General features: G+C 49.6%; 60 protein-coding genes (2 of these 60 only partly in view). 18 read left to right on the top strand and 42 right to left on the bottom strand.

Annotated elements, in window-relative coordinates; all coding sequences use genetic code 11:
- Both pilB and yacG read left to right on the top strand, forming a co-directional pair.
- Positions 1 to 562, top strand: partial view of a type IV-A pilus assembly ATPase PilB gene (gene pilB, locus KD147_RS06495; RefSeq protein WP_212547267.1) — the final stretch only. 1,118 nt of this gene lie to the left of the window's left edge; only the last 562 of its 1,680 coding nucleotides appear in the window; its start codon lies off the left edge, out of view; its stop codon occupies positions 560 to 562.
- Positions 563 to 626: 64 nt separating this feature from the next.
- Positions 627 to 866, top strand: a complete 240-nt coding sequence (gene yacG, locus KD147_RS06490; RefSeq protein WP_212547266.1) for a DNA gyrase inhibitor YacG — start codon at positions 627 to 629, stop codon at positions 864 to 866.
- 65 nt (positions 867 to 931) lie between these two features.
- Here yacG and KD147_RS06485 read toward each other — a convergent pair whose 3' ends face one another.
- The 7 genes from KD147_RS06485 to queA form a co-directional block, all read right to left on the bottom strand.
- Positions 932 to 1,687, bottom strand: coding sequence for a DUF2884 family protein (locus tag KD147_RS06485; RefSeq protein WP_212547352.1), 756 nt, complete (start codon positions 1,685 to 1,687; stop codon positions 932 to 934).
- Positions 1,688 to 1,850: 163 nt separating this feature from the next.
- Positions 1,851 to 3,656: a bifunctional diguanylate cyclase/phosphodiesterase gene (locus tag KD147_RS06480; protein ID WP_349304671.1), complete on the bottom strand. Its 1,806-nt coding sequence runs from the start codon at positions 3,654 to 3,656 to the stop codon at positions 1,851 to 1,853.
- Between the two features lie 205 nt (positions 3,657 to 3,861).
- Positions 3,862 to 4,806 carry a protein translocase subunit SecF gene (gene secF, locus KD147_RS06475; protein ID WP_105253728.1) on the bottom strand — a complete coding sequence of 315 codons (945 nt, stop codon included), beginning with the start codon at positions 4,804 to 4,806 and terminating at the stop codon, positions 3,862 to 3,864.
- A gap of 12 nt (positions 4,807 to 4,818) precedes the next feature.
- Positions 4,819 to 6,678 (bottom strand): protein translocase subunit SecD, encoded by a 1,860-nt coding sequence (gene secD / locus KD147_RS06470; RefSeq protein ID WP_105253727.1) that lies wholly within the window; start codon positions 6,676 to 6,678, stop codon positions 4,819 to 4,821.
- Between the two features lie 13 nt (positions 6,679 to 6,691).
- Positions 6,692 to 7,030: a preprotein translocase subunit YajC gene (gene yajC / locus KD147_RS06465; RefSeq protein WP_105253726.1), complete on the bottom strand. Its 339-nt coding sequence runs from the start codon at positions 7,028 to 7,030 to the stop codon at positions 6,692 to 6,694.
- An 80-nt stretch (positions 7,031 to 7,110) separates the two neighbouring features.
- Positions 7,111 to 8,235, bottom strand: coding sequence for a tRNA guanosine(34) transglycosylase Tgt (tgt, locus tag KD147_RS06460; RefSeq protein ID WP_105187904.1), 1,125 nt, complete (start codon positions 8,233 to 8,235; stop codon positions 7,111 to 7,113).
- 224 nt (positions 8,236 to 8,459) lie between these two features.
- Positions 8,460 to 9,500: a tRNA preQ1(34) S-adenosylmethionine ribosyltransferase-isomerase QueA gene (gene queA / locus KD147_RS06455; protein ID WP_212547264.1), complete on the bottom strand. Its 1,041-nt coding sequence runs from the start codon at positions 9,498 to 9,500 to the stop codon at positions 8,460 to 8,462.
- Positions 9,501 to 9,640: 140 nt separating this feature from the next.
- Between queA and KD147_RS06450 the strand changes: the two genes are divergently transcribed.
- Together KD147_RS06450 and KD147_RS06445 are read left to right on the top strand one after the other, a co-directional pair.
- Positions 9,641 to 12,142, top strand: a complete 2,502-nt coding sequence (locus KD147_RS06450) for a two-component system response regulator (RefSeq protein ID WP_212547263.1) — start codon at positions 9,641 to 9,643, stop codon at positions 12,140 to 12,142.
- Positions 12,143 to 12,429: 287 nt separating this feature from the next.
- Complete coding sequence (locus KD147_RS06445; protein WP_105187907.1) at positions 12,430 to 12,633, top strand: hypothetical protein; 204 nt, start codon at positions 12,430 to 12,432, stop codon at positions 12,631 to 12,633.
- A gap of 73 nt (positions 12,634 to 12,706) precedes the next feature.
- Here KD147_RS06445 and KD147_RS06440 read toward each other — a convergent pair whose 3' ends face one another.
- The 10 genes from KD147_RS06440 to KD147_RS06395 all read right to left on the bottom strand — a co-directional run bounded on the left by KD147_RS06440 (position 12,707) and on the right by KD147_RS06395 (position 23,654).
- A complete protein-coding gene (locus KD147_RS06440) occupies positions 12,707 to 13,591 on the bottom strand; it encodes a hypothetical protein (protein WP_212547262.1) in 885 nt (294 codons plus the stop codon).
- Entirely contained in the window at positions 13,588 to 14,196 is a 609-nt protein-coding gene (locus KD147_RS06435) for a hypothetical protein (RefSeq protein WP_212547261.1), read from the bottom strand. Before KD147_RS06435 ends, KD147_RS06440 begins: the two co-directional genes overlap by 4 nt.
- A complete protein-coding gene (locus tag KD147_RS06430) occupies positions 14,186 to 14,728 on the bottom strand; it encodes an RNA polymerase sigma factor (RefSeq protein WP_212547260.1) in 543 nt (180 codons plus the stop codon). Before KD147_RS06430 ends, KD147_RS06435 begins: the two co-directional genes overlap by 11 nt.
- Positions 14,729 to 14,842: 114 nt before the next feature.
- The gene (locus KD147_RS06425; protein WP_212547259.1) at positions 14,843 to 15,757 is read right to left on the bottom strand and encodes a hydrogen peroxide-inducible genes activator; all 915 of its coding nucleotides are present in this window, start codon (positions 15,755 to 15,757) and stop codon (positions 14,843 to 14,845) included.
- A 99-nt stretch (positions 15,758 to 15,856) separates the two neighbouring features.
- A complete protein-coding gene (locus KD147_RS06420) occupies positions 15,857 to 17,125 on the bottom strand; it encodes an inorganic phosphate transporter (protein ID WP_105253720.1) in 1,269 nt (422 codons plus the stop codon).
- A gap of 72 nt (positions 17,126 to 17,197) precedes the next feature.
- Positions 17,198 to 17,875 carry a TIGR00153 family protein gene (locus KD147_RS06415; protein ID WP_105253719.1) on the bottom strand — a complete coding sequence of 226 codons (678 nt, stop codon included), beginning with the start codon at positions 17,873 to 17,875 and terminating at the stop codon, positions 17,198 to 17,200.
- 266 nt (positions 17,876 to 18,141) lie between these two features.
- A complete protein-coding gene (gene phoU / locus KD147_RS06410; protein WP_105253718.1) occupies positions 18,142 to 18,843 on the bottom strand; it encodes a phosphate signaling complex protein PhoU in 702 nt (233 codons plus the stop codon).
- Between the two features lie 59 nt (positions 18,844 to 18,902).
- Positions 18,903 to 19,727 carry a phosphate ABC transporter ATP-binding protein PstB gene (pstB, locus tag KD147_RS06405; protein ID WP_212547258.1) on the bottom strand — a complete coding sequence of 275 codons (825 nt, stop codon included), beginning with the start codon at positions 19,725 to 19,727 and terminating at the stop codon, positions 18,903 to 18,905.
- A gap of 29 nt (positions 19,728 to 19,756) precedes the next feature.
- Positions 19,757 to 21,406, bottom strand: a complete 1,650-nt coding sequence (gene pstA / locus KD147_RS06400) for a phosphate ABC transporter permease PstA (RefSeq protein WP_212547257.1) — start codon at positions 21,404 to 21,406, stop codon at positions 19,757 to 19,759.
- Between the two features lie 16 nt (positions 21,407 to 21,422).
- Positions 21,423 to 23,654 carry an ABC transporter permease subunit gene (locus tag KD147_RS06395; protein ID WP_105253716.1) on the bottom strand — a complete coding sequence of 744 codons (2,232 nt, stop codon included), beginning with the start codon at positions 23,652 to 23,654 and terminating at the stop codon, positions 21,423 to 21,425.
- A gap of 315 nt (positions 23,655 to 23,969) precedes the next feature.
- Between KD147_RS06395 and KD147_RS06390 the strand changes: the two genes are divergently transcribed.
- The 3 genes from KD147_RS06390 to KD147_RS06380 all read left to right on the top strand — a co-directional run bounded on the left by KD147_RS06390 (position 23,970) and on the right by KD147_RS06380 (position 28,133).
- On the top strand, positions 23,970 to 24,470 hold the full coding sequence (locus KD147_RS06390) for a glycine cleavage system transcriptional repressor (protein WP_105187919.1): 501 nt from the start codon (positions 23,970 to 23,972) through the stop codon (positions 24,468 to 24,470).
- A 110-nt stretch (positions 24,471 to 24,580) separates the two neighbouring features.
- Positions 24,581 to 26,659, top strand: coding sequence for a polyphosphate kinase 1 (gene ppk1, locus KD147_RS06385; protein WP_212547256.1), 2,079 nt, complete (start codon positions 24,581 to 24,583; stop codon positions 26,657 to 26,659).
- Entirely contained in the window at positions 26,646 to 28,133 is a 1,488-nt protein-coding gene (locus KD147_RS06380; RefSeq protein ID WP_233998321.1) for a Ppx/GppA phosphatase family protein, read from the top strand. Before ppk1 ends, KD147_RS06380 begins: the two co-directional genes overlap by 14 nt.
- Here KD147_RS06380 and KD147_RS06375 read toward each other — a convergent pair.
- The gene (locus KD147_RS06375; RefSeq protein ID WP_212547255.1) at positions 28,130 to 28,747 is read right to left on the bottom strand and encodes a paraquat-inducible protein A; all 618 of its coding nucleotides are present in this window, start codon (positions 28,745 to 28,747) and stop codon (positions 28,130 to 28,132) included. The two genes, KD147_RS06380 and KD147_RS06375, sit on opposite strands and share 4 nt — an antisense overlap.
- A gap of 220 nt (positions 28,748 to 28,967) precedes the next feature.
- Between KD147_RS06375 and KD147_RS06370 the strand changes: the two genes are divergently transcribed.
- The 3 genes from KD147_RS06370 (at position 28,968) to KD147_RS06360 (ending at position 31,175) form a co-directional block, all read left to right on the top strand.
- Positions 28,968 to 29,534 carry a PhnA domain-containing protein gene (locus KD147_RS06370; protein WP_212547254.1) on the top strand — a complete coding sequence of 189 codons (567 nt, stop codon included), beginning with the start codon at positions 28,968 to 28,970 and terminating at the stop codon, positions 29,532 to 29,534.
- Between the two features lie 106 nt (positions 29,535 to 29,640).
- The gene (locus tag KD147_RS06365; RefSeq protein ID WP_105253711.1) at positions 29,641 to 30,426 is read left to right on the top strand and encodes an META domain-containing protein; all 786 of its coding nucleotides are present in this window, start codon (positions 29,641 to 29,643) and stop codon (positions 30,424 to 30,426) included.
- 188 nt (positions 30,427 to 30,614) lie between these two features.
- Complete coding sequence (locus KD147_RS06360; RefSeq protein ID WP_158678847.1) at positions 30,615 to 31,175, top strand: SRPBCC family protein; 561 nt, start codon at positions 30,615 to 30,617, stop codon at positions 31,173 to 31,175.
- 60 nt (positions 31,176 to 31,235) lie between these two features.
- On the opposite strand, the gene KD147_RS06355 is transcribed toward KD147_RS06360, so the two are convergent.
- From KD147_RS06355 to KD147_RS06330, 6 genes are all read right to left on the bottom strand, one after another.
- On the bottom strand, positions 31,236 to 31,994 hold the full coding sequence (locus KD147_RS06355) for a TIGR04219 family outer membrane beta-barrel protein (protein WP_212547253.1): 759 nt from the start codon (positions 31,992 to 31,994) through the stop codon (positions 31,236 to 31,238).
- A gap of 11 nt (positions 31,995 to 32,005) precedes the next feature.
- A complete protein-coding gene (locus tag KD147_RS06350) occupies positions 32,006 to 32,992 on the bottom strand; it encodes a DUF2333 family protein (protein WP_105253709.1) in 987 nt (328 codons plus the stop codon).
- Positions 32,993 to 33,000: 8 nt separating this feature from the next.
- A complete protein-coding gene (locus KD147_RS06345; RefSeq protein WP_212547252.1) occupies positions 33,001 to 33,477 on the bottom strand; it encodes a copper chaperone PCu(A)C in 477 nt (158 codons plus the stop codon).
- Between the two features lie 101 nt (positions 33,478 to 33,578).
- Positions 33,579 to 33,782 carry a PspC domain-containing protein gene (locus tag KD147_RS06340; protein WP_105253707.1) on the bottom strand — a complete coding sequence of 68 codons (204 nt, stop codon included), beginning with the start codon at positions 33,780 to 33,782 and terminating at the stop codon, positions 33,579 to 33,581.
- A 143-nt stretch (positions 33,783 to 33,925) separates the two neighbouring features.
- A complete protein-coding gene (gene dusA / locus KD147_RS06335) occupies positions 33,926 to 34,930 on the bottom strand; it encodes a tRNA dihydrouridine(20/20a) synthase DusA (protein WP_105253706.1) in 1,005 nt (334 codons plus the stop codon).
- Positions 34,931 to 35,025: 95 nt separating this feature from the next.
- Entirely contained in the window at positions 35,026 to 35,634 is a 609-nt protein-coding gene (locus KD147_RS06330; protein WP_105253705.1) for a MarC family protein, read from the bottom strand.
- A gap of 114 nt (positions 35,635 to 35,748) precedes the next feature.
- Between KD147_RS06330 and KD147_RS06325 the strand changes: the two genes are divergently transcribed.
- The 4 genes from KD147_RS06325 to KD147_RS06310 all read left to right on the top strand — a co-directional run bounded on the left by KD147_RS06325 (position 35,749) and on the right by KD147_RS06310 (position 37,764).
- Positions 35,749 to 36,183 (top strand): transcriptional repressor, encoded by a 435-nt coding sequence (locus KD147_RS06325; protein ID WP_105253704.1) that lies wholly within the window; start codon positions 35,749 to 35,751, stop codon positions 36,181 to 36,183.
- A 35-nt stretch (positions 36,184 to 36,218) separates the two neighbouring features.
- On the top strand, positions 36,219 to 36,686 hold the full coding sequence (locus KD147_RS06320; protein WP_105253703.1) for a chemotaxis protein CheX: 468 nt from the start codon (positions 36,219 to 36,221) through the stop codon (positions 36,684 to 36,686).
- Positions 36,683 to 37,114 (top strand): secondary thiamine-phosphate synthase enzyme YjbQ, encoded by a 432-nt coding sequence (locus tag KD147_RS06315; protein ID WP_212547251.1) that lies wholly within the window; start codon positions 36,683 to 36,685, stop codon positions 37,112 to 37,114. The genes KD147_RS06320 and KD147_RS06315 overlap by 4 nt, the downstream gene beginning before the upstream one ends.
- 101 nt (positions 37,115 to 37,215) lie before the next feature.
- The gene (locus KD147_RS06310) at positions 37,216 to 37,764 is read left to right on the top strand and encodes a hypothetical protein (protein ID WP_212547250.1); all 549 of its coding nucleotides are present in this window, start codon (positions 37,216 to 37,218) and stop codon (positions 37,762 to 37,764) included.
- Between the two features lie 7 nt (positions 37,765 to 37,771).
- Here the strand turns inward: KD147_RS06310 and KD147_RS06305 are convergent, their stop codons facing one another.
- From KD147_RS06305 to KD147_RS06275, 7 genes are all read right to left on the bottom strand, one after another.
- Complete coding sequence (locus KD147_RS06305) at positions 37,772 to 40,387, bottom strand: serine/threonine-protein kinase (RefSeq protein WP_212547249.1); 2,616 nt, start codon at positions 40,385 to 40,387, stop codon at positions 37,772 to 37,774.
- A 14-nt stretch (positions 40,388 to 40,401) separates the two neighbouring features.
- Entirely contained in the window at positions 40,402 to 41,382 is a 981-nt protein-coding gene (locus tag KD147_RS06300) for an FHA domain-containing protein (RefSeq protein ID WP_212547248.1), read from the bottom strand.
- 201 nt (positions 41,383 to 41,583) lie between these two features.
- Positions 41,584 to 42,663 (bottom strand): alanine racemase, encoded by a 1,080-nt coding sequence (gene alr, locus KD147_RS06295; protein ID WP_212547247.1) that lies wholly within the window; start codon positions 42,661 to 42,663, stop codon positions 41,584 to 41,586.
- Between the two features lie 5 nt (positions 42,664 to 42,668).
- Entirely contained in the window at positions 42,669 to 44,048 is a 1,380-nt protein-coding gene (gene dnaB / locus KD147_RS06290) for a replicative DNA helicase (protein WP_105253696.1), read from the bottom strand.
- 136 nt (positions 44,049 to 44,184) lie between these two features.
- Positions 44,185 to 45,150, bottom strand: a complete 966-nt coding sequence (locus tag KD147_RS06285) for a DUF4097 family beta strand repeat-containing protein (RefSeq protein ID WP_105253695.1) — start codon at positions 45,148 to 45,150, stop codon at positions 44,185 to 44,187.
- A gap of 9 nt (positions 45,151 to 45,159) precedes the next feature.
- Positions 45,160 to 45,651, bottom strand: coding sequence for a hypothetical protein (locus KD147_RS06280; RefSeq protein WP_212547351.1), 492 nt, complete (start codon positions 45,649 to 45,651; stop codon positions 45,160 to 45,162).
- Positions 45,644 to 46,207, bottom strand: coding sequence for an RNA polymerase sigma factor (locus KD147_RS06275; protein WP_212547246.1), 564 nt, complete (start codon positions 46,205 to 46,207; stop codon positions 45,644 to 45,646). Before KD147_RS06275 ends, KD147_RS06280 begins: the two co-directional genes overlap by 8 nt.
- A gap of 582 nt (positions 46,208 to 46,789) precedes the next feature.
- Here KD147_RS06275 and KD147_RS06270 point away from each other — a divergent pair.
- The 4 genes from KD147_RS06270 (at position 46,790) to KD147_RS06255 (ending at position 48,167) form a co-directional block, all read left to right on the top strand.
- Entirely contained in the window at positions 46,790 to 47,071 is a 282-nt protein-coding gene (locus tag KD147_RS06270; protein WP_212547245.1) for a hypothetical protein, read from the top strand.
- Between the two features lie 8 nt (positions 47,072 to 47,079).
- Positions 47,080 to 47,439 carry a membrane protein insertion efficiency factor YidD gene (yidD, locus tag KD147_RS17045; RefSeq protein ID WP_212547244.1) on the top strand — a complete coding sequence of 120 codons (360 nt, stop codon included), beginning with the start codon at positions 47,080 to 47,082 and terminating at the stop codon, positions 47,437 to 47,439.
- The gene (locus KD147_RS06260; RefSeq protein ID WP_212547358.1) at positions 47,339 to 47,689 is read left to right on the top strand and encodes a hypothetical protein; all 351 of its coding nucleotides are present in this window, start codon (positions 47,339 to 47,341) and stop codon (positions 47,687 to 47,689) included. The genes yidD and KD147_RS06260 overlap by 101 nt, the downstream gene beginning before the upstream one ends.
- 76 nt (positions 47,690 to 47,765) lie before the next feature.
- Positions 47,766 to 48,167 carry a hypothetical protein gene (locus KD147_RS06255; protein ID WP_212547243.1) on the top strand — a complete coding sequence of 134 codons (402 nt, stop codon included), beginning with the start codon at positions 47,766 to 47,768 and terminating at the stop codon, positions 48,165 to 48,167.
- Positions 48,168 to 48,862: 695 nt separating this feature from the next.
- Here KD147_RS06255 and rplI read toward each other — a convergent pair.
- From rplI to hflK, 11 genes are all read right to left on the bottom strand, one after another.
- Positions 48,863 to 49,315, bottom strand: a complete 453-nt coding sequence (rplI, locus tag KD147_RS06250) for a 50S ribosomal protein L9 (RefSeq protein ID WP_105187946.1) — start codon at positions 49,313 to 49,315, stop codon at positions 48,863 to 48,865.
- Between the two features lie 35 nt (positions 49,316 to 49,350).
- Entirely contained in the window at positions 49,351 to 49,578 is a 228-nt protein-coding gene (gene rpsR / locus KD147_RS06245) for a 30S ribosomal protein S18 (RefSeq protein WP_010386263.1), read from the bottom strand.
- Between the two features lie 11 nt (positions 49,579 to 49,589).
- Entirely contained in the window at positions 49,590 to 49,919 is a 330-nt protein-coding gene (priB, locus tag KD147_RS06240) for a primosomal replication protein N (protein ID WP_105253693.1), read from the bottom strand.
- An 18-nt stretch (positions 49,920 to 49,937) separates the two neighbouring features.
- A complete protein-coding gene (rpsF, locus tag KD147_RS06235; RefSeq protein ID WP_105187948.1) occupies positions 49,938 to 50,279 on the bottom strand; it encodes a 30S ribosomal protein S6 in 342 nt (113 codons plus the stop codon).
- Between the two features lie 177 nt (positions 50,280 to 50,456).
- On the bottom strand, positions 50,457 to 51,191 hold the full coding sequence (gene rlmB / locus KD147_RS06230) for a 23S rRNA (guanosine(2251)-2'-O)-methyltransferase RlmB (protein WP_212547242.1): 735 nt from the start codon (positions 51,189 to 51,191) through the stop codon (positions 50,457 to 50,459).
- Positions 51,192 to 51,203: 12 nt separating this feature from the next.
- On the bottom strand, positions 51,204 to 53,645 hold the full coding sequence (gene rnr / locus KD147_RS06225; RefSeq protein WP_212547241.1) for a ribonuclease R: 2,442 nt from the start codon (positions 53,643 to 53,645) through the stop codon (positions 51,204 to 51,206).
- A gap of 132 nt (positions 53,646 to 53,777) precedes the next feature.
- Positions 53,778 to 54,365 (bottom strand): tetratricopeptide repeat protein, encoded by a 588-nt coding sequence (locus tag KD147_RS06220; protein WP_249319043.1) that lies wholly within the window; start codon positions 54,363 to 54,365, stop codon positions 53,778 to 53,780.
- Positions 54,366 to 54,519: 154 nt separating this feature from the next.
- Positions 54,520 to 55,836, bottom strand: coding sequence for an adenylosuccinate synthase (locus KD147_RS06215; RefSeq protein WP_105187951.1), 1,317 nt, complete (start codon positions 55,834 to 55,836; stop codon positions 54,520 to 54,522).
- Between the two features lie 114 nt (positions 55,837 to 55,950).
- A complete protein-coding gene (locus KD147_RS06210) occupies positions 55,951 to 56,145 on the bottom strand; it encodes a DUF2065 domain-containing protein (RefSeq protein WP_105187952.1) in 195 nt (64 codons plus the stop codon).
- 63 nt (positions 56,146 to 56,208) lie between these two features.
- Complete coding sequence (hflC, locus tag KD147_RS06205; protein WP_105187953.1) at positions 56,209 to 57,087, bottom strand: protease modulator HflC; 879 nt, start codon at positions 57,085 to 57,087, stop codon at positions 56,209 to 56,211.
- Positions 57,088 to 57,107, bottom strand: the 3' portion of a protein-coding gene (gene hflK, locus KD147_RS06200; RefSeq protein WP_105187954.1) for an FtsH protease activity modulator HflK. The gene runs 1,153 nt beyond the window's last position; 20 of the gene's 1,173 nt are visible here — the last part of the coding sequence; the start codon falls outside the window, past its right edge — the gene reads right to left on this strand; it ends in the stop codon at positions 57,088 to 57,090. It abuts the gene before it with no gap.

Genomic DNA, 57,107 nt, shown 5'->3' with positions numbered 1-57,107 from the left:
CCTGCGCGCGTTCCTACGCCAAGACCCAGATGTGGTGATGGTGGGCGAGGTGCGAGACCTGGAAACCGCCGAAATCGCCATTAAGGCCTCACAAACGGGTCACTTGGTGTTATCAACCCTGCACACCAACTCGGCGCCGGAAACCATTACCCGGCTGCTTAATATGGGTGTGCCCGCCTATAATGTCGCCAGCTCGGTGACCCTGGTCATAGCCCAACGTCTTGCCAGACGACTGTGTAAGCACTGTAAGGAGCCAGAGCAATTACCGGTCGACGAGTTGCTGAACCAAGGCTACAGCGAAAAAGAAATCGCAAACCTGACCCTGTATAAAGCCGTCGGTTGTGATGAGTGCACCGAAGGCTATAAGGGCCGTATAGGTCTATACGAGCTGTTGCCGATCAGCCCAAAAATCTCTCAGGCTATTATGAACGGCGCCACCTCTATGGAGATAAAGGAGATCGCCATAAAGGACGGCTTTACCACGCTTAGGGAATCAGGACTGCACAAGGCTGCCGCAGGCATCACGTCTCTGACCGAAATAAATCGGGTTACACTGATGTAACTTTCAATTGTCGTCGTGCTTAGCTACACTTGCTCGCATCTAAGAATATGCGGAGCAAGTGTAGATGCCTGCGAAAGTAAACTGCCCTACCTGTCAAAAAGAAGTCGAATGGGGCCCCCAAAGTCCTTACCGACCCTTCTGTAGCAAACGCTGCCAACTCATAGATTTGGGAGAATGGTCTTCCGAGTCAAACAGCATTTCCACGCCTCTAAGTAATGAGCCTCAGAGTGCGGACGCCAGTGCTTTTATCGAAGAAGTTGAAGCCATGTTGGCCCAAAATGAAGAGAGTTTCTTTAAAAAATAGGGGCGGTGTCTCAAGCTGGGGCGCAGACCGTTTTCTAGGTCTGCCAGCTTTAGTGGTACCCGGTATTAGCTATCTGACTTAATTTTCACTAAGTCAAAGTCGGCTAACTCGGGGACCAGCTTTTGCAGCTTGGATTCGGTGTTGTTAAGCATATTCAAGCAATTGCAGTATTCTTCCGACTTCATTGCCAACTGCTCGGCTTTCTTTTGCAAAGACTTATCGATTTCTGCGGTAATGATTTCCATGCGCGCACCAACATCACTGATACGCTCCTCAATGTTGCCCTCGCGGGAATCGAGCGCATCCCCTAATGCCACCAACATGGCGCCAAGCGAGCCCTGAATGGCGGTATGAATCTTTTTTGATACTTCCTGGGCAAAAAAATCGTCGAGCTTAGACAAGGATTGGGGGGCTATATAAAAGAAGTCATCACCCCGTTTGAATTTATTACGTAACGCCTGCTCCACATACTGAAGCTGTGCTTTGAGCACCTCAGGCTCTTTGTCTGAAAGGCCGCTAACCACATTCTCTATCGCGCTCAGGCTGATATTAACGCCATCAGTGGCCAGCTCTACCAATTCGGGGACGGTATCGCGGATCATCTGGTTGTATTGCTCAAGAATTTCCGTTTCCGCTGCATCGAGCTCAATCCACTGGCCTCGTACCAGCAATTGATTACCCTGATTTATCTGTACTCGAGTTTGATTATTATCGACGATGCGGATGGTATCCTGAGTGATGATCAGGCCATGTGTCAACTCGACATCGCAATGCCCACGCATAGTGCTTTGCTCACCCACTCCCTGAGCATTAACATCCATGGATGCGGCCAGTAACCCAACTGTAAAACCCAAAAAGCGCAGCTTCATAACAACCCTCGATTCAACTGCGGCACAGATTATCAAACAGCGGCTAATAAGCAAATAGCTAAATTTATGAACACCCCTTGCTTGGTATGAGCCCAGGCCTTAAAAATAAGCTCGCCTAACCCCCTAAGCTATGGCGCTGAGCATCAAGTTCATCCTGATGTAAGCGATATAAGGGGGCTGCCGGCTTACGGCGTTGACAGCAAAACACATGGCTCCCTAGCTGGCGCTTAGCTTCCTTTTTGGCATCGGCGGCCAAGGTCGCGACCTGATGAGCATTGTGGCAGCAGTTTACATCGGGGGATACTAACCCAACCGCCAATGAGAGCAAGGGTATAAACTGGCGCCGTCCCTGCCTGTCACAACTCCAATATCCCTTGGCAGCGGTGTGCTCGGTGCTGAAATAACTGACAATCTGGCGGTCAAAATCAGCGAGAACCGCGGCACAAATTGCCTGCGCCTGGGCATCATCGAACACCACCATAAAGTCATCGCCACCGATATGGCCGACAAAGCAGGGAACTGCCTGGGTATGGCGCCGTATTAGCTCCGCAACCAACTTAATTACGCCATCGCCGTTGGCATAACCGTAAAGGTCATTGAAGGGCTTAAAATGATTGAGGTCAAAATATGCCAAAGTAAAGGAGCTGCCCGTGTGGAGGCGTTGTTCGATGGCCTCATTGATGGCTATATTCCCGGGCAACATGGTTAACGGATTGGCATGCTGAGCATGGCGCACCTTTTCCTCGGTCATATGCTTGAGAATCAGGCGCAGAGGCACCACCCCAAGATATTCCTGGCTGCGAGTCACTATGATATGGCGGCGAATATCCAGCTCACCTTCGGTGATCTGCTGGCTGACGCTGTCCAGCGCCTCACTCTCATCAACAACCAGGGGGGAGCAATCCATCAGGGCGCTGACCGGCTGCTTATCATACAGTGCATGCCCATAGGGAGTTGCAAATAGCTCACAGAGCTGCTCTTTATAAAGCAGCCCGACCGGACGACGGTCGGCATCGATCACCACCACGCTGAAAACGCTTTTGTCTTCGGCAAAAAACTGCTGCGCTTCACGGCAACTGGTATGCTGGCACAACACCTGTTTGGCCTCCGCCAACCAGCCTATACTTAAGGACTGGTCGCGCCGATCGCCTGCCTGCCATGACTCGTGCATATGTTGATGCCGGTAGTGACGTTCCGGTTGGACACTTGGGCACGCCAAAAAGTAACCCTGAACATTACCTATCCCCAGGCGGGTCACCAGTTGGAATTCCTCAAAACGCTCAATGCCTTCGGCAATCACTTGGGTGTTGGTGGCCTTGGCCAGATCGATAATAGATTTTAAAAACTCTCGTTTGACCGGGCTGAAGTCACAATGATCGATAAAATACCTATCTATTTTGACGATATCGGGCTGAATTTCTGACCACTGCTTTAACCCCGAGTAACCGGCTCCCAGATCATCAATGGCAATATGAAAACCTAGTTCGCGATAATGTTCCACCGCTACGCGCAAGAGATCTGCGTCTTCGACCTTGTCTTGTTCGGTGAGCTCTATGACTACCTGTTGGGGCCCCAAGCCGTATTTTCGCAATAGCTGCAGCGTTTGCCCTTTGGGGTGTGCGGGGTCAAGCAAGGTATTGGGGCTGACATTTAAAAACAACTTACCATCGAGTTGTAACTCAGCAAAGGTTGCAATGGCGGTCTCACGACACAGTAATTCCAACTCAGAGAGTCTCTGTGCCTGTTGGGCACAGGAAAACAACACGGCAGGAGCGTGTAAAGGGCTGCCTTGCGGACCTCTACTTAGGGCCTCATAACCTATAATTCGTTGTTTCGTCACATCGAAAATAGGCTGAAATACGGTGGTGATCGACCGCTGCCGCAATATCAAGGTTAATTCTGCTATCAAGTCCGTATTCACCGGCCTACTACACCAAAAGCACAAACGGTGGCATAGGCTAGCAGTCAAATATGACAACTGTATGAAAAGGTTGATTTTTCCACATATTCATCGAATCAGAACAAGGCTCGACCATTTTTCCGAGAGAGTTTTCTCCCGTCGAGCCCTTAACAAAAAAAATGCCGCTTAAAAGCGGCATTTTTTTGAGTTATCGCGGTAAAGGCGATTAAGGCATGGCGTCTAAGTCCGCGCCTTCTTTTTCTACTTCTACCGGGATCAAGTCTTCTTTACTTACACCCAGCGCCACGGCTACCGAGCTGGCAACGTATACTGAAGAGTAAGTACCGATGAACACACCAAATAGCAATGCCGTAGCAAAACCGTGAATGGTCTGTCCGCCCCATACAAACAAGGCAATCAATACCAAGATGGTGGTGATTGAGGTTACCAAGGTACGGTTCAGGGTTTGCGTCAGTGAAATATCGATGATCTGCAAGGTATCGTCGATACGCACTTTACGGAAGTTTTCACGAATACGGTCGGATACAACTATGGTATCGTTGAGTGAATAACCTATTACCGCCAAGATGGCCGCTAAGATGGTTAAATCAAACTCAAGACCGAGCAGTGAGAACAAGCCCATGGTTAACACCACATCGTGGAAAAGCGCGAATACCGCACCTAGGGCAAAGCGCCACTCAAAGCGCATCGCCACATAAAGCAAGATACAGATAAGCGCCGTTAACATGGCCAAACCGCCCTGCTCTTTAAGGTCTTCACCCACACTTGGGCCAACAAACTCGATGCGACGCATTTGCGCATCAGCATCGGCTTGTTTTAGTGCCGTCATCACCTGGTTACCAATCACTTCGGCCTTTACGCCTTCACCCTGAGGTGGAAGGCGCACAAGTACGTCTTTACTGGAACCGAATAACTGCACCGAAGCCTCTGCAAAGCCATTTTCAGCAAGTACTTTACGTACATTGCTTAACTCCGCCGGTTGCGAGAAGCCGACTTCAACGGCGGTACCGCCGGTGAAGTCCAAACCAAAGTTAAGGCCTTTAACGAAAAACGACGCAACAGAAGCAAAAATCAGCAAGATGGAGAAACCCATCGCCAATTTGCGTGCTTTCATAAATGGCAAGGTGCCTTTTACTTTTAATAATTGCATGCTCAGTTGCTCCTATATCGACAGCTTTTCAATGCGTTTACCGCCAACGATCAAGTTGATCACCGCACGGGTACCGACAATAGCCGTAAACATTGAGGTCAAAATACCAATCGCTAGCGTTACCGCGAAGCCGGCAATCGGGCCTGTACCCACTGCAAACAGAATAACCGCAGCAATCAGGGTGGTAATATTGGCATCAAAAATGGTGCTAAAGGCGCTGTCGTAACCAAAGTGAATCGCCTGTTGCGGACTGCGGCCATCGGCCAGCTCTTCACGGATACGCTCAAAAATAAGTACGTTGGCATCAACCGCCATACCTACGGTTAGTACGATACCGGCAATACCAGGTAAAGTCAGGGCTGCGCCTGGGATCATCGACATAACACCAACAATCATAATCAGGTTGGCAGCAAGCGCCAGGTTGGCAACCATGCCGAACCCCTTGTAGTACAGCAACATAAAGGCCAGCACGAAGGCAAAACCAAGAACGACCGCTGTCATCCCCGCTTCGATGTTTTCCTGACCCAGGCTCGGACCTACGGTACGCTCTTCAACGATTTGAATCGGTGCAACCAGAGCACCGGCACGCAGCAGCAGGCTGAGGTTATGGGCTTCAGCCGGGCTATCCAGACCGGTAATACGGAAGCTGCGGTTTAAACGCGCCTGAATGGTGGCCACGTTAATTACCTCTTCCACCTTGATCGGCGGCAGGGCTTTACCGTTGGCATCCACTTCACCGGATGGCTTGTACTCGATAAATACCGTGGCCATCGGCTTGCCAATAGCACGCTTGGTGAAGGCATCCATCTTGGCGCCACCTTTAGAATCGAGTGAGATATTTACCTGTGGACGCTGGTATTCATCCAGGCTCGATTGTGCACCGGTAATATGGCTACCTTCTAAGATCACACGCTTTTTAAGCACCACGGGACGACCCGTACGGTCCATGATGATCTCAGTCCCCGGCGGCACGCGACCCTGCATGGCCAAGCCCGGATCCGCATCTTGATCTACTTCGCGGAACTCTAGAGTAGCCGTAGCACCTAGGATTTCTTTGGCTCGTGCCGTGTCCTGTACACCCGGGAGCTGGACGATAATACGCTCAGCACCCTGACGTTGTACGTTTGGCTCGGCCACACCAATTTGGTTAATACGGTTACGAATAATGGTTTCATTTTGCTTGATGGCGTAATCGCGCAGCTCTTTTATGCGCAGCTCGCTCATGGTTACGACAAAACCACTGTCGTTGTTGCTATCGTCGCTAAACAGATAGCCCTGATAACGGCCTTGCAGGAATTTCTCCGCCGCGCCTTTATCCTCTTCGCTGCGCATAACAACCTGCACAGAATCACTGCCGGCAACTCGGCGTATGGTGCGATAGCGTAGCTTTTCTTCACGTAAATCCGCGCGGAAGTCCTGCTCCATCTGGTTCAGTGCATTGTCCATTGCGGTCACCATGTCTACTTCCATGGTGAAATGCACACCACCACTTAAGTCAAGACCCAGCTTCATCGGGTTACCGCCAATCGACTTCAACCACTCGGGTTGCGCCGGGGCCATATTAATGGCTGAGATGTAGTCTTCACTTAAATTGTCGCGCAAGATGTCCTGAGCTTTTAGTTGTTGTTCTACGTTCTTAAAGCGAACCAGGATTTGCCCGTCTTCGAGCTTGCTCGATTTGGTTTCAATTTTATTTTCGCTAAGGATGGTATTTACCGAATCCAATGCGCTTAGTGTTGCGTCGGCACCTTTGGCGCCCGTTACCTGAATAGCAGGGTCACGGCCATAGATGTTAGGGGTGGCATAGAGCACCCCTACCGCAAGCACTAAAAGCACGAGTAAATACTTCCATAAAGGATACTTATTTAACACGTATCTTTCCTTTTTATAGTGACTTCATGGTGCCTTTAGGTAGCACTGCAGAAATTGAGGCTTTCTGTACAGTCACTTCAGCTTGGTCGTTTAAGGCGATGGTTACGAAGTCTTTGTCTTCGGCTACCTTAGTGATTTTACCCACTAAACCACCTTGCGTAAGTACTTCGTCACCCTTGGCCAGGGCGCTCATTAGGTTTTTGTGCTCTTTTACACGCTTAGCCTGTGGACGGTAGATTAGGAAATAAAATACCAAGCCGAAAATAGCCAGCATGATTAGCATTTCATAACCGCCACCAGCAGGTGCGGCACCAGCTGTGCTGGCATGAGCGTTTGCAATAAATAAACTCATCAGGTGTTCCCCTTCAGTATGTAACTATTAATTTTAATGTCTTAATTTACACGCAAGCCCGCTCAAAGGCGGGCTGGCAGTTATTCTGTTTCAGCGAGTTCAGGAACCGGCATATTACGGCGAGCATAAAAGTCCGCCACGAATGCGTCAAGTTCTCCCGCGGCAATGGCCTCACGCAGCCCTTCCATCAGACGCTGGTAATAACGCAGGTTGTGGATGGTGTTCAGGCGCGCTCCTAGGATCTCATTACACTTGTCTAGGTGATGCAAATACGCGCGTGAGAAGTTGGTACAGGTATGACAATCACACTCGCTATCCAACGGCGCGGTATCTGTTTTATGCACGGCGTTACGAATTTTCACCACGCCATCGGTAATAAACAGGTGGCCGTTACGGGCATTTCGGGTTGGCATAACACAGTCAAACATATCGATACCACGGCGTACCGCCTCAACGATGTCTTCTGGTTTCCCCACACCCATTAGGTAACGCGGCTTTTGCTCCGGCATCTTGTAGGCACAGTGATCCAGGATGTTGATCATGTCTTCTTTTGGCTCACCTACAGAAAGGCCGCCCAGTGCATACCCGTCAAAGCCAATTTCTTCTAGGCCTGCTTGCGATTGCGCACGCAGCTCTGGATACATGCCACCTTGGATGATACCGAATAAGGCCGACGGGTTATCGCCATGCCCTTCTTTGGAACGTTTTGCCCAACGCAGCGATAGTTCCATAGAATCTTTCGCCTGCTTTTCGGTCGCAGGATACGGCGTACATTCGTCAAAGATCATCACTATGTCAGAACCCAGATCGCGCTGCACTTGCATCGCTTTTTCCGGGCTGAGCATAATTTTCTCACCATTCACCGGAGAGCTGAACAACACCCCTTCTTCAGAGATTTTACGCATGGCACCCAGGCTGAATACCTGGAAACCGCCTGAGTCGGTCAGAATAGGCTTATCCCAGCCCATAAAGTCGTGCAGATCACCGTGTTGTTTGATGATCTCAGTGCCTGGGCGCAACATCAGGTGGAAAGTATTGCCCAAACAGATATGTGCTCCTGTGCCTTTTAGCTCTTCAGGAGTCATGCCTTTAACCGTGCCGTAAGTGCCCACAGGCATAAATGCCGGTGTTTCCACTACACCACGGTCAAAAATCAAGCGACCACGACGGGCTTTGCCGTCGGTTGTATCTAATTCAAATTTCATGTGAACCTCAATCGGTCGGAAAAACAGTCCAACTCTACTTAACTGTTGCGAACTCAGGCGCAATTTAACCGTCCGATTCTACCTTTTTTGGCACGGCAATACTATGAATTGGGGCAAATCGAAAAAATAAAAGGGGGAGAAATACCAGCGAGTCACCGGCCTTTGCATAGTGGGTAATTCTTGGTGTACGCCTGGCCTTACTTTTGGGTAATAAAAAACCGCTCTTAAGAAGCGGTTTTTTTAGTTAAGAACATGGCATCGCCATAACTGAAAAAGCGATAACGCTCTTTGATGGCCTCGTGGTAGGCATCCATAATATGCGTTTGCCCCGAGAAGGCGCTGACCAACATGATCAGGGTCGACTCGGGCAAGTGGAAGTTGGTGATCATGGCATCGACCACATTGAATTGGTAGCCAGGGAAAATAAAGATATCTGTGTCGCCAAAGTAGCTTTTAAGCTCGCCGCCACCGATTTTCGCCGCCGACTCCAAAGAACGCACCGAGGTTGTACCCACGGCGATAACTCGACCGCCGCGCGCTTTAGCGGCCTGCACTGCGGCCACCACCTCTTCTGGCACTTCAATGTATTCCGAGTGCATATGGTGATCGGTAACGCTCTCTACGCGCACCGGCTGAAAGGTGCCGGCTCCCACATGCAGGGTGACAAAGGCCATCTCAACATTCTTGTCTTTTAGCTGCTGCATCAGCGCTTCATCAAAGTGCAAGCCAGCGGTCGGCGCCGCCACGGCACCGGGTTTTTCACCGTAAACGGTCTGATAGCGCTGCTTATCTTCGTCATTGTCCGGACGGTCGATATAAGGCGGCAAAGGCATATGACCAATTTGTTCCAAGGTCTCCAGCACCGACCCCTCGCCCTTTAATTCCAGTTCGAAAAGCTCTCCCTGGCGGCCGAGCATTTCCATTTCGGCTTTGCCTTCAAGCAGCAGCATGGTGCCAGGCTTAGGTGACTTGCTTGAGCGCACATGAGCCAAAACCCGCTTATCATCCAAAACTCGCTCAACCAGCACTTCCACCTTACCGCCGGAAGCCTTATTACCGTGCATGCGCGCCGGGATCACCTTGGTATTGTTAAACACCAAAAGATCGCCAGGCTCGATAAAGTCGATAATGTCTTTGAAAATATGATGAGAGGTCGCACCGCTGTTACCATCCACCTTAAGCAAGCGGCTTTGGCTGCGCTCCTTTTGTGGAAAACGGGCAATTAACTCTTCGGGTAAATCAAAACTAAAATCGGCCACACGCATGTCGGGCTCTCCAGGGTGCTGAAAATCGCGCCAAGTCTAGTGATTCCCCAATCCGAAATCAAGCGCACTAACTTGTCTAGGCTTTTGATTCACTATAACCTACAGTTCTTACATATATTTAAGTCTCTTAGGTAGTATCCATGGCGACGCCACTTAGTTTAATGATCATCAATGCCAACGCCGCCGAGCGCGAGGTGGTCAAGCGCACTTTAGGACGCTTAGATGTCTTTGAGGTGATTGAACAAAGTGACTCGCAACAAGCCCTACAACTACTGAAAGAGCGCCCCGTCAGCTTAGTGATCACCGGCCTTGATGTGGGCAAAATTGATGGCTGGCGCTTTTCCCGCATGGTGCGCTCCGGGCTGTTAAAAACCCCCAAGCATACCCCCATAGTGTTGACACCTCCGTTTTACTGCGAACGTATTGCCGAAACCACGGCGCGCAGTTATGGCATCGATGCCGTGGTGCCCATAGAGCGTCAGGATTTACTACCACAGGCCCTGGCCAAGGTACTTTCGACCCAATTGGAAAAGTCGAGCAGATTAAAACTGTTACTGTTAGAGCCCGATGCCGCCAAGGCCCAGCAAATGAGCGATGCCCTCGCACTTAATTTTGCGGTGCAGGTGTGCGATAGCGCCACCCACACCCTCGATATATACCTTCAGGGGCATTATGCCATCGTTCTACTTGACGCCAGTGTAGCCAACACTGCCAGCGCCAACACCCTGGTGCAGAACATTCTTGCCCACAACCCCAGCCAGGCCATAGTGACCATTATCGACAGCCAGGACGCGGATTATGCCGAACAGCTGCTTTTAAGTGGCGTGACCGACTTCGTTCGTCGCCCCTACGATAACGCTTTATTGATGAAGGTATGCGATCATGCCGCTCGCCGTGAAGACTTTATCGCCAGCTACGGCGAATTTGAAAAGAAGGTGGCGCAACTCAGCCAAAGCCAGCAAAAGTACAAAGAACTCTACTCAGCGCACCAGCGCATCCTCATGCACCTCAATACCGTGGTGATGGAACTCGACGAGCACGGGCGCATCAGTTTCCTCAACCCGGCCTGGGAAGCAAACACCGGCTTTGGCCTGAAACACAGCATTGGCACGCGCTTAGAAGATTACTGCTATGAGGGCCATAAACCCAGACTCAAGACCGCCCTAAACGCCGTGTTTAAGGCGCAAGCAAAACGGCGTAAAATAGAGCTACAGCTGCAGGCCAGTAATGGCCAACTGATTTGGTTTGAGTGCCGTTTTCAGCATGTCAGCGATCATAATCACAGCGCCGTGATCACCGCCTCTATCGATAATATCGAAGAGCGCAAACAGGCAGAGCTTAAGCTACAACACTTGGCGCTCCACGATACCCTGACCGGGCTGCATAACCGCTATTACTTCGATTTGCAGCTCAGCGCCCTGTGCCAAGCCACCGCCGGCGATGACCTTCATGCGCTGATCTATATCGACTTGGATCACTTTAAGATTATCAACGACAGTAAGGGTCACCAGGAAGGCGATACTGTGCTCAAAGAAGTGGCTGAGCTGTTTTTACAGCATATCGAAGAGCAGTATCTGATTTTTCGCATCGGCGGCGATGAGTTTGCCATCCTACTGCCCAACACTCCCTTGCTTGATGCCCATATGGTCGCCGAAAGTATCTGTGTCGCCATTGACGGTCATCAGTTTCAATGCCAGGAGCAAATTTACTCCATCAGCTGCTCCATTGGCGTGACCCAGATATCGGTGCAGAACAACGATGCCAACGAGTGTTTAAAACAGGCCGATATCGCCTTGTACATAGCCAAAAGCCAAGGCCGTAACCTGGTGCACTGCTACGATGCCAGCGATTCTCATAGCAATGCCATGCAATCGGGGCTGGAATGGGGTCACAATGTACGCTCAGCCTTGCAGCAGGACAATATCGAACTGCACTATCAACCGGTTTGGGATATCAAGCGCTCGCGCATCGCCTACTACGAGGTCTTGCTGCGCCTGCGTATTGACGGTGAGCTGATCTACCCCAACCACTTTATTCCTGCCCTGGAAATGCTCAATGACAGCTATCTGATGGATCAATGTGTGGTGCGCTCGGCCATTCGCGATTTAAGCGAACATCCAGAAATTCAGCGCGTTGCTATCAACCTGTCGGCCCAATCTCTACTCGATGACCGTCTCTTACCACATATTAAAACCATGCTTTATGACCACGGCGTTGACCCCAAGCGGGTGATTTTTGAAATCACAGAAAGCGCCAGTGTGGGTAATCTAGAAGCCACACGGGAGATGATCCTCGCCCTCAACGCCCTGGGCTGTGATTTTTCAATCGACGATTTTGGTACCGGCTTTAGTACCTTCGACTACCTTAAACGCCTGCCGGCCCAGCATGTTAAAATCGATGGCTCCTTTGTCCGCGACATGCAACGCGATCCCATAGACTACGCCTTGGTAAAAGCCATTAATGACATCGCCGCCTCCCTCGATAAAGGCTCGGTTGCCGAGTATGTGGAAAATAAAGAAATCTACGGCATGCTTAAAGAAATAGGCGTAGATTATGCCCAAGGGTACTTTATTGCCAAGCCAGCCCCCCTTCATGCCCTCGAAAACAACCAAAAAATAATCGCTGCAAAAACATCAGGCTAAGTGCTAATTGGCTATTTTTTAGCTAGCATTCCTGTTGCTCTGCAGCCGCTTGTCTATACTGAGTAGTTCATGGTCCGCCTGAGCTCACGCTCGGCACTTGCCGAGGTAGACACCAAGGCGACCATCAATGCGCTAATCGTGTCAAAGGCCAAGCTGCCAAGGTGACACGGCATAAAACTAATAATGGCCCAACAATGGAATGTGGCAAAACCAGTTTACTGGTTCAGGAACTCCGCGTCGCCGCCTGTACTCAGGGGTGTGGAAGACTACTAATAAAGGAAATCGGCATGTTTTTTTTAGTTACTCTACTTTTATGCGTCAACCTCTTTATCGCCGGGCAGTGCTATATGCATGCCAAGCGAAAGGGCTATCCAGTTAAGCTCTTTCTCGCCTTGGGTCTGGTGCCCTACTTTAATTTAGTGGTATGGGTGTACTTGCTGTTTTTACCAGCGTTGGAAAAACACCAGTTTGGCTCAAAAACAACCCTGTAGCGCACTACAGGGTGTTAAGCTTGGTACTGAGTTTGGGTGTACATCATTGATGCGTGCAACTCATACTTGCCTGCTATAAAGCGTATTGCTTAGCTCTGCTCAGCAAGTCTTTATGGTCCAGCTTACCGCTAACGCAACGGTTGATATCGGCCTTTTTAAACACCGCCATATGCTGATTACGCGACTGGCTAAACTGCACATTCACAAATTGCTCGTCGCTGATATCACGCATTCCTACCCCATAATCACAGAGGCTTCGCGCGACGCTGGTCAGTGCTTTCTGTAGTTGTTCCTGCTGCTGTTGCGCTTGTTTTTCCTTATGCTTTAAACGCTTCTCTTTCACCTCTTTTACCAGCACCTTATTTTTAGCATCGAGTGCATCTTTCTGTTCACGCAACTTCACGACTTCACGCTCTATTTCTTGCAACTGCTCGGTAAATTCCTGGTCATTGTCCTGCAGCTTGGATTGCATTTTCAGCTCACGCTGCTCACGGTTTAATTCACGAATGCGAAAGCTCAGCTCTCTTTGCGCTTCTGCGGCAGCACGCATTTGCTCCGATTGCTCGCGGATATCGTCTAATGAAATAATGACCTCTTTCGTTTCGGTGCCGACGACTTCGCCATTGACGAATTCCATATGACCATCATTCATGGTCACAGAATCTGCGGTGATCACCACCTCGGATGGTAGCGGTGGTAAGGGGATATCCTCAAATTCACTCACAAACACAAAGTGATTATCCAAACGAATGCGGTATAAGACTCCTTGCTCGGCCAAATAAGTACTCGACACCTGCACCGACTGTTGCTCTAAATCCTGCTTCAACGCCGTGCCAAGGATATTTTCCACTATGCCAATTTGGCGTTGTACCTGATCAAACTCACCGGCTTGGGCAACGCCTGTGCAGGAAAACACACCGAGCGCAACGGTGCTTGCTATAAGGTATTTTTTCATCATTTACTCTCTGTGTTGTAAGCCGTGCTATAAGGCGGCTGTTGTTCAATTTGTTCTGCAATATCATTGAGCTGCATACGTAAATAGGCGCTATCTTCGGCGCGCTGGGCATTGATGTAATCAACCAGGGTAGCCATCGCGTTCTGTCGCTCGCTGCGGGCAATATCCACGGTTTGAGTGGCGATATCTGCCAAGGCTTCCTTTTGCCACTGCGACTGCGCCAGCAAGGCATCACTCAACTGCTGCATCTGCTGTTTTTGGACTGCCAGCGTTTGCTGTTGCCGCTGAATTTGCGCCACCAACTGCTGATTAGTGCCGTAAACCTGGTAGCCGCCAAAAAGCATGGCAATGCTCATCACCCCAGCGGCCACCCAAGGAAAATATTGGCTTGAAGCCGTTACTGAAGGAAAGAGTCGCTCTGGCTGCCAGTGTTGAGGGACATCTTGGGCAGCAAACTGCTTGGCCGCTCCTTGCCAATATTCGGCCTGTGTGAGCATGGGGCCAAAAACAGGATCTTCAGCCACTGCCGCCATTTCATCCGCACGCAACTGCTCACCCTCTAACACTCGGGCAAAAAGTGCTTCTAGATAATTTTGCTTAGCCATCATTCACCTCCAGCTGCGGCTTTAAACGACCCAAAGCCGCATACAAACGTGTTTTGACCGTATTGGCCGATATCTCCAACTGCTGAGCAATCTCTTCAAAGGTGCAATGCTGGAAGAACTTCATTTCAACGACCACCCTTTGCTCAAATGGCAATTTTGCGAGTTCGGCTAACAAGTGTTGATTTTGCTGTGCCTGCATTAGCGGGCGCTCCATATGCAATATATTGCTGCTGGGCTCAACCACCTCGTCCATACGCTGATGCTGACGATGACGGCGAAAATGTTCCGCAGACTTGTTATAGGCAATACGAAACAACCAGGTATGCAATTGGCTACGCCCATTAAACTGACCCAGACCTTGATAGGCACTGATAAAGGTTTCCTGCATCACATCGAGGGCGTCGTCGGGATGCTGCAGCAGCCTGAGGCACTGGTTATACAGCCTTTTCTCATAGCGTTTCACCAGGGTCAGCCAGGCTTTATTGCTGCCGCTTTGCGCTTTTGTTATTAGCCGTTGTTCTGAGTCAAATATCACGTAATTAAGCAATCAATGGATTGTGTTATTAGGTTAGTTGCAAGGCAGTTGGAAAAAGTTTGAAAAAATTTAATTTATTTATAAAAAAAGCGGCCTAAGCCGCTTTTGAAAATATTATTCGCTGCCCACAGTGCAGCAGGTGCGAAGAAACTCGCCGACCTTATCACTGAAGAGACGGAAGTCGCCGATACGTCCAGTGGTTTTACGCCAAACTAAACCCACATCACGGTGGGCATCGGAGTCCGAACTCACCGCCAGCAAAGGTTTAGAATCTAAAATCCCGGCATTCAACGCCATTTGCGGTAAGAAGGTTACGCCAAGCTTGTACTCCACCATGGAAAGCAGAGTATGGAGATTGCTGGCCTCAAACGGATTAATACAGCTAGCACGCTCTAAGTTACAGGCACTGAGGGCATGACCCGTCATACAATGTTCGCGTTCGAGCAAGAAGACACTGTGCTCCGGCAACTGGTTGTAATCGACCTCAGAGTCAAGGTGGTAATCCTTATGATGTACCAGATAAAATTTATCCTTAGCGAGAACCTGGGTATGAAAACGACCGGTTTCATAGGGCAATGCCAGCAAGGCAATATCAATATGGCCATGTTCGAGTTTATCGAGCAGGTTGTCACTGGTGTCTTCTACCAGCACCAAGTCCAGATCTTTAAAGGTGGCCTTGCAATAGCAATGCAAGGGCGCGGCAATAAAGCTGGCGATGGTGGGAATAATACCAATCGTGAGTGAGCCGCTCAGCGGGTGTAAATGACTGCGGGTAAGCTCTTTAACACTCATGGTGTCATCGATAATCTTCTTCGCCTTTTCGACCACTTCCTCGCCAATGGCGGTAAACATCAGGCTGCGGTTTTCCCGCTCGATAAGCTGCACCCCGAGGTTTTCCTCAAGGTTCTGAATGGCGCTACTGAGGGTCGACTGACCGATATAACAAGCGGCGGCGGCGCGGCCAAAATGCTGGTGCTGGTGTACGGCTAAGAGATACTGAAGCTGTTTAATACTGGGTAGGTTCGTCATATTTATGCCCATAAATAAAAAGACCCCAACACCTAGGGCGTTGAGATCTTTTCAAGCTAAAAGACTGTTTAGTCGTGGTAGGCGATTGACGCCTACGCTTTATACGCCAAATGCTGTTCGTAATACGTAGAAGATTACAATAGCAAGCGCAGCACCAACAGGCAATGTAATTACCCAAGAAACAACGATATTTCTTATTACGCCCATATTAAGTGCAGCAATACCGCGGGCCATACCTACACCTAATACCGCACCAACTAAGGTTTGCGTGGTAGAAATAGGAAGACCAGTACCCGAGGCAATAACAACGGTAGAGGCAGCGGCAAGCTCGGCAGCAAAACCACGGCTAGGCGTTAGGTGAGTGATGCCTTCACCGATAGTTTTAATTACCTTCTTACCTAGGAGCGCAAGACCAACAACGATACCAATACCACCAAGAGGTAGAATCCACCAGGCAAGAGCTGCTTTCTTAGCGATTTCACCATTGTTTTCAACAATGTTAACTACCGCAGCAAGTGGACCAATAGCGTTAGCTACGTCGTTTGAACCGTGTGCAAAGGCCATACAACAGGCGGTCAGAACCATTAATACTGCAAACACTTTTTCAACGTTGTTGAACTGCATTTTCTTGTCGGCTTTAGGGTCCATCTTTAAGCGCTGGATAACGATTTTACCGATAATGGCAATAACAACGGCAATGCCGATAGAAAGCAGATAACCTTCCACTGCACCCATGTTAATACCTATGTGCTTTAAGCCTTTTTTGATCGTCACGAGTGACATAACAAAACCGGCCAGACCCATATACAGAGGTACAAAACGCTTCGCGTTCTCAAGCGGTTTCTCGGTATCAAAGATCAGCTTTTGCGCACTCATAAAGATAAGGTAAGCAATAAAGCCAGATATCGCCGGGGTGACAATCCAGCTACCCACTATACCTGCAACCTTAGTCCACTGAATCGCTTCACTGCCCACGGCAACAAGGGCGAAACCAATGATGGCACCAATGATTGAGTGAGTAGTCGATACCGGCCAGCCCAGGAAAGAGGCGATCAATAACCAGCTACCCGCTGCAAAGAGCGCGGCAATCATACCCAGAACCATGAGTTCAGGGATATCAGCAAATGGGGCGGCATCAATAATACCTTTACGGATCGTTGATGTTACTTCACCGCCAGCCAAGTAGGCACCGGCAAATTCAAAAATCATCGCAACGATGATTGCTTGTTTGATCGTTAGAGCTTTAGAGCCCACAGAAGTACCCATGGCGTTGGCAACATCGTTTGCACCGATACCATAAGCCATGAAGAAACCTACCGCTGCGGCTACAAGCACTAACACGGTACCGTAGGACGAAATAATATCCATCAGAAAAACCTTATTTTTTTAACTTTGTGTGATTTAACACCGAGCCTTTCACTGGGTTAAATCCTGGCAATGTTAACGGGCTAACAGTACTTCTAAACGAGCACCTACTCGTTCAGCGATATCTGCTAAATCACCCACCCATTCGATGATCTTGTATAAGAACATCACGTCAACGGGATTCATTGTGTCTTCGATGCGACGTAATTCATGACGCAATCTGATTTGCATGTCGTCCGTGTCTTGCTCAATAGCATCAAGCTCGACAAGCATTTTTTCCACCAGGGTTACTTCGCGACCGCGAAAACCGGTTTCCAACAACTCGTCAAGTTCATTGATAGCTTTTGATGCTTGTTTTGTTGCATCCACACAACGAGATAAGTACTGCAAGAAGTCTTTTTGGATGGTCTCAGGGATTGTCATCTCACGACCAACAACGCGTCCAGCGATGTCTTTTGCTTTGTTAGCAATCTTATCTTGATGAGTGATCAGCTCGAGGAGATCGGTACGCTCAACTGGAAGGAACAAACCACGTGGCAAGTTAAGACGGATTTCACGTTTTAACTCGTCCGCTTCACGTTCTAGTGAGCGAATTTTAAGGCGCAATTCTTCCGCTTCATGCCACTGCTTTTCAAACACATGTTCAAAAAACGGAATAAGCATGGCGCTGGCTTTATGCACCTTTTTAATATGATCTTCGATTGGTTTAATAGGTGATTTTGCAAAAACCCCTAAAAACGCATTACTAGGCATAACTGACCCTTTGAATCTTAGTTTGCAATAAAATCGTCATAAATAAGTCATAGAAGCGTCTTAGGATAACTCCTAGAATCGCGGCTAATGTAAATTTATTTTCGATTTGCATCTTTATGCTTCGGGCGTAATTTTACCTTATTAATCACCCAAACGCATGAATTTTCATGCCCAATTCATCATTGTTTTGCCAACTCAAAGACAATGAAAAATATGCGCATAAAAAAGGGCAAAAGTCCTTTCTGCCCTGGTATCCGTTCTAGCCGTTAGATGGTTTTCGCAATCGTATCCTGTGACACGTGGCGAATGTCTTTACCCTTAACGAAGTAGATCACGTATTCGGAAATATTTTGGCAACGATCGCCAATACGCTCCAGTGAACGTACCGACCAGATCAGCTCCATTACACGTGGAATTGAGCGTGGGTCTTCCATCATGTAGGTCATGATCTGACGCGTCAGCGCTTCATACTCACGGTCGACTTTTTCATCGGCCTTGTGCACTTCAAACGCTTTTTGCGCGTCCATACGGGCAAAGGCATCAAGCACATCGTGCAGCATTTTTGATACCAAGCGACCCATGTTTTCCATGTTCACCAACAAGCCCTGCTGGTCTTTGGTGAATGAGTCCAAGGCCACTTTGGCGATACGCTCGGCTTCATCGCCGATACGTTCTAAATCGGCGATGGTTTTGGCAATGGCTACCACCAAGCGTAAATCGCTCGCCGCCGGCTGACGCTTGGCGATGATGCGCGTACACTCTTCATCGATATTCACTTCCATGGCGTTTACGCGGTAATCGTTTTCTTTTACCTTCTTCGCCAGCTCGCCGTCGCCTTTGGCTACGGCGTCTAAGGCACTGTTTAGTTGCTGTTCAACCAAACCACCCATGCTTAGTACATGATTACGCACATTTTCCAGCTCTTCGTTGAACTTACCAGAGATGTGCTTATTGATATTGTGTTCCATAATGGCCTTCTTAATTCTTACCTAGTAATGATAGCAAGCATTGCTACGCCCATCACAGCTTAACCGTAACGACCAGTGATATAGTCTTCGGTTTTCTTTTTGCTCGGGGTGGTGAATAGCGTATTGGTATCCGCATATTCAATCAGCTCACCCATGTACATAAACGCGGTCTGGTCCGAAACACGAGCCGCCTGTTGCATGTTGTGAGTAACGATCACCACGGTAAATTTGTTCTTTAATTCGCTGATCAGCTCTTCAATCACCAAGGTCGAAATGGGGTCAAGAGCAGAGGTCGGCTCATCCAGAAGCAATACTTCTGGCTCAATCGCGATAGAGCGGGCAATCACCAGACGCTGCTGCTGACCACCGGATAAACCGAAGGCGCTGTCGTGCAGTCGGTCTTTTACCTCATCCCACAGGGCCGCGCCGCGCAGTGATTTCTCTACCACTTCATCCAGCTTACGCTTGTCTTTAATACCCTGAAGACGCAGGCCATAGACCACGTTCTCATAAATCGATTTAGGGAAGGGGTTAGGACGCTGGAACACCATGCCGACATTACGGCGCAGCGCCGCAACATCAACGCGCTTGTCGTAAATATTCTCGCCGTGCAACAGGATTTCGCCCTCGATACGACAAGTATCAACCAGGTCATTCATGCGGTTAATACAACGTAGCAGAGTCGACTTACCACAACCAGATGGGCCGATAAAAGCGGTTACCTGACCCTTAGGGATATCCATGCTGACATCGCTAAGCGCTTGCTTATCGCCGTAGTAAAGATCGAGGTTTTTAATCTGTAATGCAGTTTGCTCTGGCGTCAGATTAGTTAAATCCAACTTTTGCGTGTTCGCTGCTTTTACTTCGGGTGCAACTGTAATCATAACGTTTTTACCTATCTCAATTCTTTACATTAGTTGTCTAGCGCGCGGAACTTCTCACGCAAATGGTTACGGATACCAATTGCCGTGATGTTCAGAGCAATAATCACTGTTACCAACAAGAATGCCGTTGCATATACCAGTGGGCGCGCAGCTTCTACGTTCGGGCTTTGGAAGCCAACATCATAAATATGGAAACCCAGGTGCATAAATTTACGATCTAAGTGCACATAAGGGAAGTTACCATCAAGCGGTAGGGTCGGTGCCATTTTTACTACACCCACCAGCATCAGAGGAGCTACCTCACCAGCCGCTCGGGCGACCGCCAGGATCAGACCCGTCATAATGGCCGGGCTGGCCATGGGTACCACAATGCGCCATAGAGTCTCTGCTTTGGTTGCGCCTAGCGCTAAGGAGCCTTGACGTACCTGACTTGGAATACGTGACAGACCTTCTTCGGTAGAAACAATCACCACCGGCAGGGTCAGAATAGCTAGCGTTAATGCCGACCAAATCACGCCTGGGGTACCAAATACCGGGCTTGGCGAGGCCTCTGGGTAGAACAATTGGTCGATGCTGCCACCTAGCATGTAAACGAAGAAACCCAGACCAAAGACACCATATACAATCGAAGGTACACCGGCCAGGTTAATGACCGCGATACGGATCATCTTGGTTACCGCGTTCTTCGCCGCATACTCGTGCAGATAAATAGCCGCAACCACACCAAATGGAGTCACGATCACCGCCATCAGCATAACCATAAATACGGTACCGAAGATGGCTGGGAACACCCCGCCCTCGGTGTTGGCTTCGCGCGGGTCGTCAGCAATAAACTTACCTAATTGACCAAAGTAATGGCCGACCTTAGCGAAAAAGCCCATGTCGTTTGGTAGCCAGAAATCCAGCACCTGATATAGCGGCAGAATCACTAGCTCACCGCGCATGTCTTTAACCACAACCTGGTCGCGCTTGGCATCATCGCGCAGTTGGAACAAGGTTTTTTCCAGCTCTTTATACTGCTCACGTAGCGCCTTACGCTGGGCTTCCAGCTCCGCCGCACGCTCATGGGTCAGCTCGTTATCAAGCTCATAGCCACGCTCTTTTAAACGTAAACGCTCAAGCTCGTAGTTAATATGACCAATGTCGCCATTTTGCAGATCAAGAGCCTGCTCATTGAGGTCAACCGCACGCTCAACCAACTCTTCAAGCTTTTCAACCTGGTCGCCCTTAACCGGCTGACCGTTCTCGATCACTTGCTCGATGTAACCGTAGAAGTTACCGTTTTTAGAACGTTCGAACACGGCCAGGTTATGGGGCGTCGATTGGCTTTGGATATCGGTTTCCAAAATCCAACGGAAATCCAACTCCACATATTCACGGTTACCTGTTTTGATCAGGTAACGGGTCAATTCTTCACCCTGGAAATCACCCAGGTCAACACCCGACTGGCGTACGCGACTGGCCGGCACCACCTCACGGTCATAAATTTCACCGATTACCGTGTGCTGCTCTACCGAGCCCTGAATATGAAACTCGTGTACCGGTGAGGCCCAAAAGAACCCCAGACCACGCCAGGCGATTAACGCCAACAGGCCAATTACCGAAATCAAACTGATGCTTACCGCACCACCGGTCATCCAAATCCAAGGAGAACCAGACTTAAACCACTGTCTTATCATGTCGTTTCTCCTCTAATTACAGTGAGCTGTACTTTTCACGCAGGCGCTGACGAACAAACTCAGCAAGCGTGTTAAAGACAAAGGTGAAAATAAACAGCACAAAGGCGGCAAGGAAAAGAATACGGTAGTGCGAACTACCTACTTCTGACTCCGGCATTTCTACCGCAATGTTGGCCGCCAAGGTACGCATACCCTGGAAAATGCTCCAATCCATAATTGGCGTGTTACCCGTGGCCATGAGTACGATCATGGTTTCACCCACGGCGCGACCCAGACCCATCATAATAGCCGAGAAGATACCCGGGCTGGCGGTAAGTAATACTACGCGCACCAGGGTTTGCCATTGGGTAGCACCCAGCGCCAATGAGCCGTTAGACAGGTGCTTAGGCACGCTGAATACCGCGTCTTCGGCAATCGAGAAAATTGTCGGAATAACCGCAAAGCCCATGGCGATACCCACAACCAAAGAGTTACGTTGGTCGAAGGTCATGCCTAACTCGTTGGTGATGTACTGACGCACGTTGCCACCAAATAACCAGGCTTCCAGGTTACCGCTCATGGCAAATGACAACCAACCGATAAACAAGACCACAGGAATAAGAATAATCGAGTGCGCACCCTCTGGAATACGGTGGCGAATATGCTCAGGCAGCTTGGTCCATAACAGGGCCGTGGCCAGGATACCTATCGGCAGTAAGACCAGCAGTGCGATAATGGCCGGAAGGTTTTCCTCGATTAACGGCGCCAACCACAGACCGGCCAAGAAACCTAAGATAACCGTTGGCAAGGCTTCCATAATTTCAACCGTAGGCTTAACCACCTTACGGAGCTCGCTCGACATAAAGTAGGCGGTATAAATGGCCGCAGACAGCGCGATAGGCACCGCGAACAGCATGGCGTACATGGCCGCTTTTAAGGTACCGAATGAAATAGGCACCAAAGAGAATTTAGATTCAAAATCATCACTGGCCGACGTTGACTGCCAGATGTAATCCGGCTCAGGGTAGCCTTCATACCAAACTTCTTGCCATAGACCAGACCATGTCACTTCAGGGTGCTCGTTTTCAATTTCCAGCACGCTCACCTTGTTATCGGCAAGAATTAACGCCGCATTGGCACGCGGAGCAACGGCAAAGTTCTTAATGGCTCCTTCGGCCACCTTGCCCTGCCATAGCTTGGCTTCACTGGTGGTGTAATACAGGCCTAGCTCACCGTTGGCACCGGTAGTGAAGAAGGTGCGACGATAGAATTCAGAGTATATATTAATGGCTTTTTGCTTTGAGGTTTCAAAGGCGCGAATTTTCTTAAATTCCTTACCCTCATCGGTATTGACCTCAAACCACTGCGATACTTCGCCATTGTCATTGGCCAACATCAGTGAGTTGGCGCCGGCAAGTAGCTGCGCAGAGACGATATTGGCGTTTTCTTCGTTCGCCGCTAGAACCTGGGTCAGTTGCACATCATCGGCGTAACGGCTATCGAAAATATAGATTTGGTTGGCTGAGCGCACAAAAACGCGACTGCCATCGGGAGAAATCAACAACTCATCAATACGACCGTCGATATCCAGCTCGGTTTGCTCGGCAACCCACTCCACTTCACCGGTCATGAAGTTTTCTTCACCCACATAGGCGCTAAATACCACGCGCTTGTCGGCGGTCAGTGCCACGATTACGACCTTGTCTTCGCTCTTGGCAAAGGCAAAACGCTTGATCGCTTCACCCTGCTCGTCAACCGTGAGCGGCTCACTGCCTAAGGGGTAGTTAAGTACAGGGGTCATCTGACGCTGGTTATTAGGGAAGCTGACCTTGAAGCTCGGCTTAACGATCATTACCTCACCGCTGTCCAAACCATAGGCGTACAGGCCCAGGTGAGGAGCGCTGGTCGCAAAGCTGGATACCGCGGCCGGTAAATCCGTTGTCAGCTCGGCAATCTGGGCACCAAAACCTTGCTCTTGAATATTGTAAAAATCAACAGCGCCGCTGCGCTTTAGCAAATACGCAATTTCGGTTTGCTCTTCTAGGCCAAGACCAACAACCTCTTGTTGATCTACTGCGAAGCTTGAACGTTCTTGCACATGAGCCGATTCAAAAATTGGCTGCACCACGTAGAGGAGATAGAAAAATATCAGCAACAGCGCAACTAGTACCATCACCCCGCCAGAGGTAATACTAAACTGAGCTATTTTGTCTTTAAACAGACGGCTTCTATCCGTGCTAAATGACAGTTTTTGCGGATTGGAAGTCATCAACTTACCCTTAGATCTTTACGATGCGCGGATTATATTTCATCAAAATGACAGTTTTGTTACATGGCGCCAAAACTGCTACGAAAAGCTTAATTTTCATTCCCCATCACACATAGTGTTCAGGATTTGACCAACCTGTTGCAAACAATTGGACAAACTCAAAAATGGGGTCAATACTTGCTGATGAAAGATTTGAATAAATATTCAAACCGTTAAAAAAATTCATAATAAACATTACCTTAAAGATTTCACTGAGGTTTTTATATGCTCCCTTAAACGGGCTTTTCATTCACAATAATAAAGAGACAGTAACCTATGCAGCAGTTAGTTTTAACCGTAATTGGCCAAGACCGTCCCGGCCTGTTAGAAGAGCTTTCTTCCGTTATCCTTAGTCACCATGGTAACTGGCTGGCCAGTAACCTTTCTCATCTTGCCGGTAAGTTTGCCGGTATCGTCCAGGTCGAAGTGGCCGAAGAGCATCTGCGCGAGTTACAGGATGCGTTACACAGCATTGCTCATTTGGAAATTCGCGTGGAATCAGGCGAGCTCACCGATGCCACAACGGGCGAACAGATTAATCTGGTGATCACTGGAAATGATCGCCCGGGCATAGTGCAAGAGTTGGCCACGGTGATCCGCCATAAGGGCGCCAATATCACCCATTTAACATCAAAGCAGCAAAGCGCACCGAACTGGGGCGTGCCAATTTTCAGTGCCATGGCCACGGTATCCTTGCCGGCGGGAATGAGCCGTGACGTGGTCGTAGAGGCCTTAGAGTCTATAACCTCGGATGTCATAGTCGATATCGAAAACTAGGTCTAAACACTTGCGACCGGAATAGCTCATAGGCGACCGCCGATGTCATATTCCGGTCACATTTCCGCAATAAATTAACGCACTTAGCCTGCCTCCAATCTGAGTGTGTTATGAACATGGAACAAGTCGACCTGCACGTCACCAGCTATTATCCCAAGGAGCTGAGTTGGCTATCGTTTAACGAGCGGGTTTTGCAAGAAGCCAGGGATATCAATAACCCCATTATCGAGCGCATTCGCTTTTTAGGAATTTTCTCTAATAATCTCGATGAATTCTTCCAGGTACGGGTTGCCGATGTAAAGCGCCGCATTCTTCTTAATAAGCTCCCAGACGCCAATTTCGACGAAGATGAAGCCTTAATGCAGCAAATTCAGGACAAGGTGTTAACTCTGGGCCATGATTTTAATGTCGCCTATGATGCTATTCTCAACACCCTGACCGAGCACAATATTCATGTAAAACGTCCGGAACAACTCAGCCCTTTTCATTTGCAGTGGCTCGGCGACTACTTTAAGGCCGAGGTGCTCGAGCACTTATCGCCTATCCTAGTGGACCAAAACAAGAACTACTCTGGTCACATTAACGACACCATGACCTATTTTTTTGTGGAAATGCAGGATGATAAAAATCACTATGCGCTGCTGGAGGTGCCCACCAACCGCCTGCCCCGCTTTGTGGTGCTGCCGGCGGAAAAAACCCGACGCCAGAAAACCATAGTGCTGCTCGATGATATTATTCTTTATTTTCTCAAAGACGTGTTCGGCAACTTTTTTCACTTCGATACCATTCGTGGCTACGCCATAAAGCTGACTCGCGACGCCGAGTACAACCTGGATGATGAAATCGAAGAGGGCTTATTGGATAAGATGTCCAAGGGCCTGAAACAGCGCCTACGCTCCGAGCCGGTGCGCCTGGTTTATGACCACACCATGCCCAGCGAAATGCACAAGGCGCTGCGTAAGCGTTTGGGTATCAACCGCTTTGATGCCCTTATTCCCGGTGGCCGTTATCGTAACTTCCGCGACTTTTTGGCTTTTCCCAATGTGGGGCGTCGCTATTTGGAAAACAGCCCGCTGCCAAGCCTTCGCTCCCATGCCTTCGAGCGCTTTAGCAGCGTGTTTGATGCCATCAGCCATGAAGACATCTTGCTCTACTACCCCTATCACACCTTTAACCATTTTTTGAACTATGTGCGCCAAGCATCATTCGATCCGGATGTGGTGCATATCAAGGTCAATATTTATCGCGTTGCCAACCAGTCGCGCTTGATTGGGGCCTTGGTCAATGCCGCCAAAAACGGCAAGAAGGTGACCGTGATGGTGGAGCTCAAGGCCAGATTCGATGAGCAGAACAATATTCAGTGGGCCAAATCCCTCGACGAAGCCGGGATCAAGGTTATCTTTGGTATTCCGTCTTTGAAGGTGCATTCCAAGTTGTGTGTGATCCACCGTAAGGAGCAGGGGCAAATTGTTTCCTATGCCCACATAGGCACGGGTAACTTCCACGAGAAAACCGCGAAGATCTATACCGACTTTAGCCTGTTCACAAAAGATCCTGCCATTTGTGACGAATGCGATAATGTTTTTAAGTTTATCGAACACAGCTACAAACCGTTTAATTTCGAGCACCTGATGGTGTCACCGGTCAATGCCCGTGAACGTATCTACAGCCTGATTGAAGAGCAGTGCCAACTTAAACGCAATGGCAGTATTCTTATTAAGATCAATAACCTGGTTGATAAGGAATTGATCGATAGGCTCTATATAGCGTCACAACAAGGTGTAAAGATACGGCTGATTATTCGCGGCATGTGCTCCCTGGTACCCGGCATTAAAGGCTTAAGCGACAATATTAAGGTGATCAGCATAGTGGATCGCTTTTTAGAGCACCCACGGGTAATGGTATTCGGCAAGTATGAGCAAAGTAAGGTGTATATATCCTCCGCCGACTGGATGACCCGCAACCTCGACCATCGTGTCGAAGTGGGCGTGCCCATCTACAGCCCGGCGCTACAACAGATGATAGTCGACATTCTTGAGCTGCAATGGCGCGACCGCAGCAAAGCCCGTATTATTGATGCACAACAGCAGAACCAGTATGTACGCCGCGGTAATAAGAAGAAGATTCGCTCGCAAATCGCCATACATGACTATCTCAAAAAATGGGAAAGCAGCCGTGCAGAGCAATGAGCCCACGACTTACGCCGCCGTTGACTTAGGTTCGAACAGCTTTCATTTGCTGTTGGCCCGTGAAGTCGATGGCCGTTTCGAGGTATTACACAAGGAAAAACAACGGGTTTACCTCGCCGCGGGGCTAGATCAGCGCGCCTGCCTGAGCGACGAAGCCATAGACAGGGCGGTGGCTGTGCTCAAACAGTTTGCCCATACTCTGGCGGACTTTCCCGCCGCCAACGTCAAGGTGGTGGCCACTTATACTCTGCGCCGGGCCCGCAATGTAAAACGCTTCATGCAACGTGCGCGAGCCATTTTCCCTTTTCATATCGATGTGATCTCCGGTCAGGAAGAAGCGCGGCTGATTTATCAGGGAGTGGCTCAACACCTGCACCATGACGGCCGTCGTTTGGTTATCGACATAGGTGGTGGCAGCACCGAGCTGGTGATCGGCGAGCACCATCAGCACCTGGCATTAAGCAGCAGAAACATGGGCTGCGTCAGTTACTCACAGCAGTTTTTCGGCGACGGGCGGATCACCAAAAAACGTTTTCAACGCGCTATCTTGCGTGCCGAACAGGAGCTGGAGTCGATCACCAATACTTATGGCCAGTTAGGCTGGCAACATGTGCTTGCCACCTCGGGCACAGCCAAAGTCCTCACCGCCATATGCCATGAGGGTGACCTGAATCAGGCTTTGACCCTGAACGATTTACTGCAACTGATGAACGGTAGCTGTGCAGCCGGTCATATCGACCATCTCCCCTCTAGCGAGCTGATACCCGAGCGCCGCGCCACATTTTGCGGTGGCCTGGCCATACTGCTCGCAGTCATGCGTTCGCTGGGCATAGATAAACTCAATTATTGTGATTACTCGCTACGTGAGGGCCTGCTGCATGAGCTGCATGAAAAGCTCAGTGCCAAGGATATTCGCGTGACCACCATAGCAAACCTGAGCGCCCGCTATGTTATCGATACCGAGCACGCAGCCAATGTCTGTGATTCCCTGCAATGGCTCTTCCCCCATGTTGCCGAGCCATGGCGGCTATGCGACGAGGATTTAGTCACCCTCAATTGGGCCGCGCAACTACATGAGGTAGGTTTGAGCATCAATTCCTCGGGATTGCATAAGCATAGCGCCTATATCATAGCTAACAGCCAATTGCCTGGCTTTACCCAGGAACAACAGCGGCTGCTGGCGACGTTAACGCGCTTCTATCGGAAAAAAATCAAGCTTAGAGAAATGCCCGACTTTATCCACCTGCAGCAAGCCACGCTGTATAGGCTAATAGCGCTGTTTCGTCTGGCGGTGCTGCTTAATCGTAAGCGCCAGGCGCTGAGTAAACCTCAGTTTGCCATCACAGTGGATGGTCACTCGTTAAGCTTGGAGTTTAAGGATCAATGGCTCAAGGAGCACAGCTTGTTTGCCGCCGATCTGGAGGCCGAACAAAGGCAATGGCAAAAGCTGGGCTTAAAGCTGCAGATATTTTAGGCCCGGCTCCATATTTGCCGTTGATGATGTAACAATATACTGGTGATAATCGACACCAGACAATAGCCAAGGAATAACCAGAAGCCCTGATGCAACTGTGCCTGCATGATCACCAACTGACCAAAGTGGCCATCGGCATTGCCGCCCAGGTAGGTGATGATCAACGCCAACACAAACACATCAGCCATGCTCCACTTACTCAGCTTTGCGCTAAGCCCTTGCAGGCGCCCCGCTATAGGTCTTGGTCCGAGCAGCAAGACGGCAAATTGCAAGCTGGATTTAAACAGCGGCACCACTACGGAAAACATTGCCACCAGCACGGCCACCAGGACATTATCATGTTGATATAACTCCACCACAGTACCCCAGATGCTGCGGGTTTTACCATAGGCCTCAATATGCCCCTCGAGACGGTCCAAACCGAGCATTTGCGACAAGGTATGGAGCATATAACGACTTTGGCTGTCGCTGTCCTCGGTGATGGCTTCCACGGCACTGTTGGCCAGCTCTGACTTGGCTATTTTCGCTTCTATGGTCAATGCCGGCTCGGTGACCGCAAAGGCCAACAACAGCAGGGAAAAAATCAGCAGTAGACTAATCAAAAAACGACGCACGGCATTCCTCCAAGAGAGTCAAAAAGCGCAACATGCGGGCCGCGCTGTCTCGCAATACCTTGTTATTATGGCCCTTTTTGTACATATATGTACACGAATTAACTAGGAACAGCTTGCCCTAAGGGTTTACTGTAAAGGCAACAGTTCCTAAAACAATACCTTTTGTGTGGGTATATTGGTTATAATTGAGCTTTCTTCTACTCTTTAAGTACTGATTTTTATGAGCATAGAACAAACATTACGAGATCGTAGCAACAACCAATGCGAATTATGCGCCAGCAGCGACAACCTAAGCGTTTACGCTGTACCGCCAGAAGGTGAAGCCCACTCCGACAAATCTATCCTGGTTTGTGGCGTGTGTGCCGAGCAATTAAAAAACCAAGACCAGTTGAGCGACACCCATTGGCACTGCCTTAATGACAGCATGTGGAGCCAGGTGCCTGCGGTACAGGTAGTGGCTTGGCGACTACTTAATAAATTAAGCGCCGAACACAGTTGGGCCGGCGATATGCTCGATATGCTATACCTTGATGAGCAAACACAACAATGGGCCGAGGCTGCCATTGCCGAAGACGAAGATGTGGTGCATCTCGATTCCAACGGCGTGCGTTTGGCCGCGGGTGATACGGTTACCCTGATCAAAGATTTGGATGTCAAAGGCAGTAGCCTAGTAGCCAAGCGTGGCACCGCGGTACGTAATATCGGCCTAACGTCAAACCCGGAGCATATCGAAGGGCGCGTTGAAGGCCAGCGCATTGTCATTCTTACTAAATTCGTAAAGAAATAGCGACCCGCACATGATAAGCGCGAGGGTCGCAGTATAAGTCCATGTATTAAGGCGTAATTAATACATATTTACTTAAAGTACTGGCAGTATTAAAGGAGTTAATAATATGAGCAAAAAGATTACTTTTTCGGCCCTAGCCCTTACCAGCGTATTATTGGGTGCTTGCAGCAATACCCCGGAGCAAAGCGCAGAAACTACCGCTGAGCAACAAATGAAAACCATGCAGGTGCAAGTCTTGTACAAAGACCGCAGTCTGCAACCTCCCGGCTCGCAATTAACGGTCACCCTTTCCGATGTCTCTAAAATGGATGTAGCGGCCGAGGTCATTGCCAGCGAAACCATTACCCTGGATGGTGCACCGCCGTATGATCTCACTCTGACCTACGCTGCCGATGCACTGAAAGAGCGCATGCGCTACAGTGTCAGCGCCAAAATAATGCTTGATGGCGAGCTGCGTTATATCACCACGCAAAATAACGACCCCTTTGGTACCACGCAAACGCAAAGCCCAATTAAGGTGATGATGGAGCGCGTTGCCATGCCAGACGAAAGCCTGGTCAATACCTATTGGAAAGCGGTCAAACTTGGTGGTAAGGAAGTGGTTGTCAATAAGCGTGAGCCACACATCACCTTACATCAGGATGGTCGCATGAGCGGCTTCTTAAGCTGCAACCAGACCATGGGCCAGTATGTTAAGGGTCAATACTTTGGTTTACGCTTTAAGTCTTTAGCCAGCACCCAAAAAATGTGTATGGAGTTGATGGAGCAAGAACAGCAGCTGAGCAAGGCGCTTGCCGACACCTTCTCATACCGCATTAAGGGTGACACCCTAACCTTGAAAAACGAGCAAGGCGACGCCTTGGCAATCTTCAAGGCCGTGCACCTAAAATAACCCTGATGTTGCGGTGCTCACGCGCCGCAACCTCCTCCCCCATTTGGCCCTAGCTCTTATCTTTTCGAACCGGGCGCAGCGACACCCAAGTTCCCAAATTGAAAACACCAAACATGGTAAATTTGCCGCGAACAGGATATTCTAATTCTTTATAGTTACCTGTGACTTACAGTAAGAGGCCCTATCGCGTGCTGACAGCCTTAGAAAAATTGATAAAAATCCTGGTGCTTATCATACTTGTCATCATCTTTTTTGGCCTGGTACTCACCCCCAGCTACGAGGTCCAGCGCAGTGTCGATATCAATCGCTCCACGGCGCAGCTAGCCCCTTGGTTGCAGGATTTAAATAACTGGCCAAAATGGCTGGCCGTAAAACAAATTGAAGATCAGGCCCAGTTGCAGGTCTATGGTAAGACGCAAGGCGTGGGGGCACACATTAACTGGTTGGGTGAGAACTCCGGCGGCGAGCTCAGCATTACCCAAAGCAGCGCCGAGCACCTGGAGTTTCAGGTGCTGGTCAACAACGAATACCTCTCCCAAGGCGTGATCCGTATTGAAGGATATGACCAGGGCTGCCGGGTCATCTGGCAACAGCAAGGGGAAATCGCCATTCCGGTTTTAGGTCCTTATCTGGCCTGGTTTGCCGAGCATCAACTGCAGAACACCATCACCCATAGCCTGAACAACTTGAGAACGCTGGCCGAACTGCCTGATCTGAAGGAGGGCGACGAGCAGCCCAGCGACGCCTAGCAAGGCTTTCAACAAACACAAAAAAAGCGCCGAAAGGCGCTTTTTTATGAACTCAAGTGCTTAGAAGTGCACCTGTAAACCGGCGAACGGTCCGGATACATCGATATCCGTGTTGATATCGTCGATATCGTCCAGCTCAATCAGCATGCTGCGGTAACCAGCACGAACGGCTACATCCACCGCTAGGTTATCGATCACTTCCCACTCAACGCCAACCTGGTAGTCATGTACCGAGCTGTCGTCCAGGGCAAACATGCTGCCTTCGGCGAATACGCTCAGACCGGTGAATGGCAGGCCTACTTGAGCACGACCATAGGCTAGCGGTACAAAGCCAGAGAAATCGGTGCGAACCATGGCGTCACTGTTGGTATCAGTGATGTAGAAGTCACCATCGAACTGCTTGGCGCTTAAACCCAAGTCGATCGACAAGGTATCGTTATCGAAGATTTCGTAATACAGCACGTAGTCGATATGAGTTAGGTCGGTTTCGGTATACAACTGGGTACCGGCGCCAAAGTTAATGTCCTGGAACTCAAAGCCGTCGACTAGGGTGGTGTCGCCGGTTACATCCATTTCCGTGTAACGAAGTTTCACGTTAGGGATAAGTGGTACTGGGTGCTCTAGGGCTACGTAGTAACTGGTTAAGGTTTCATCTTCGAACGAGAAATCTTGTTGGGCATTGCCTTTACTACCAAAGCTGCCTTCCGGCTCTGCCTGCCAGCCTTCGGCACCTACGTATAAACCTAATAACGTATCGGCCTGGGCTACTGGTGCCATGGTTGCTAACGATACTGCTGCCGCTAGAACGTACTTTTTCATTTTATCCCCTATTATCCTTGTGCGAGTAACTCGCTTAGTTCAATCAGTGCCGCATTGGCACGCGAAATATAATTAGCCATTACCAAAGAGTGATTGGCCACAAAACCAAAACCACTGCCATTTAAGACCATGGGACTCCATACCGGCTCCTGAGTTGCCTCGAGTTCACGGATGATCTGCTGCACACTCACCTTGGCATTTTTCTTTTCCAACACGTCGGCAAAGTCATGCTCAATGGCACTTAGAAAATGCAGCAACGCCCAAGTGGCGCCACGGGCTTCATAAAAGGTGTCATCAATTTTCCACCAGGAGGTGCGTACCATTTGCTCATGAGGTGCATAGGTGGCTTGATGAGCCTCACGGTCTCCGGCTAAGTCCGTGTTTAAGCGCTCCTGGCCGACACTGGCACTGAGGCGCTGACTTAAGCTGCCAAGGCGTTTTTCCGCTTCTTTTACCCAGGCGCGCAGGTTATCGGCGCGGGCATAAAACTGGCTTTGACGATCATTGCTGTCGGCAATTTGCGAGCGGTACTCTATTAGTAACTCGATGCCTTTTTGGTACTCGCCCTCGGCGCTTGGCCACATCCAGGCGGTATTGCTGATATTAAATTGCGGCTGGGCTTTTTTCAGCGATGGGTGCTCAGTCGATTGAGATTGCGAGCGGCTGAAGTCTTTACGCATGGATAAGGCCATATCCCGAGCCATCTCCAGTGCGCCGTATTCCCAGGCGGGCATATTATCCATCATGACGCTCGGCGGCATCATATCGTTGCTGAGGTAACCACCGGGTTTGTCGAGTAAAGATTGAGTCACGGTGATCAACGCCGAGGTGGTCACATAGCCGGTCACCAGTTGCTCGTTGCGTTCACTGGCCTGCTGTTTGGCATTCTCAAGCACATCAAAGCGGTCCGGCTCTATGCTCCAATACACGGCAATTAAATAGAATAACAATAATACCGCGGCGATGGCCGCTGCGATCTTTCCTTTATGCTGTGACATATCAACTCCTAGTTGTGGTGGTGCTCACTGCCACTGTCGCGCTTTTGCTCGATTAAACTAAAAACACGTGCCTGGCCGTTTACACGTTCGCCATCGGCGAAGATCAATGTCATTTTCAGAGTCTGATCGACGCTAAGGGCTTGCTGTGGCGAAAATAACATTAAGTGTAGCCCACCCGGTTGCAACACTACGCGGCTATTTGCGCCGATAGTGAGGCTGTCTAATTTACGCATTTTCATCATGCCATCGCTGTGTTCATGAGTGTGGATTTCCACGCGCCCTAGCGATTCTAACTCGACGGCTTTAAGGATGCGCTCACGCTCAGAGTGATTTTCCAGCGCAAAGTAGCCCACCGAACTGTTGGCCGCCGGCAAAAACTGGCGAACTTTCGCATCGCTGAGCATCAGCCCATCCTGGGCGTAACTAAAGGCACAAGCACAAAGGGCCATTGCCGCAAGCAAGGCCCGATTGAAAATACGCAACATAATGCTTCCTTGAATTTATCCCTTGAAGGTACCCTAATATAACTTAATGACAACTGAGTGTCTTTAGTAAAATCAGCGACCTAAACCCCATCGGGATGGGATTAAACAAGGATCTGCTCTTCAAAGAGCAGGTGACAAACAAGGTAAACCGCCGCCATGATGATGGGGGCATTGAGGAAGATAATGATCACTGCCAGGCGAACCAGCCACACTGGCAAATGATGATGTTTGGCAAAACCGGCGCAGACGCCAGAGATTTTCTTATCCAGGGCATCGCGGTAATAAGTGCTGCTTGATTTAGCCATGGTGTACTCCTAAGTAGTGGAACTACTCCATGACTCTCAAGTTACATGCCAAAAAGCAAGCTATTGAATTTAAATGATTATTCAGTGTAAGCGGCGAATATCAATTCGCCGTACAGACTAATTTATGGTGTATTTGCCTACTTCTAGCTGACAAAGGCCAGGGCTTCTACCAGGGTTTGCGCCGTGGCTTCACGCTTGTGACCATTTTCAGACAGGTGACGACGGTATCCTCGCGCTCCTGGCATGCCCTGGAAAAGCCCCAGCATATGACGCGCCACATGCCAAAAACGGGCCCCTTGGCGCATTTCATCATCGATATAACCCAGCATTTGCTCGGCTATCTGATGACGAGTCAGGGTGCAGCCTGGCTGACCGTAGAGCTCGGCATCCACCTGCGCCAGCAAATAAGGGTTGCTGTAGGCTTCACGGCCTATCATTACACCATCAACATGCTGCAAATGGTGCTGACACTCGGCAATGGTTTTAATGCCGCCATTAATGCTGATATGCAGGTGCGGATAGTCTTTTTTAAGCTGATAAACACGAGGGTAATCCAGCGGCGGGATCTCCCGGTTTTCTTTCGGGCTCAACCCCTGCAACCAGGCCTTGCGGGCATGAATAATAAAATCATCACAGCCGATTTTATGGTTGGCATCGATTAACGCCAGCAGAAACTCATAGCTGTCTTGCTCGTCAATACCGATGCGAGTTTTGACCGTCACCGGAATATCGGTCACCGCCTTCATCGCCGCAATGCCCTCGGCCACCAGTTCCGGCTCCGCCATCAAACAGGCACCGAAGCGACCATTTTGCACCCGGTCGGAAGGACAACCCACGTTTAAGTTAATTTCCGCATAACCGCGCTGGGCCGCCAGCTTAGCGCAATGGGCCAGCTCCTCGGGGTTTGAACCACCCAGCTGCAGAGCAACTGGTTGCTCGTGCTGGTTGAAATGCAGGTAATCACCCTTGCCATGAATAATGGCACCGGTAGTGATCATCTCGGTGTAAAGCACCGCTTCTTTACTCATCAGGCGATGAAAGGTACGGCAATGACGGTCGGTCCAATCCAGCATGGGCGCGACGCTAAAGCGACGGAAAGTGTCTTGCTGCCAAGTCGGGGTCGGCGTGTGGATGATTGTGTCTGTCATGGCTGATTACCTATCTATGCACTGCTTCTGAGCAATAAGGGCGCGAATTATACGCAACTCCAGCATAAATTTCACGCCATCAAAGCATCCTCTTGCTAAAGAGCAAAGTAGTCTTTAATGCCACCGAGGATATTAGCCACCGCCACCGAGCTTAAGATCAGACCCATAACCCGGGAAATAATGCTGGCACCGCTGTCGCCGATAAAGTTATGCACGTAACGGGCAAGCAGCAAGAGCAAGAGTACCAGCACCAGCACTCCCAGCATCACAGAAGAAGTGATCGCCTGTTCGACCCAGGTAAATTCTTCATTACGGGTCATCAGCACTGCCCCCAGCATGGCTCCAGGGCTGGCTATGGATGGTATGGCCAAAGGGAAAATGGCGGTTTCGGTAGAGTCGCGCATGCTTTTGATCTCGGACTCCGGTTTACCTTCACCAAAGATCATGGTCAACGCAAATAACAGCAGAACGATGCCACCGGCGATTTGAAAAGCGGCCAGGGGAATACTTATGGCATTCAGTAATAACTCGCCGACCACCACAAAAAAGAGCAACACCAGGGCTGAAACGGCAACGGCCTTATAGGCTACCTTGCGCTTAAAGGCAGCGTCTTCGCCGCGGGTAACGGCGATAAATACCGGAATGGTGCCCACCGGGTCGATAACCGCAAAAAAGAAGATAAATGTGGCGATTAACTCGTTCACGCTAACTCCCAGTTATGAAAACAAAATTATACCGTTGGCGACAATTCAGAGATAGTAATTTTTCGCGACCATAGTATGCTAATAGGGGTGGCAAGAAGATCTAAAAGGTAACCTATGAACGTCGATGCGCTGGTCAATAAAGCGAAAAGAATGTGTGATAGCAAGGGCGCGCGCTTCACCCCCATCAGAGAAAAGGTTTTTCGCTTACTGGCGAGCACCGAAAGCGGTGTGGGTGCCTACGACTTGTTAGAGCAGCTCAAGGTCACCGAAAGCAGCGCCAAACCGGCCACCATTTATCGCGCCTTAGACTTTTTGGCGGAGCAGGGGTTTATCCATAAAATCGAAAGCACCAATGCCTTTATGCTGTGCCATCACTTTGAGTCGATTCACCCGGTGCAATTGTTGATCTGCGATCAATGCGGCCATGTGGCCGAGTTGCATTCCAGCGTCCTTTCCCACGAACTAAGCGCCCTCGCCTTGGAGCATGGCTTTAGCGTCAGCTCGCAAACCATAGAGGCCCATGGCATTTGTAAAAACTGTCAATCTTAATCTTCAGCAGCAGTACGCCGAGTTTAATCATCTTTATGAATGTCGAATTTATTAATCCCTTTCTTTCTTCCCTGTTAAATGTGTTGGCTACCATGGCCAACACTCGGCTCGAGCCGGGGCAGCCAAGTATCAAAAACTCCGAGGTGGCGCTGGGCGATGTGTCTGGAATGATAGGCATGGTCGGCCCACAAACTAAGGGCTCGATGTCGATCACCTTCGATGAAGCCTTGGCCTTAGACATAATGCAGCGCATGCTCGGCGAGCGCCCAGCCAACGTGAATGAAGAAGTAACCGACATGGTGGGTGAGATCACCAACATGGTGACCGGTGGCGCTAAAAACCTGCTCGGTGACAAGGGCTATGATTTTGAGATGGCCACCCCCGTAGTTGTGGCCGGTAAAGGACACCATCTCAGTCACAAATGTCAGGGCAAAACCCTGCTAATGCCTTTTAACTCGGCCGCTGGCAAGGCCCATATTGAAGTGAGCTTTGATACCCTATGAGCTGGCAACAACAACAAATCACCCTCAGTGCCAAAGCGCGCGGCTTCCATCTTATCGATGACGAACTGGCACGACTGCTGCCGCAAATCGGCCAGTACCAGGTGGGGATGGTTCACCTGCTGCTGCTGCATACCTCGGCCAGTTTAACCATTAATGAAAACGCCGATCCCACGGTGCGCCAGGATATGGAAGCGCACTTTAACTGGGCCGCCCCCGAACGCCAGCCCTTCTATCGCCATACCTATGAAGGGGATGACGATATGCCGGCGCATATCAAGGCCAGCACTCTGGGCTGTGAGCTTACCCTGCCAATACGTGACGGACGTCTGGTACTTGGCACCTGGCAGGGCATTTATTTAGGTGAGCACCGTGATGCCGGTGGTAAGCGTCGCATCATTGCCACTTTCCAGGGTCAATTGTACCCCTAACAAAAACAAAAAGCCCTTTTCTTACAATAAATTACAACTATTCCTTATTTACTAAAACTGCGGCTATAGTTAATAGGCCTCTGAACTAATAAGGAACAATAATGCTAACACCCAATAATAACACCCTGATCGTTCCCTGCGAGCCCAACGACTACACAGCGCAACAAAGCTTTATGCTCACCCCCAGCACCTCACAGCGCTGGATAACCCAGCTTAGCGAAAGCGGCGAAAGCCTCGGCGGCCCCAACAACGACGACTTTAACGTCAACTTCACCAACAACCCCAGCGATCCCAGTCTAGAAAAGCTCCAGGAGGCAAGGTTTGTCGTTCATATTGAAGACCCGGATTGGGAGTTTTTCGGTAATGGTGTCGAATACGTTAAAAATAACAGCAATTGTAATTACAACGTCGACTCACAGTTGAGCGACGATAAGAAGCAGCTAACCATAGTATTGCGCCAGGTAGAGCCAACCGTTAACTATGCCGGCAGTGATAATAGCCCGCTGGATAAGGTGATTGAAGTCACGCCATCGCCTTCGGCCCAGCCATTAACCATTGGCTTTCGTTATACCGCCAAGCAATTGAGTAGCGGGCGTTATTACATGTCTCAGGACCCACGTATTATTGTCGAGCGTCCTAAAGAGCAGTAACCCGGCCCTATTTACAAAGCCGTTGTGGCTGGCTTAAACGCGCCGTGAATTGCGGGTAAGCACATAACGGTTTAAACCAGGGTAAGACAAACCAATTGGCACTGTAGCCCGCCTGCATTGCCTTTTGCACATAATACAACGCCGAATGTTCATCGCCGGTGGCGGCATAGACGATGGCCGCCGCATAATGAATATCGGCCAGCTCCTGGCCCAGTTCCAAACTGGTGTTGATGGCGGTAGTTGCCCGTTGATAATCCCCCAAATGGGCATAGGCCTGGGCTCGGTCCGACCAAGAGTAGGCCGACTGTTGGCCGTTATTCACATCGATCACCTGCTGATAATACTTACGTCCCAAGGCCAGTTGCCCAGCCAGAGTCAGGGCATCCGCATAATTTAAGGTAATGGCCGAGTTATTTGGCGCCAGACTGTGCGCTTGAGCGGCCATGGTGTGCGCCTGCTGATATTGTTGCGAGTACAAGTAGGCCAGCGCGAGGTTCGCCAGTATGGTGGTGTTGGCGACGTCCTTAGGGTCCAAAGATTCCTTGATGGTCGCCTCATAATGTTGGATCACGGTGGCAAAATCACCGCGGGTCAGCGCCAGCACAGCCAGTAGCTTTTGCGCGTCTGAGTCCAGCGGCAGCTTATTGACCACATCGTCGAGCAGGGATTGCGCCGAGTCGCTATCCCCCATGCTATAGAGCAAGGTGGCCAGCTTCTTCTGCACATTCAGGTTCGGACGCATCATCAAGGAGCGCTCCAAAGCTTCACGCCCCTTTTCCCGCTCCCCTTGCGCCAGATACCAGGAAGCTTGCAGGTTTAAAAACTCCGCCTCTACCCCGCCTAACTGACGTAATTGCACCAGGTAATGGTACGCCTCTTCAACCTCTCCCTGGGCTAAGGCCAATAAAATGCGATTGCTCAAATAACTTGGCCGGCGTTGATATTGCCGTGGTGCCTGGTTCAGTAACCGCAGCACCTGCTTCACGTAATCACCCTGGCCGGTAATATCATTGAGCTGCAGCGCCAGCTCCCGCGCCAGTGTATAGCCCACATCAAAGTGTGGCTGTGTGTTCAGTAGCGCCATAATATCGTTAAACAAGGGCTCACTGATCTCGCCGTCATGATAATAGCGGTTGTAATAATTAAAGAACTGCTCTTGCAGCACCTGTTTTTCCTGCTCATCAAAGCTGGCTTGGTGAGCAAACAGGCTGGCACCATAAAAGCGCGCCGATTCATGGACGTTGCGGGTGTCGATCAGGTCCGTTTGCCACTGCCTGGTAGCGACGAGCTGCCACTCAGGTGCCTCTAACCGACTGATTTCAATGTTGCAGTAGCGCTGCTGACAAGAAGCCGAGCTGGTAATAAAGACACTTGCGCCGGTGTAATCGGCGAGCATTTGAAAATAGCTTTTTGGGTCTTGTAAGCGCGTCGCTTCAACCCCTTTGGCCAGCATCAGCAATTCGGTATGACTTACCAAATGTTCATTTTGCGACGCCAATTGCTGCCACAACGCACTTTGAATGGAACCACTGAGCGTGCCCTGATAGTAGGCAAACTCGGGGGATTCGATCTGCACCTGAGTCGGCAAGATGGCCACCACCGGTGCCTTGATAAAGTAATCGCGAAACAGGTAGAGGGCCACCAGCAAGGCGCCGATCAAGGTCAGGGTAATGCCATAATACCAGGCCTGCTGTGCGCGTTTTGAACCAGCTTTAGTTTTGCCGTCAGGCTCATCCGAAAGGGGAGCCTCTTCATTGCCCTCGCCTTGGGTCGGCGCCTCTAACGGCTCGGTCTGCTGGGCCAAAATGGCCTGCTGCACCTGCAACTGCAATATTTGCTCAAGCTGGGTGCTCAGCGCCCCGCGTCGTAAATTAACACGCTCTGCCGGCTCCAGTGCCAAACCCTGCCCGAGAATATGGATCAGCGGCTGCGGCAAATACTCGGAAAACCCGCTCAAATCCATCGACTGACCAGTGCAAATAGCCTCGGCCAAGTCTTTGTCACTGCCTTGCCCGCCAAAAGGATGCTGCCCCGTCAGTAACTCAATGGCGAGGACACAAAAGGAGAACCAGTCACTGTTATTGCTCAGTGCCTGAGAACTGATCTGCTCCGGCGCCATGTAGCCCTGAGTCCCGACACTGGCACTGGCCTTAGCATTGGCACCAATAAATTCGGCAATACCGAAATCGGCGACTTTTACCGCCCCCGATTCGCTGATCAGAATATTGCTGGGTTTTAAATCCCGATGAATAATCCCGTTGCGATGGGCATGCTCCAAGCCCTTGGCAATATCGATCAACAGGGAGAGCTTTTGCTCAAGACTGAGTAAATGCTGCTTTTGATACTGCAACAGGTTTTTGCCTCGGCAAAATTCCATGACCAGAAAGTGAATTCCCTGATCTTCAGCACAGTCAAATACTTGAATTATATTGGGGTGATTTAGGCGAGCTAGAAATCGGGCTTCATTGAGGGCCGTAGCACTGTCTGCAGCGCTCAGTTCGGCCTGGGCCAGCACCTTAAGAGCAACGGTGCGCTCCAGCTTGGTATCGAAGGCCTCATATACGGTGCCCATGGCGCCTTGGTATACCTGCCGTTTGAGCTCATAGTGGGCTAACGTCTGCATTACCACTTGGCCCGCTAATTAGAGGCGCGGTTAATGGCGCCCTCTAGCTGATGACCCTTATAAATCTCGAAGTTACTGGCGTTAAAGCGCACCTTACGCAGCTTGCGCTCAATAACATGGTCGGCCCCTTCCACATGGGCCAGGGCATCGCTAAACTGTTTGCGAGCGCGATGGATTTGAATATTGAGGTAGCGGGAATCTATGCCCAAGTCTTTGGCTATCACCTCGGTATCGACCCAGCCCTGACTCAATTCGTGTAAACCACTGGCCGCATCCTGAGCCCTGTAGCGCGCCAAATTCAACGTGAGATAATGGTGGCAGCGCTCACCCAGGTCGACCTCTTCATTGGGGCCTTTGATGACCAGCTCCGCCGACTCTTCATCCAGGGTTAAATGGAAAATAAAGTTAAGATCGGCCAGTTTCACGCTGGCCACCTCGCGCATGGCGGTGGCCGCTTCGCTGTGACTCAGGTGCAATTGGTAGGTATGGCGACTATCGCTCACTCTGTCGTGCTCTATGATGATGGTGTGCTCGAGAAGCGGTCCGTCGAGGCGCTCAAAGCACCAAAAGCCGCTGTCACGCTGAATAAAGACGGCGATTTCCGGCTGCTCGTCGGGGATCAGGTTATAACTGCTTAGCGGAATGTGTTGTTCTGTCGGTCGCTGCATGGCGTCGAGAATAATCAGCATATCCTCGGGTTTATCCAGGTTTGCAACCCGATAGCCGCGGCTGTTATTGCCGGGAAAGGTGAGTAAGTCATTGCAATGCAGTATCTCGGGGCGATCTTTTTCCAAGCGCTTCGAGTTCAGCCAGGTGCCATTACGACTGAGATCCCGCACCTGCCAGTGGCTCCCCTGCCACTCGATAATGCAGTGAATTTTCGACACGCTGGGATCAACAACTAGGGTATCGACGCTATATTGAAAGCGACCAAAACTATGGTGGGCATGCAGGTAGATCACATTGTCTGTGTCTAGTTCGATAAGGTAAGCCATATCCGCTCCCAGCACCTATCCCTGTAATAATATTGTTGAAGTTATAAGTCATTCTGAGCTTTTTTTTAGCAAAAATAAACAACTGCTTTACAAGTTGACCGCAACCCTGCAGGAAAGGCACAGTTTTCACTTATAAATCATATTGATAGTTTTTATTTGCTCCGGAGCAGCAAATGGCGGATAAGGCGGCTTCGGTGCCGCCTAGTTCAGGTATTGGTAGGTCACTCGTGGCGTGATATTGCACAGCAATTCATAGGCTATGGTGCTGGCGCAGGTGGCAATTTCTTCAATACCGAGCTCGGCGCCCCACATAATGGCGTCGTCACCGACCGCCACATCCTGATTATCGGCACCGATATCTACACTGATCATATCCATGGAGACTCTTCCCACCAAGGGATAGCGGCGACCATTAATAAGCACCGGCGTACCATTTTCGGCATGCCGCGGATAACCGTCACCATAGCCTATGGCAACAACCGCTAACTGGGTATCGGCATCGGCATGCCAATGACCGCCATAACCCACGGGCTCACCTTTTTTCACCCGGCGCACGGCTATGACTTCGCTGGTCAGACTCATCACCGGCTTTAAGCCAAGCTCCAAGGAGGTTTTACCCTGCACTGGTGACACTCCGTATAGCATTAATCCGGGGCGCACCCAATGGCCATGACTTTGCGGATAATTGATAATGGCGGCAGAGTTAGCCAGACATAAAGGCGCCAGCTTGTCTTTGACCAGGCTGGTAAAGGTGGCCAGCTGAGTTTGGTTATAGCTGTTTTCGAGCTCGTCGGCACAGGCGAAGTGAGTCATTAGATGAAGCTGTTCATGCACATTCTCACAGCCCTTAAGGCGCTGATAAAACTGCTCGAATTGCTCCGGCTCAACGCCTAGGCGATGCATGCCGGTGTCGACCTTTAGCCACACCTTGATCTGCCCATTTAACTGCGCCTGCTCCAGCGCCGCTAACTGATACTCGTCATGCACTATGGTTTGAAAATTGTTGGCCAGCATGATGTCGATATCGCTGGCCTTAAAAAAGCCTTCAAGCAAGACAATGGGCTTGGTAATACCGCCGGTACGCAGCGCCAGCGCCTCTTCGATACGGGCCACGGCAAAGGCATCCGCACCCGCCAGTTGCTGGGCTATAGGTACCAGGCCATGACCATAGGCATTGGCTTTAAGCACCGCCATCACCTGGCTGCTGGGAGCCAGCTCTTTAACCCGGGCGAGATTGGCTCGCAGCGCAGAAAAATCAATAGTTGCCGTAGCCAGCGCCATAATTATTAGTACTCATCATCCATTGCCGGTCCGGCATAATTATCGAACCGTGAGTATTGCCCCTGGAAGGTTAACCGAACCTTACCGATAGGACCATTACGCTGCTTACCGATAATGATCTCTGCGGTGCCCTTGTCGTTACTGTCTTCGTTATACACTTCGTCACGATAGATAAACATGATCAAGTCGGCATCCTGCTCGATTGAGCCCGATTCACGTAAGTCCGAGTTTACCGGGCGTTTATCGGCCCGCTGTTCCAGCGTACGGTTAAGCTGTGATAGCGCCACCACTGGACACTCCAGCTCTTTGGCCAGGGCCTTAAGTGAGCGTGAAATTTCGGCGATTTCCAGGGTCCGGTTATCAGACAAGCTCGGCACCCGCATCAACTGCAGGTAGTCGACCATGATCATACTGATACCACCGTGATCGCGGGCGATACGACGGGCGCGTGAGCGCACATCGGTAGGCGTTAGCCCTGAGGCGTCGTCGACATACATCTTGCCCTTTTCAATCAACAATCCCATGGTGGACGACAAGCGTGCCCAATCATCATCGTCCAGCTGACCGGTACGTACCTTGGTTTGGTTAATGCGTCCAAGTGAGGCCAACATACGCATCATGATCTGTTCCGAGGGCATCTCCAGGGAGAAGATCACCACCGGCTTATCACGGGTCATGGCCGCATGCTCCGCCAGGTTCATGGCAAAGGTGGTTTTACCCATGGACGGACGGGCGGCGACGATGATCAGATCCGAAGGCTGTAGCCCCGCGGTCATCTTATCTAGGTCGGAATAGCCCGTGCTCACCCCGGTCACACCGTCTTGTGGTGACTGATACAACTCTTCAATCTTATCGACGGTTTTTTCCAAAATAGTATGGATGTTCTGCGGACCTTCGGTGCTCTTGGTACGCTGTTCGGCGATTTTAAACACCTTGCTCTCGGCCAGGTCGAGCAGTTCATGGCTGCCGCGCCCTTCCGGGTTAAAGCCCGCCTCGGCAATTTCATTGGCCACACCGATCATTTCACGCACTACCGCACGTTCACGAACGATATGCGCATAAGCGGAAATATTCGCCGCACTTGGCGTGTTTTTAGCAATTTCCCCTAAGTAGGCAAAGCCACCTATGCTCTCAAGCTGGTTGTTTTTCTCCAGCGACTCCGAGATGGTAATTAGATCGATCGGCTGGCCTGCTTCCACCAGGCGTTCCATGGCCTCGAAAATAAACCTGTGGGTGCGGGTATAGAAATCCTGAGATACAACTATCTCGGCCACACGGTCAAAGGCTTCATTATCAAGCATTAGGCCACCAAGCACGGACTGCTCGGCTTCAATGGAATGCGGGGGTACTTTTAGGCTATCAACCTGTTTATCTATCTTTGCCATAGTTACTCTAAAGGGGAGCGAATTGCCTTATTCTATCGGCTTAGTATGGCAGTGCAACAACTGCGTGGCATTTTTAAAAAAGAAGCGGGCTAAGTGCCCGCTAAGTTGGGAGTTGTTTTTTTGCTAGTCGCGTTAATTAGTCGTTTTTACGTAAGTTAGTGTTGCCACTGATGGTGGTCACTTCCACTTCTGCCTCGCCCTGGCCCAGAGTGAAGCTTAGGCTCTCGCCCGGACCATATTTGGCTTCAACCGCCTTGTCTTTACTTAGCTCGTTGCGGATATCACCACCGGCATGGGCGTCTAAGTCAAAACGTGCCGAGACATTCGTTGGCAGGTATAAATCGAAGTCACCGCTGACGCTTTCGGCGCGGATTTGCGCGTTCGTTTTCAGCTCTTTCACATACACCTCCAGCTCGCCGTTAACGGTATTAAGCTTTAGGCTGCCAAGCGTGTGAGCACGCAACGTTAAATCACCATTGACGTTCTCAAAGCGAATGTCTTCTGACTTGGTGGTGCTGGTGACATCGCCGTTTACCAGGGTCATGCGCAGCTGGCCCTGCGAATCAACGTCATTGATATCGCCATTGACCGTTTGATAACGAATATCGCCGTTTAAGTTGGTACCGCTGACATCGCCATTGACGGTTTCAAAAATCAGCTTACCCGAGAGGTCCTTGGCATCGATATCGCCGTTGACGGTCTCAATGCGGCTGTCGCTGCTAAGCTCACTCACATCCACGTCCACATTGATGCCTTCGAGGCTGAGGGCGCTTTGCATCGGCATATAAATGGTCAGCTTTGAGCCTTCACCATTATCATCATTGTTGTTGCCCCAGCCCCAACCCTTGTTGTAGTTCTTCGGCATTTTGACAATAAAGTCGGTGCGTTGACCACGGGTCTCAAGGGTATAGCCTTCGGCTCTATCATCAAGCTCACCCTTGATTTGCAGACTGGCCTTATCCCAGCCCTTGATAATGATGTCACCGCGCTGGTTATCGATAAAGATACGACCATCGGCCGGTACGCTAATTTGCTCATCTATCTTCTCGCCAGCCAATGCTAAGCAAGGAACCATGGCTAGGGTATATGCTAGTGCTTTCATCTTCTTCTCCTAAATATGCTCTAATACAGTGCCCTGCTTGGGCTGGTGCACTTTATTAATTAAATCAAGTTGTTGTTGGTATACTTGCGCTAACATGCCAAGCAGTGCGCGGTTATTTGGGTCGTCTTCGAGCGCGGTTTTGATTGCCTTCTCGGCTTGCTCAAGCTCGGCCAGTTGTTGTTGCCAGTTATCGGTTAATGCCGGTTGCGACTGATACTGCACCAGCAGGCTTTGCTTTTGTTGCTCAAACACATCGCTGATCAATGCAAACTGAGTTTGCTCGGCGTCTTGCTGCATCGGCATATTTAAGCCCACCACGGCCACCAGGATCGCTGCGGCGGCACTGCCGAAGGCCGGTTTCACCCAATTACGTTTGCTCTTGCTTTGCTGCAAATTAATTGCATGCTCAATACCGGGCCAAAGGTCGCGACTTGGGCTCAACTCCTTATCTTGCGATTGCAGTTGCTGCTCTAAAAATTGGTCGAAGTCTGGTTTACTCATTTTCATACCACTCCTGTAACAACCCTCGGGCGCGGTGATACTGGGATTTTGACGATCCCACCGCCATATTCATCATTTGTGCTATCTCTTCGTGGCGATAGCCTTCCACCGCGTGCAGTACAAATACCTGCCGGGCTCGCTCGGGCAAACGCACTATTAATTTGTCGAGGCCATTAAGCTCCTGACATTGCGCCGCTTGCTCGTGCTCCATACCCGTCTCTTCACTGCTGACGACGCGCTGTAGCCAATTTTTTTGCTTGCGCAGATAACTGATGGCTATGTTGCTGGCGACCCGGTGTAACCAGGTACTGAATTGCGACTTACCATCAAAGCTGTTTATTTTTTGCCACAACTGCACAAACACTTCCTGGGTCACATCTTCCGCTTGAGCCTGATCGGCCACCAAGCGAAGACAGAGCGCATACACACGCCTTACGTGGCATTGGTACAGGACATAAAAGGCATCTTGGTCACCCTGCTGGGCTTTCTCGATGGTTTGTAGTTCCTGTTGCGCCGTTTGTGTTTGTGAGAATGCCTGTTCGGCATTAACCAACATCCGCGTCATCCTGTTGTTGTTTATTTGCTTTGTTACTGTATTAGACGCACCCAAAAGTACAAAGGGTTTAAACGGTTTTAAAAAATTTTTTAATTTATTTTTCAAAGGGAAGGAGTGGGGATTTTTGGCTGGGTTTGAAAGTTGGGTGTTTTGTAGTGACGATGGCACTTTGAATTGAGTTCTTGTCGCGGTGGCGACGGCACTTTGAAGTGAGTTATTGTCGCGGTGACGACGGCACTTTGAAGTGAGTTATTGTCGCGGTGACGACGGCACCCAAAAGGGGAATAATACGATTCCCCCTTTGGAATCCCCCCGTACCCCAGCGTTTGCTAATTGTCTCGCCTACTGGCGCGGCCTACGCACCCAGCGAAACTTGGCCTCCCGCCTCGATTCGCCTAACTCGGCTATCCCTGCCTCGCTGTGCTACCAACACCATCTGGCTCAACGCAAACGCAAGGGGCAATCACTGACACATCGAGCTCAAATAGAGATCTGAGTTTTAGAAAATACGGCAATTGGAATTTACATTAATCGCAGGTAATCTAAAGCTCAAAGTTCTTAATAACTCAGGGGACCGAGTAAATGGATAAGGAATATATGCCAGATTTCAGCGGCAAATGTATCTCAATGCGATTGGTTGATTCTGATTGTAGTCACGATTTAGTAGATCCTAAATTTGAAGTCCAAGCAGGTCGACTTTTTATCGTTGGCATCATCCCTGAGGGAGCATCTGAATCTAATTGGGATGCAAACCAATTAGGCGCAGTAGCATGGGAACAAGTCAGAAATTACACACTATTTGATAACTTGGCATCATATCAAAAGGCTGTCGCTATCTCTGAGTCTTACCAAGAAGAGGATTAGACTCTAAGATGAACTTCCTCGCAATTGTTTTAATACGTTTTTACCAGCGCTTTATTTCTCCCTACAAAGGGTTTCGCTGTGCGCATGCCTGCCTGCACAAAGGAGCATCTTGCTCTAACGCAGTACTCGAAATTGTAAAACAGCAAGGAATTTGGCGTGGATATCCAAATATCAAAGCACGAATGTACGCCTGTAAAAGCGCCTATGTCACGCTACAACTAAACACCCAAAAAGATCAAAACAAACGCAAAAAGAAAGACAATAGCTATGACTGCTGCGACCCATCCGCGGCCTGCGACGTCGCCAGCTGCACGGGTAGAGGAAGAAACTGCGACCTACCCGACCTCCCATGTGACTGCTGGCCATAGCATATTAGAAAAAATGAAGATAATTGAAAAAAGCATAGCCGCAAGAAACGCTATCAGCCTAAAAGCAAAGATCACCTACAAACTAGTAGCTGTAGTTCTGTGCACAACAGCATTTTTATCAGCTGATAAATACCCAATAGTATTCCTTGGTTGTCTTATCAGTTTATTTCTATTGTATTTTTATGTTCAATATCTTTACCACCATGCATCAGAAAAAACGCAAAGAAATAACTCAGATACAAGCAAGTAGGCGTACCTGTTCAAGTTAATTCGATCTTTTATGACAGGCGTACAATATATAAATTTGATGCTCCCGGAGGGAACTAATGGTTCAAAAAGTTGGCCTTATATGTTTTTCTTTTTTAATTCTTCCATGTTTTGTCAACTCAGAGAATCAAGAGAGAATCCTGACTATTGATACTATTTTTGGAGACTTAAATAGTTATAAAAACAGTGAAGTCGTATTTAAAGGTTATTATGCAGAAGGAACATTTTTTGCTAACGATGAGTTTTCTTGGAGCTTCAAAGAAAATTATATAGTAATGCCGTACAGAGGAGCTAAAACGGACGAGTTTGTTGAGAAATGTACAGGGAAGCTCTTAGTTGCTAGGGGGAAACTATACGTTGATAACATAAGAGCTCCAAGAATAAGGGAAATAGATACTTTGTATCCGCTGGTTGACCCAAAGATAAATTGTTTATCTCTGATCGAGCACTTTGATAATTAAAGTAGGAAAGGGGTCAAGTCTTGCATTGTGCATTTTAATAAATGTATCACAATTAGCCTGAGCCGCACTTGATGGATGACTGCTAATATTCCAAAAGGTGCGCTATACCTAGCAAGAAATACGGTTAAGGGGTCAGGTCTTGAATTTTACATCTGACCCAACCGAAGCAATAGCCACGCTAAATCTGACCGAATAGCTCTGATGTATCAGCCCAATTTCCCGTTTTGATTCGCGCTGTAGAAATCGGCTTTTGTTGTGCAGTGTGCTTGAGACAGCGAGATAGGGATATCGAGCTAGGTTTACCGAGTCAGGAGGACGAGTTAAACCGTGTTGAAAGCTAAGCGGAACGTTTAACAAAAATCTGAGTTCGTAAGCATTGGCGAATCACGGGTTCGCGGGGTTTCCAAAGGGGGAGTCGAATCACTCCCCCTTTGGGTGTTGTCGCCACCGCGACAAAATCTATCAGTAACCACCGCTGTCGGCGGCCCGACAAAAATCTTACCAAGAGCATCTTTGTCGGCGCACAGCACCGACCTACAACCGCATTGTCGGCGGCCCAACGACATCGTCAGGATGCAAGGTAACTGCTCCTGCGTTACCCTAGTACCGCCGTCCTTGGCGGCAAAGCCTGCGCTAAAAACAGGCATAAAAAAACCGCGCCTTGGCGCGGTTTTTCACATAAAGCTAATCGACGATTAAGCTTCAGCAATAACGATCACTTTGATAGTTGCAGTAACTTCTGAGTGAACCTGGATTGCTACGTCGAATTCACCTGTTTCACGGATAGTACCGGTAGGTAGGCGAACTTCTGATTTAGCTACTTCGATACCAGTTGCAGAGATCGCGTCAGCGATGTCACGAGTACCGATTGAACCAAATAGTTTACCTTCGTCACCTGCTTTAGAAACAAGAGTCACTTCTGCAAGTGCTTCAAGCTTCTCAGCGCGTGCTTGTGAAGCAGCTAGCTCTTCAGCGATTTTCGCTTCAAGCTCAGCACGACGTGCTTCGAAAGTTTCGATGTTAACTTTAGTTGCAGGAACTGCCTTACCTTTCGGGAAAAGGAAGTTACGTGCGAAACCAGATTTAACTGAAACCTGGTCACCTAGGCCACCTAGGTTTGCGATCTTGTCTAGTAGAATAACTTGCATGTCTCTACACCTTTTAAAAACTGTTAATCCGCTGCTTACTTGTGTAAGTCAGTGTATGGAAGAAGGGCTAGGTAGCGAGCACGCTTGATAGCGGTTGCTAGCTGACGCTGATACTTAGCGCTAGTACCTGTGATACGGCTAGGTACGATTTTGCCACTTTCTGTAACGTAGTTTTTAAGAGTAGCTAGATCTTTATAATCGATTTGTTGTACGCCTTCCGCTTTGAAGCGGCAGAACTTACGACGTCTGAAGTAACGTGCCATGAGTATTTTCCTCAATTAATTCTTTCAATTTGCTGAGCGTGCAGTACCAGTTGACTAAGGCCATTTCGACCTTGGTGGCGATTTAAAAATCCCCTCACTCGTACTTGTTGCTCAACTTGCAAATATTGTGTTGCAGGTTGATGCTCTTTACCGCTTGCGACCACTTGAATGCGAACATAACTTTGTCGGTTAAGTTGCGCTTCTAACTGTATTGAACGATGCTCAAGCACGAAAATACAGTGTGGCACACCGGCCGGGCTTTGACTGAATTTTGGGGCCTTACAAATAATGCCACCAAGTTCGACTAAGTTGAGCGCTTGCTCACTAGGCGTATCAGCCATTACAACCACGCAGAACGATTAAGCTTCAGCAGCTTCTTTTTTCTCTTCTTTAGCAAGAGGAGAAGCTTCAGTTACTGCATCTTTAGTGCGCATAACTAGGTTACGAAGCACTGCATCGTTGTAGCGGAAAGAAGTTTCAAGCTCGTTGATTACTTCAGTTGGTGCTTCAACATTCATTAGAACATAGTGTGCTTTATGAAGCTTTTCGATTGGGTAAGCCAGTTGACGACGGCCCCAGTCTTCTAGACGGTGAATTTTACCGCCAGCTTCAGTGATAGAACCAGTATAACGCTCGATCATACCAGCTACTTGTTCACTTTGATCTGGATGAACCATGAATACGATTTCGTAATGACGCATGGGTATTCCTTACGGTTAATATAGCCTTCCACCGTTTCGACCACTCGGTTTAAGGCAAGGAATTAATGTTAAACGGTCGAAATGAGCGCGTATTCTACGCATTGTTGGCAAATTAAGCAATATCTAACAGGCAATAAAAAGCCCGCCATAATGCGGGCTTGATGCTCATTCGATAGGTTAAGCGCGCTGTCTCAACACTTCAAACAAACTGATGCCGGTTGCCACCGATACATTGAGGCTTGAAACCGTGCCCACCATGGGAATTTTTACCAACACATCACAGTGCTCACGGGTTAAACGGCGCATACCATCGCCTTCGGCGCCCATCACAATGGCGATCGGACCGGTCAGGTTGGCCTCAAATAAGGTCGTATCTGTTTCACCTGCGGTGCCCACCACCCACACACCAGCGTCTTTAATCTCACGCAGGGTGCGCGCCAGGTTGGTTACCTGCACCAGAGGTACGGTTTCTGCCGCACCACAGGCCACCTTACGAACCGTGGCATTAAGCTTGGCTGATTTGTCTTTAGGTACCACCACAGCATGCACACCTGCGGCATCGGCGCTGCGCAAACAAGCTCCTAGGTTATGCGGGTCGGTAATGCCATCAAGCACCAACAAAAACGGCATTTGCTCGCGTTTGATAATATCGTCCAGGTCTTTTTCGCTGTACTGCTTACCGGCGCGCACGCGGGCGATAATTCCCTGATGTTGCTCGCCTTTGGCCTTATCGTCTAGGGCCTTGCGCTGCATAAACTGGATTGAAATGCCAAACTTGCGGGCCTGATTGATCACGTCATTAAGACGCTTGTCTTCACGGCCCTTGAGTGCGTAAATTTCTAAAAAGCGCTCAGGCTCTTTGCTTAAGATGGCTTCAACGCTGTGAAAGCCAAAAATTAGTTCGTTACTCACAAACACTCTCTACTATTTTGCTTTGTTGCGGACATTTTTACCTGCACGCTGCTTTTTCTTTGCCTTCTTGGCCTTGGCTTTCTTCGCCACGGCCCCCTTTTTGTCTTTGTCGCCGGCTTTTTTAGGCTTACCCTTGCCCGCTGGTTTAGCGCCTGACTTGGCTCCGGGCTTAGCGCCCGACCTTGCCCCTGACTTGGGCTTTTTGCCTTTCTCTGGGATCTCTCCAGATTTTAGCTGCTCACGCACCGAAGGTTTAGCGCGGCGGCGACTGTATCTGTCTTCGCCTTCGCTGGCTAACACCAGATTAATACGACGCTCTTCAAGGGATACCGATGCCACTTGTACGCGCACCTTATCGCCCATACGATAAACCTTGTTGGTATGCTCGCCCACCAAGCAGTGTTTGGCACCGTCATAATGGAAGAACTCGTCGCCTAAACTGGCAATGTGCACCAGGCCGTCAATCTGCAGGTGATCCAGGCGTACAAACACACCAAAATTGGTGACCGAGGAAATGACCCCCCCGAACTGCATGCCCACATGATCTTGCATGTATTCACATTTTAGCCAATCCGTCACTTCGCGGGTGGCATCATCGGCACGACGCTCGGTCATGGAGCATTGCTCACCAAGCTTGTCCGCTTCATCGGCGGTGTAAATATGCTCACCGCTGGTTTGCTGACCCTGAGACTTTAAAATTGCCTTAATGGCACGGTGCACAACCAAGTCAGGATAACGACGTATCGGTGAAGTAAAGTGTGCATAGGCAGGCAAGGCTAAACCAAAGTGACCAATATTATCGGCTTGATATACCGCCTGCTTCATAGCCCGCAACAGCATGGTTTGCACCAGCTCGATTTCCGGACGCTCGGCCAGCTTATTGATAACCGCGGTGATCTCTCCAGGCTCCGGCGATTCGCCGAAAGGATGCTCGACACCCAGCTCGCCTAAAAACTCCCGGAAATGACCCAGTTTCTCACTATCCGGTTCATCGTGCACCCGATAAAGGGCGCTGGCTTCATGCTTTTCTAACAACCGCGCCGCGGCGACGTTCGCGAGGATCATACACTCTTCGATCAGCATATGCGCATCGTTGCGCACCACGGGCACAATGGAGTCTATTTTGCGATGGGCATTAAAAACAAAACGGGTTTCCAGGGTATCAAACTCGATGGCACCACGCTGCTGACGAGCCGCCTTTAATGCCATATACATTTGCTGTAGGTCTTTTAAATAACCTACCAAAGGCGCGTATTCTTCGCACAGGCGTTCATCGCCCTCTAAAATACCGTGTACCTTGGTATAGGTTAGACGTGCGTGGGAGTTCATCACCGCTTCGTAAAAACGATAGCCGGAAAGCTTACCCGCATCGGAAACCGTCATTTCCGCCACCATACAGAGGCGATCAACTTTAGGGTTTAAGGAACACAAGCCGTTGGAAAGCACTTTCGGCAACATGGGGATCACCTGCTCGGGGAAATACACCGAGTTACCACGATTGATTGCTTCCAAATCCAGTGGTGAGCCTTTTCGCACATAGTGAGACACATCGGCAATGGCCACCCAGAGGCGCCAGCCCCCGGATTTATTGCGCTCACAATACACGGCATCATCGAAGTCGCGAGCATCTTCACCGTCTATGGTAACCAGCGGCAGATGACGTAAGTCGATGCGCCCTTGCTTATCTTTTTCGTCAACAAACTCACCCAGAGGCGCAACCTGCTGCTCAACGGCCTCGGGCCATTGATGAGGAATTTCATAATTGCGCAGCGCCACTTCGATTTCCATACCCGGCGCCAGATGATCGCCCAGCACTTCGGTGACCTTGCCCACCGCATTCATATGACGCGTGGGGTTTTGGGTGATCTCGATTTGCACCATTTGATTATGACGGGCGCCCTTTTCCGCCCCCGGCAAAACGATAATGTCTTGCGTCAGGCGGGGATCTTCGGGCACCACCACGGCCATACCGTGCTCAACAAAATAACGACCTATAATCGGCGCCCGTTCATTTTCCAGCACTCGGACGATACGCGCTTCTACTTTGCCCCCCTGACCGCGCGAGCTGGCCTTAGCCAGCACCACGTCACCATGGAGCACTAGATTCATTTGATGGCGCGGAATAAACCAGTCTTTGGGCTCACCCTCTACCTGTAAGAAACCGAAGCCGTCACGGTGACCGATCACCTTGCCTTTAACTAGGCCGCTATCATCGGGGATGACGTAACACTTATGCTTATTAAAATGCACCTGGCCTTCACGTTCCATTGCGCGTAAGCGACGTTTAAAAGCGATTTGACGATCACTTTCGAAAACATCAAGTTCACTACAAAGTTGACTAAAGGTGGCGGGTTTAGAGCGTTTTTTTATGTGGTCGAGAATAAACTCTCGGCTGGGGACGGGATTGTCGTATTTTTGCTGTTCTCTATCGAGGTATGGATCCTGTTTGGTCATTCATTAACTTATACTATGATTTATGCTGTTATTTTAACCCATATAAGAAAAAGGCAACAGGGAATTACTGTTAAAGTTTTGGGTCGATTAGACTTTTACAGCAAATTGATGCTCTTACCCGCAGCAACGACACTAGTTATCCACGGGTAAACGCGCTCTGGCAACCACAGAGTCCGGCATTTTTTTAGCAAGCAGAGCCAATTGCTGCGTGATTTTTTTATGCTGCCCCCTATCCGCCACGGAAGCATGGAAGAGCCAGCGATAGGCATCCTCATAATCGTGTGGGCTACCATAGCCTTGATTATAAAGTTTCACCAAACGCATTTGTGCCCGCAAATTACCCTGAGCGGCGGCTTCACGTAAATAGATAATGGCCGTGGCCTTGTCCGCCTGCACCAGGCGGCCGATATCATAATAGCGCCCCAGTTGCTCCAGCGCCTCGGCCAGACCCTGCTCGGCGGCCTGACGCATATAGTACACCCCTAACTCCACATCCCGCTCAACACAGACGTTATAGGCGAGCATGTCACCATAGAGGAATTGATAGGTCGGTAGCTGCATCTTGCTGGCCCGGGCGGCAATATCTTGCACCAGTTGGCAATCATCGTCTTTGATACGTTTTAAATGTGCATTTTTACGAATGAGCTTTACCAGTTCATCCTGGGTATAAAGCTGTACCGCTTCCAAAGGCTCTGCGGCACGGGCCACACCTAAGGTCATGGCTATTAGAACACAACTGATAAGTAAAAAACGCATAACGCTCCTTTGACAATTTCTCGCATAGTCGCCATTTTACAGCAAAAGCGGTGCCATAATTTTAGCCTTAGACACAAAAAAAGCTGCCGAAGCAGCTTTTTCTTAACACATTTGGTGATTACTCACCGAATGGGTTGCGTACGATCATGGTCTCAACACGGTCAGGACCAGTTGAGATGATATCTACAGGTACACCTGTGATTTCTTCGATACGCTTGATGTAATCGATCGCCGCTTTTGGCAGATCTTCAACGCGAGTCACACCAAAGGTGTTGTCGCTCCAGCCTGGCATTTCTTCGTAGACCGGCGTTACCTTCTCGTAGCCTTCGGCGGCGAGTGGAGTCACATTAGTAACCGTGCCATCTTCAAGCTGGTAGCCAGTACAGATCTTAATGGTTTCTAGGCCATCAAGTACGTCAAGCTTGGTCATACAGAAACCTGAGATGCTGTTGATTTGTACCGCACGGCGCATAGCCACGGCATCGAACCAACCAGTACGACGTAGACGACCCGTTGTCGCGCCAAACTCGTGACCTTTCTCACCAAGGTGCTTACCAACAGGGTCTTGCTTATCAAGGCCATCGTATAGCTCGGTAGGGAATGGACCTGAACCTACACGTGTGGTGTACGCTTTCACGATACCCAATACGTAGTCTAGGTTTAGTGGGCCAAAACCGGCACCGGTCGCCACACCACCGGCAGTGGTGTTTGAAGAAGTAACATACGGGTAAGTACCGTGGTCGATATCAAGCAGGGTACCCTGTGCACCTTCAAACAAGATGTGCTCGCCGTTGTTACGTGCTTGGTCTAGCATTTCCGTAACATCAACAACCATAGACTTAAGGATTTCAGCCACAGCCATGGCATCGTCGTAGGTCTTTTGGAAGTCGACAGGCTCAACCTTGTAATAATTTTCTAAAGTGAAGTTGTGGTACTCAAGAATCTCGCGCAGCTTGTTAGCAAATTGCTCTGGGTTGAACAAATCACCTACACGTAAACCACGACGTGCTACCTTGTCCTCATAGGCAGGACCGATACCACGACCGGTAGTACCAATGGCTTTATCGCCACGTGCTTTTTCACGCGCAACATCAAGTGCTACGTGATAAGGCAAAATTAGCGGACAAGCTTCAGAAATAAGAAGACGCTCACGCACTGGTACGCCACGCTCTTCAAGCATGCCGATCTCTCGCATTAAAGCGTCAGGAGCAAGTACTACACCGTTACCGATGATACATTTAACGTTGTCACGCAGTACACCCGATGGGATCAAGTGCAGTACGGTTTTCTCACCATTAATCACTAGCGTGTGACCAGCATTGTGACCACCCTGGTAGCGTACTACTAAAGATGCTTTATCTGTAAGAAGGTCAACAACCTTCCCTTTCCCTTCGTCACCCCACTGGGTGCCTAATACAACGACGTTTTTACCCATTGCAAATTCACTTAGAAAAAATTAGGCGCAGATTTTATCAGAAAAGAGGGCCATAGATCACCCCGTTTTGGCTATTTTTTCCGCTAATAGTATTTTTACTTTTAGCTCAGGGGGCTAGTCCGATTGGACAAAGTGAAATAACAGCGCACCAACAAGGATTAAAATGATGCCGGTCACCTTTAGGGTACGCTCATCACTTTGAACAATCTGTAATAGATAAGCTCGCCATTTTCTTGGAAATAACGCCGGACCCAAGCCTTCAAATATCAGCATCAATGCCACCGCGCTTAAAAATAATTGCCAATTCATATGTCCTCCCGAGGCAAAAAAAAGCCCCAAGACAAGGTCTCAGGGCTTTTCTAACAAGAGCGATTATTGCGCCGATGCATTCTTCATATATTTGAAGAATTCGCTGTTCGGCTCGATAACCATCACGTCTTGCTTATCTTTAAAGGTGTTTTTATACGCATCAAGGCTACGCACGAATCCGAAAAACTCAGGATCTTTATTGTAGGCTTCGGCGTAAATTTTTGCCGCCTGGGCATCACCCTGACCGCGCACAGAACGGGCATTACGCTCGGCATCCGCCAGCATGACCGTTACACGACGATCGACTTCGGCGCGCAGCTCTTCGGCTTTTTCCTGACCCTGTGAGCGGTGTTCTTTAGCTACCGCGGTACGCTCGGCGCGCATACGCTGGTAAATTGAACTGCTCACTTCGTCCGGCAGGTTGATTTGCTTAACGCGTACATCAAGCACTTCAATACCCAACTCTTTCGCGCTTTCAGAGGCTTGCACCAGGGCATCGGCCATTAACTCGCTACGCTCACCAGAGACAATTTCGCGAATGGTGCGGGCACCAAAGTTGGTACGAAGACCGTTATTCACCTTCTGCTTAAGCAGGGTTTCGGCATAGTTCTTATCACCGCGCGTACGCAGGTAATAATCACTGAAGTCCTGAACACGCCACTTCACATAAGAATCAACGATCAAGTCTTTTTTCTCACTGGTTACGAAGCGATCCGGCGTACCATCCAAAGTCTGAATACGGGCATCCAACTTACGCACCTGGGCAACAAAAGGCACCTTAAAGTGTAGGCCAGGCTCGTAAACCACGGCATTGTCACTGTCGTCTTTTTGCACCTTGCTAAACAGCAAAACAATGGCTCTTTGTCCTTCCGGTACCACAAATACCGAAGAGAAAGACAAGAGCACTGCGGCAATAATGAGGATTAAACTAAAATTTCTCACTTATCGTCCTCCATTAAAGC

Origin of the sequence: Pseudoalteromonas sp. BDTF-M6, assembly GCF_018334135.1 — a bacterium.
In the GTDB taxonomy this organism is placed as follows: domain Bacteria; phylum Pseudomonadota; class Gammaproteobacteria; order Enterobacterales; family Alteromonadaceae; genus Pseudoalteromonas.
Note: the sequence above shows the minus strand (reverse complement) of the source record. Positions and strands in the feature narration are given on the sequence as shown.

What these genes read in the sequence shown, in the direction of transcription:
- KD147_RS06435 (WP_212547261.1), bottom strand. Translation starts at nt 14,196, where the DNA reads ATGATGGCTAAGCAAAATTATCTAGAAGCACTTTTTGCCCGAGTGTTA.
- rnr (WP_212547241.1), bottom strand. Translation starts at nt 53,645, where the DNA reads ATGACCAAACAGGATCCATACCTCGATAGAGAACAGCAAAAATACGAC.
- KD147_RS06355 (WP_212547253.1), bottom strand. Translation starts at nt 31,994, where the DNA reads ATGAAAAAGTACGTTCTAGCGGCAGCAGTATCGTTAGCAACCATGGCA.
- yajC (WP_105253726.1), bottom strand. Translation starts at nt 7,030, where the DNA reads ATGAGTTTATTTATTGCAAACGCTCATGCCAGCACAGCTGGTGCCGCA.
- KD147_RS06285 (WP_105253695.1), bottom strand. Translation starts at nt 45,150, where the DNA reads ATGAAAGCACTAGCATATACCCTAGCCATGGTTCCTTGCTTAGCATTG.
- secF (WP_105253728.1), bottom strand. Translation starts at nt 4,806, where the DNA reads ATGCAATTATTAAAAGTAAAAGGCACCTTGCCATTTATGAAAGCACGC.
- KD147_RS06260 (WP_212547358.1), top strand. Translation starts at nt 47,339, where the DNA reads ATGACTGCTGCGACCCATCCGCGGCCTGCGACGTCGCCAGCTGCACGG.
- KD147_RS06310 (WP_212547250.1), top strand. Translation starts at nt 37,216, where the DNA reads ATGCTAACACCCAATAATAACACCCTGATCGTTCCCTGCGAGCCCAAC.
- KD147_RS06365 (WP_105253711.1), top strand. Translation starts at nt 29,641, where the DNA reads ATGAGCAAAAAGATTACTTTTTCGGCCCTAGCCCTTACCAGCGTATTA.
- KD147_RS06340 (WP_105253707.1), bottom strand. Translation starts at nt 33,782, where the DNA reads ATGGCTAAATCAAGCAGCACTTATTACCGCGATGCCCTGGATAAGAAA.
- pstA (WP_212547257.1), bottom strand. Translation starts at nt 21,406, where the DNA reads ATGATAAGACAGTGGTTTAAGTCTGGTTCTCCTTGGATTTGGATGACC.
- KD147_RS06215 (WP_105187951.1), bottom strand. Translation starts at nt 55,836, where the DNA reads ATGGGTAAAAACGTCGTTGTATTAGGCACCCAGTGGGGTGACGAAGGG.
- KD147_RS06270 (WP_212547245.1), top strand. Translation starts at nt 46,790, where the DNA reads ATGGATAAGGAATATATGCCAGATTTCAGCGGCAAATGTATCTCAATG.
- tgt (WP_105187904.1), bottom strand. Translation starts at nt 8,235, where the DNA reads ATGAAATTTGAATTAGATACAACCGACGGCAAAGCCCGTCGTGGTCGC.
- phoU (WP_105253718.1), bottom strand. Translation starts at nt 18,843, where the DNA reads ATGGAACACAATATCAATAAGCACATCTCTGGTAAGTTCAACGAAGAG.
- pstB (WP_212547258.1), bottom strand. Translation starts at nt 19,727, where the DNA reads ATGATTACAGTTGCACCCGAAGTAAAAGCAGCGAACACGCAAAAGTTG.
- KD147_RS06445 (WP_105187907.1), top strand. Translation starts at nt 12,430, where the DNA reads ATGTTTTTTTTAGTTACTCTACTTTTATGCGTCAACCTCTTTATCGCC.
- dnaB (WP_105253696.1), bottom strand. Translation starts at nt 44,048, where the DNA reads ATGGCAAAGATAGATAAACAGGTTGATAGCCTAAAAGTACCCCCGCAT.
- rplI (WP_105187946.1), bottom strand. Translation starts at nt 49,315, where the DNA reads ATGCAAGTTATTCTACTAGACAAGATCGCAAACCTAGGTGGCCTAGGT.
- KD147_RS06275 (WP_212547246.1), bottom strand. Translation starts at nt 46,207, where the DNA reads ATGTTGGTTAATGCCGAACAGGCATTCTCACAAACACAAACGGCGCAA.
- KD147_RS06325 (WP_105253704.1), top strand. Translation starts at nt 35,749, where the DNA reads ATGAACGTCGATGCGCTGGTCAATAAAGCGAAAAGAATGTGTGATAGC.
- KD147_RS06305 (WP_212547249.1), bottom strand. Translation starts at nt 40,387, where the DNA reads ATGCAGACGTTAGCCCACTATGAGCTCAAACGGCAGGTATACCAAGGC.
- rpsF (WP_105187948.1), bottom strand. Translation starts at nt 50,279, where the DNA reads ATGCGTCATTACGAAATCGTATTCATGGTTCATCCAGATCAAAGTGAA.
- KD147_RS06280 (WP_212547351.1), bottom strand. Translation starts at nt 45,651, where the DNA reads ATGAGTAAACCAGACTTCGACCAATTTTTAGAGCAGCAACTGCAATCG.
- KD147_RS06320 (WP_105253703.1), top strand. Translation starts at nt 36,219, where the DNA reads ATGAATGTCGAATTTATTAATCCCTTTCTTTCTTCCCTGTTAAATGTG.
- KD147_RS06350 (WP_105253709.1), bottom strand. Translation starts at nt 32,992, where the DNA reads ATGTCACAGCATAAAGGAAAGATCGCAGCGGCCATCGCCGCGGTATTA.
- queA (WP_212547264.1), bottom strand. Translation starts at nt 9,500, where the DNA reads ATGCGTGTGGCCGATTTTAGTTTTGATTTACCCGAAGAGTTAATTGCC.
- KD147_RS06425 (WP_212547259.1), bottom strand. Translation starts at nt 15,757, where the DNA reads ATGACGAACCTACCCAGTATTAAACAGCTTCAGTATCTCTTAGCCGTA.
- priB (WP_105253693.1), bottom strand. Translation starts at nt 49,919, where the DNA reads ATGGCTGATACGCCTAGTGAGCAAGCGCTCAACTTAGTCGAACTTGGT.
- ppk1 (WP_212547256.1), top strand. Translation starts at nt 24,581, where the DNA reads ATGAACATGGAACAAGTCGACCTGCACGTCACCAGCTATTATCCCAAG.
- rpsR (WP_010386263.1), bottom strand. Translation starts at nt 49,578, where the DNA reads ATGGCACGTTACTTCAGACGTCGTAAGTTCTGCCGCTTCAAAGCGGAA.
- KD147_RS06345 (WP_212547252.1), bottom strand. Translation starts at nt 33,477, where the DNA reads ATGTTGCGTATTTTCAATCGGGCCTTGCTTGCGGCAATGGCCCTTTGT.
- KD147_RS06315 (WP_212547251.1), top strand. Translation starts at nt 36,683, where the DNA reads ATGAGCTGGCAACAACAACAAATCACCCTCAGTGCCAAAGCGCGCGGC.
- KD147_RS06390 (WP_105187919.1), top strand. Translation starts at nt 23,970, where the DNA reads ATGCAGCAGTTAGTTTTAACCGTAATTGGCCAAGACCGTCCCGGCCTG.
- KD147_RS06485 (WP_212547352.1), bottom strand. Translation starts at nt 1,687, where the DNA reads ATGGATGTTAATGCTCAGGGAGTGGGTGAGCAAAGCACTATGCGTGGG.
- KD147_RS06370 (WP_212547254.1), top strand. Translation starts at nt 28,968, where the DNA reads ATGAGCATAGAACAAACATTACGAGATCGTAGCAACAACCAATGCGAA.
- KD147_RS06210 (WP_105187952.1), bottom strand. Translation starts at nt 56,145, where the DNA reads ATGAATTGGCAATTATTTTTAAGCGCGGTGGCATTGATGCTGATATTT.
- KD147_RS06300 (WP_212547248.1), bottom strand. Translation starts at nt 41,382, where the DNA reads ATGGCTTACCTTATCGAACTAGACACAGACAATGTGATCTACCTGCAT.
- dusA (WP_105253706.1), bottom strand. Translation starts at nt 34,930, where the DNA reads ATGACAGACACAATCATCCACACGCCGACCCCGACTTGGCAGCAAGAC.
- yacG (WP_212547266.1), top strand. Translation starts at nt 627, where the DNA reads ATGCCTGCGAAAGTAAACTGCCCTACCTGTCAAAAAGAAGTCGAATGG.
- yidD (WP_212547244.1), top strand. Translation starts at nt 47,080, where the DNA reads ATGAACTTCCTCGCAATTGTTTTAATACGTTTTTACCAGCGCTTTATT.
- KD147_RS06220 (WP_249319043.1), bottom strand. Translation starts at nt 54,365, where the DNA reads ATGACCTTAGGTGTGGCCCGTGCCGCAGAGCCTTTGGAAGCGGTACAG.
- KD147_RS06420 (WP_105253720.1), bottom strand. Translation starts at nt 17,125, where the DNA reads ATGGATATTATTTCGTCCTACGGTACCGTGTTAGTGCTTGTAGCCGCA.
- KD147_RS06450 (WP_212547263.1), top strand. Translation starts at nt 9,641, where the DNA reads ATGGCGACGCCACTTAGTTTAATGATCATCAATGCCAACGCCGCCGAG.
- KD147_RS06255 (WP_212547243.1), top strand. Translation starts at nt 47,766, where the DNA reads ATGGTTCAAAAAGTTGGCCTTATATGTTTTTCTTTTTTAATTCTTCCA.
- KD147_RS06395 (WP_105253716.1), bottom strand. Translation starts at nt 23,654, where the DNA reads ATGACTTCCAATCCGCAAAAACTGTCATTTAGCACGGATAGAAGCCGT.
- KD147_RS06415 (WP_105253719.1), bottom strand. Translation starts at nt 17,875, where the DNA reads ATGCCTAGTAATGCGTTTTTAGGGGTTTTTGCAAAATCACCTATTAAA.
- alr (WP_212547247.1), bottom strand. Translation starts at nt 42,663, where the DNA reads ATGGCGCTGGCTACGGCAACTATTGATTTTTCTGCGCTGCGAGCCAAT.
- KD147_RS06440 (WP_212547262.1), bottom strand. Translation starts at nt 13,591, where the DNA reads ATGATGAAAAAATACCTTATAGCAAGCACCGTTGCGCTCGGTGTGTTT.